The organism is Sphingomonas sp. DMC8, assembly GCF_056314185.1.
Map to the genome: position 1 here is coordinate 223,699 of NZ_JBQUYV010000004.1, position 55,793 is coordinate 279,491.

55 protein-coding genes (1 of these 55 running past the window's edge) are annotated in these 55,793 nt (G+C 66.1%); 29 read left to right on the top strand and 26 right to left on the bottom strand.

Going from position 1 to position 55,793, the window contains the following annotated elements:
- Window positions 1-8: 8 nt before the first annotated feature.
- From ACT53K_RS10530 to ACT53K_RS10540, 3 genes are all read right to left on the bottom strand, one after another.
- Window positions 9-1,010 (bottom strand): threonine aldolase family protein, encoded by a 1,002-nt coding sequence (locus tag ACT53K_RS10530; RefSeq protein WP_476228580.1) that lies wholly within the window; start codon window positions 1,008-1,010, stop codon window positions 9-11.
- 32 nt (window positions 1,011-1,042) lie between these two features.
- Window positions 1,043-3,292 carry a transglycosylase domain-containing protein gene (locus ACT53K_RS10535; protein WP_476228581.1) on the bottom strand — a complete coding sequence of 750 codons (2,250 nt, stop codon included), beginning with the start codon at window positions 3,290-3,292 and terminating at the stop codon, window positions 1,043-1,045.
- A gap of 210 nt (window positions 3,293-3,502) precedes the next feature.
- The gene (locus tag ACT53K_RS10540; RefSeq protein WP_476228582.1) at window positions 3,503-4,069 is read right to left on the bottom strand and encodes an HNH endonuclease; all 567 of its coding nucleotides are present in this window, start codon (window positions 4,067-4,069) and stop codon (window positions 3,503-3,505) included.
- A gap of 101 nt (window positions 4,070-4,170) precedes the next feature.
- Between ACT53K_RS10540 and gluQRS the strand changes: the two genes are divergently transcribed.
- The 5 genes from gluQRS (at window position 4,171) to egtD (ending at window position 8,239) form a co-directional block, all read left to right on the top strand.
- Window positions 4,171-5,019 (top strand): tRNA glutamyl-Q(34) synthetase GluQRS, encoded by an 849-nt coding sequence (gluQRS, locus tag ACT53K_RS10545; protein WP_476228583.1) that lies wholly within the window; start codon window positions 4,171-4,173, stop codon window positions 5,017-5,019.
- A 17-nt stretch (window positions 5,020-5,036) separates the two neighbouring features.
- Window positions 5,037-5,264 carry an HIG1 domain-containing protein gene (locus ACT53K_RS10550; RefSeq protein ID WP_476228584.1) on the top strand — a complete coding sequence of 76 codons (228 nt, stop codon included), beginning with the start codon at window positions 5,037-5,039 and terminating at the stop codon, window positions 5,262-5,264.
- Window positions 5,265-5,351: 87 nt separating this feature from the next.
- Entirely contained in the window at window positions 5,352-5,948 is a 597-nt protein-coding gene (locus tag ACT53K_RS10555) for a cob(I)yrinic acid a,c-diamide adenosyltransferase (RefSeq protein ID WP_476228585.1), read from the top strand.
- Window positions 5,949-5,979: 31 nt separating this feature from the next.
- Window positions 5,980-7,257, top strand: coding sequence for an ergothioneine biosynthesis protein EgtB (egtB, locus tag ACT53K_RS10560; protein WP_476228586.1), 1,278 nt, complete (start codon window positions 5,980-5,982; stop codon window positions 7,255-7,257).
- A gap of 4 nt (window positions 7,258-7,261) precedes the next feature.
- On the top strand, window positions 7,262-8,239 hold the full coding sequence (gene egtD / locus ACT53K_RS10565; RefSeq protein WP_476228587.1) for an L-histidine N(alpha)-methyltransferase: 978 nt from the start codon (window positions 7,262-7,264) through the stop codon (window positions 8,237-8,239).
- A gap of 5 nt (window positions 8,240-8,244) precedes the next feature.
- Here egtD and ACT53K_RS10570 read toward each other — a convergent pair whose 3' ends face one another.
- Window positions 8,245-8,778, bottom strand: a complete 534-nt coding sequence (locus ACT53K_RS10570; RefSeq protein ID WP_476228588.1) for a DUF2939 domain-containing protein — start codon at window positions 8,776-8,778, stop codon at window positions 8,245-8,247.
- Between the two features lie 169 nt (window positions 8,779-8,947).
- On the opposite strand from ACT53K_RS10570, the gene ACT53K_RS10575 reads away from it, so the two are divergent.
- Complete coding sequence (locus ACT53K_RS10575; RefSeq protein ID WP_476228589.1) at window positions 8,948-9,817, top strand: 3-hydroxyacyl-CoA dehydrogenase NAD-binding domain-containing protein; 870 nt, start codon at window positions 8,948-8,950, stop codon at window positions 9,815-9,817.
- A gap of 182 nt (window positions 9,818-9,999) precedes the next feature.
- On the opposite strand, the gene ACT53K_RS10580 is transcribed toward ACT53K_RS10575, so the two are convergent.
- Entirely contained in the window at window positions 10,000-11,253 is a 1,254-nt protein-coding gene (locus ACT53K_RS10580; RefSeq protein WP_476228590.1) for a NupC/NupG family nucleoside CNT transporter, read from the bottom strand.
- Between the two features lie 132 nt (window positions 11,254-11,385).
- Between ACT53K_RS10580 and ACT53K_RS10585 the strand changes: the two genes are divergently transcribed.
- From ACT53K_RS10585 to ACT53K_RS10610, 6 genes are read left to right on the top strand one after another with little or no spacing between them, the layout of a single operon-like run.
- Window positions 11,386-12,033, top strand: a complete 648-nt coding sequence (locus tag ACT53K_RS10585) for a queuosine precursor transporter (protein WP_476228591.1) — start codon at window positions 11,386-11,388, stop codon at window positions 12,031-12,033.
- 19 nt (window positions 12,034-12,052) lie between these two features.
- Window positions 12,053-12,952: an acetylglutamate kinase gene (gene argB, locus ACT53K_RS10590; RefSeq protein WP_476228592.1), complete on the top strand. Its 900-nt coding sequence runs from the start codon at window positions 12,053-12,055 to the stop codon at window positions 12,950-12,952.
- Window positions 12,953-13,010: 58 nt separating this feature from the next.
- Entirely contained in the window at window positions 13,011-13,325 is a 315-nt protein-coding gene (locus ACT53K_RS10595; protein WP_476228593.1) for a YggT family protein, read from the top strand.
- On the top strand, window positions 13,325-13,633 hold the full coding sequence (locus ACT53K_RS10600; protein ID WP_476228594.1) for a DUF167 domain-containing protein: 309 nt from the start codon (window positions 13,325-13,327) through the stop codon (window positions 13,631-13,633). Before ACT53K_RS10595 ends, ACT53K_RS10600 begins: the two co-directional genes overlap by 1 nt.
- Window positions 13,623-14,498 (top strand): bifunctional methylenetetrahydrofolate dehydrogenase/methenyltetrahydrofolate cyclohydrolase FolD, encoded by an 876-nt coding sequence (folD, locus tag ACT53K_RS10605; protein WP_476228595.1) that lies wholly within the window; start codon window positions 13,623-13,625, stop codon window positions 14,496-14,498. The genes ACT53K_RS10600 and folD overlap by 11 nt, the downstream gene beginning before the upstream one ends.
- Window positions 14,495-15,115, top strand: a complete 621-nt coding sequence (locus ACT53K_RS10610; RefSeq protein WP_476228597.1) for a MarC family protein — start codon at window positions 14,495-14,497, stop codon at window positions 15,113-15,115. The genes folD and ACT53K_RS10610 overlap by 4 nt, the downstream gene beginning before the upstream one ends.
- Before the next feature lie 4 nt (window positions 15,116-15,119).
- Here the strand turns inward: ACT53K_RS10610 and ACT53K_RS10615 are convergent, their stop codons facing one another.
- Complete coding sequence (locus ACT53K_RS10615) at window positions 15,120-16,952, bottom strand: AcrB/AcrD/AcrF family protein (protein WP_476228598.1); 1,833 nt, start codon at window positions 16,950-16,952, stop codon at window positions 15,120-15,122.
- A gap of 61 nt (window positions 16,953-17,013) precedes the next feature.
- Between ACT53K_RS10615 and ACT53K_RS10620 the strand changes: the two genes are divergently transcribed.
- Complete coding sequence (locus tag ACT53K_RS10620) at window positions 17,014-17,433, top strand: GtrA family protein (protein WP_476228599.1); 420 nt, start codon at window positions 17,014-17,016, stop codon at window positions 17,431-17,433.
- Between the two features lies 1 nt (window position 17,434).
- Window positions 17,435-18,166 carry a class I SAM-dependent methyltransferase gene (locus ACT53K_RS10625; RefSeq protein ID WP_476228600.1) on the top strand — a complete coding sequence of 244 codons (732 nt, stop codon included), beginning with the start codon at window positions 17,435-17,437 and terminating at the stop codon, window positions 18,164-18,166.
- Between the two features lie 52 nt (window positions 18,167-18,218).
- Here ACT53K_RS10625 and ACT53K_RS10630 read toward each other — a convergent pair whose 3' ends face one another.
- From ACT53K_RS10630 to ACT53K_RS10640, 3 genes are all read right to left on the bottom strand, one after another.
- Window positions 18,219-19,244: a glycosyltransferase family 2 protein gene (locus ACT53K_RS10630; protein WP_476228601.1), complete on the bottom strand. Its 1,026-nt coding sequence runs from the start codon at window positions 19,242-19,244 to the stop codon at window positions 18,219-18,221.
- A gap of 110 nt (window positions 19,245-19,354) precedes the next feature.
- Window positions 19,355-21,442, bottom strand: a complete 2,088-nt coding sequence (locus ACT53K_RS10635; protein ID WP_476228602.1) for a RelA/SpoT family protein — start codon at window positions 21,440-21,442, stop codon at window positions 19,355-19,357.
- A 69-nt stretch (window positions 21,443-21,511) separates the two neighbouring features.
- Window positions 21,512-21,817, bottom strand: coding sequence for a CC_3452 family protein (locus tag ACT53K_RS10640; protein WP_476228603.1), 306 nt, complete (start codon window positions 21,815-21,817; stop codon window positions 21,512-21,514).
- 156 nt (window positions 21,818-21,973) lie between these two features.
- On the opposite strand from ACT53K_RS10640, the gene ACT53K_RS10645 reads away from it, so the two are divergent.
- Window positions 21,974-22,456, top strand: coding sequence for a winged helix-turn-helix transcriptional regulator (locus tag ACT53K_RS10645; RefSeq protein ID WP_476228604.1), 483 nt, complete (start codon window positions 21,974-21,976; stop codon window positions 22,454-22,456).
- Between the two features lie 8 nt (window positions 22,457-22,464).
- Here ACT53K_RS10645 and ACT53K_RS10650 read toward each other — a convergent pair whose 3' ends face one another.
- Both ACT53K_RS10650 and ACT53K_RS10655 read right to left on the bottom strand, forming a co-directional pair.
- On the bottom strand, window positions 22,465-22,887 hold the full coding sequence (locus tag ACT53K_RS10650; protein ID WP_476228605.1) for an acyl-CoA thioesterase: 423 nt from the start codon (window positions 22,885-22,887) through the stop codon (window positions 22,465-22,467).
- Between the two features lie 134 nt (window positions 22,888-23,021).
- Entirely contained in the window at window positions 23,022-24,230 is a 1,209-nt protein-coding gene (locus ACT53K_RS10655) for an LL-diaminopimelate aminotransferase (RefSeq protein ID WP_476228606.1), read from the bottom strand.
- A 129-nt stretch (window positions 24,231-24,359) separates the two neighbouring features.
- Here ACT53K_RS10655 and ACT53K_RS10660 point away from each other — a divergent pair, with 129 nt between their 5' ends.
- From ACT53K_RS10660 to clpS, 3 genes are all read left to right on the top strand, one after another.
- Entirely contained in the window at window positions 24,360-26,096 is a 1,737-nt protein-coding gene (locus tag ACT53K_RS10660; protein WP_476228607.1) for a PHA/PHB synthase family protein, read from the top strand.
- Window positions 26,097-26,214: 118 nt separating this feature from the next.
- A complete protein-coding gene (locus ACT53K_RS10665) occupies window positions 26,215-26,985 on the top strand; it encodes a phasin family protein (protein WP_476228608.1) in 771 nt (256 codons plus the stop codon).
- Window positions 26,986-27,150: 165 nt separating this feature from the next.
- Complete coding sequence (gene clpS / locus ACT53K_RS10670) at window positions 27,151-27,483, top strand: ATP-dependent Clp protease adapter ClpS (RefSeq protein WP_476228745.1); 333 nt, start codon at window positions 27,151-27,153, stop codon at window positions 27,481-27,483.
- Between the two features lie 63 nt (window positions 27,484-27,546).
- Here the strand turns inward: clpS and ACT53K_RS10675 are convergent, their stop codons facing one another.
- The gene (locus ACT53K_RS10675; protein ID WP_476228609.1) at window positions 27,547-28,299 is read right to left on the bottom strand and encodes a Crp/Fnr family transcriptional regulator; all 753 of its coding nucleotides are present in this window, start codon (window positions 28,297-28,299) and stop codon (window positions 27,547-27,549) included.
- Window positions 28,300-28,406: 107 nt separating this feature from the next.
- Here ACT53K_RS10675 and murA point away from each other — a divergent pair, with 107 nt between their 5' ends.
- On the top strand, window positions 28,407-29,690 hold the full coding sequence (murA, locus tag ACT53K_RS10680) for a UDP-N-acetylglucosamine 1-carboxyvinyltransferase (protein ID WP_476228610.1): 1,284 nt from the start codon (window positions 28,407-28,409) through the stop codon (window positions 29,688-29,690).
- A 9-nt stretch (window positions 29,691-29,699) separates the two neighbouring features.
- On the opposite strand, the gene ACT53K_RS10685 is transcribed toward murA, so the two are convergent.
- Both ACT53K_RS10685 and ACT53K_RS10690 read right to left on the bottom strand, forming a co-directional pair.
- The gene (locus tag ACT53K_RS10685) at window positions 29,700-30,965 is read right to left on the bottom strand and encodes a GGDEF domain-containing protein (protein WP_476228611.1); all 1,266 of its coding nucleotides are present in this window, start codon (window positions 30,963-30,965) and stop codon (window positions 29,700-29,702) included.
- Between the two features lie 101 nt (window positions 30,966-31,066).
- Entirely contained in the window at window positions 31,067-32,575 is a 1,509-nt protein-coding gene (locus tag ACT53K_RS10690; RefSeq protein WP_476228612.1) for an acetyl-CoA hydrolase/transferase family protein, read from the bottom strand.
- A 199-nt stretch (window positions 32,576-32,774) separates the two neighbouring features.
- Between ACT53K_RS10690 and ACT53K_RS10695 the strand changes: the two genes are divergently transcribed.
- Entirely contained in the window at window positions 32,775-33,671 is an 897-nt protein-coding gene (locus ACT53K_RS10695; RefSeq protein ID WP_476228613.1) for an iron-containing redox enzyme family protein, read from the top strand.
- Window positions 33,672-33,725: 54 nt separating this feature from the next.
- Here the strand turns inward: ACT53K_RS10695 and ACT53K_RS10700 are convergent, their stop codons facing one another.
- The 5 genes from ACT53K_RS10700 to lgt all read right to left on the bottom strand — a co-directional run bounded on the left by ACT53K_RS10700 (window position 33,726) and on the right by lgt (window position 38,457).
- The gene (locus tag ACT53K_RS10700; protein WP_476228614.1) at window positions 33,726-35,042 is read right to left on the bottom strand and encodes a cystathionine gamma-synthase family protein; all 1,317 of its coding nucleotides are present in this window, start codon (window positions 35,040-35,042) and stop codon (window positions 33,726-33,728) included.
- A gap of 166 nt (window positions 35,043-35,208) precedes the next feature.
- On the bottom strand, window positions 35,209-35,976 hold the full coding sequence (gene pgeF, locus ACT53K_RS10705; protein WP_476228615.1) for a peptidoglycan editing factor PgeF: 768 nt from the start codon (window positions 35,974-35,976) through the stop codon (window positions 35,209-35,211).
- Window positions 35,973-36,476 carry an N-acetyltransferase family protein gene (locus tag ACT53K_RS10710; protein ID WP_476228616.1) on the bottom strand — a complete coding sequence of 168 codons (504 nt, stop codon included), beginning with the start codon at window positions 36,474-36,476 and terminating at the stop codon, window positions 35,973-35,975. Before ACT53K_RS10710 ends, pgeF begins: the two co-directional genes overlap by 4 nt.
- Window positions 36,473-37,573, bottom strand: coding sequence for a class I SAM-dependent methyltransferase (locus tag ACT53K_RS10715; RefSeq protein WP_476228617.1), 1,101 nt, complete (start codon window positions 37,571-37,573; stop codon window positions 36,473-36,475). The genes ACT53K_RS10710 and ACT53K_RS10715 overlap by 4 nt, the downstream gene beginning before the upstream one ends.
- A gap of 5 nt (window positions 37,574-37,578) precedes the next feature.
- The gene (gene lgt, locus ACT53K_RS10720) at window positions 37,579-38,457 is read right to left on the bottom strand and encodes a prolipoprotein diacylglyceryl transferase (RefSeq protein ID WP_476228618.1); all 879 of its coding nucleotides are present in this window, start codon (window positions 38,455-38,457) and stop codon (window positions 37,579-37,581) included.
- A gap of 143 nt (window positions 38,458-38,600) precedes the next feature.
- On the opposite strand from lgt, the gene ACT53K_RS10725 reads away from it, so the two are divergent.
- The 4 genes from ACT53K_RS10725 to ACT53K_RS10740 all read left to right on the top strand — a co-directional run bounded on the left by ACT53K_RS10725 (window position 38,601) and on the right by ACT53K_RS10740 (window position 43,799).
- Entirely contained in the window at window positions 38,601-40,844 is a 2,244-nt protein-coding gene (locus ACT53K_RS10725; RefSeq protein WP_476228619.1) for a xanthine dehydrogenase family protein molybdopterin-binding subunit, read from the top strand.
- Window positions 40,841-41,848, top strand: a complete 1,008-nt coding sequence (gene hemH / locus ACT53K_RS10730) for a ferrochelatase (protein ID WP_476228620.1) — start codon at window positions 40,841-40,843, stop codon at window positions 41,846-41,848. The genes ACT53K_RS10725 and hemH overlap by 4 nt, the downstream gene beginning before the upstream one ends.
- 30 nt (window positions 41,849-41,878) lie before the next feature.
- On the top strand, window positions 41,879-42,601 hold the full coding sequence (gene phbB / locus ACT53K_RS10735; RefSeq protein ID WP_476228621.1) for an acetoacetyl-CoA reductase: 723 nt from the start codon (window positions 41,879-41,881) through the stop codon (window positions 42,599-42,601).
- A 199-nt stretch (window positions 42,602-42,800) separates the two neighbouring features.
- Window positions 42,801-43,799, top strand: coding sequence for an esterase-like activity of phytase family protein (locus tag ACT53K_RS10740; RefSeq protein WP_476228622.1), 999 nt, complete (start codon window positions 42,801-42,803; stop codon window positions 43,797-43,799).
- Between the two features lie 104 nt (window positions 43,800-43,903).
- Here ACT53K_RS10740 and rpmB read toward each other — a convergent pair whose 3' ends face one another.
- The gene (gene rpmB, locus ACT53K_RS10745) at window positions 43,904-44,203 is read right to left on the bottom strand and encodes a 50S ribosomal protein L28 (RefSeq protein ID WP_476228623.1); all 300 of its coding nucleotides are present in this window, start codon (window positions 44,201-44,203) and stop codon (window positions 43,904-43,906) included.
- Between the two features lie 161 nt (window positions 44,204-44,364).
- On the opposite strand from rpmB, the gene ACT53K_RS10750 reads away from it, so the two are divergent.
- The 3 genes from ACT53K_RS10750 (at window position 44,365) to ACT53K_RS10760 (ending at window position 46,473) form a co-directional block, all read left to right on the top strand.
- Window positions 44,365-44,610: a hypothetical protein gene (locus ACT53K_RS10750; protein WP_476228624.1), complete on the top strand. Its 246-nt coding sequence runs from the start codon at window positions 44,365-44,367 to the stop codon at window positions 44,608-44,610.
- A 69-nt stretch (window positions 44,611-44,679) separates the two neighbouring features.
- Entirely contained in the window at window positions 44,680-45,108 is a 429-nt protein-coding gene (locus ACT53K_RS10755) for a nucleoside deaminase (RefSeq protein WP_476228746.1), read from the top strand.
- 63 nt (window positions 45,109-45,171) lie between these two features.
- Window positions 45,172-46,473 (top strand): hemolysin family protein, encoded by a 1,302-nt coding sequence (locus ACT53K_RS10760; protein ID WP_476228625.1) that lies wholly within the window; start codon window positions 45,172-45,174, stop codon window positions 46,471-46,473.
- 12 nt (window positions 46,474-46,485) lie between these two features.
- Here the strand turns inward: ACT53K_RS10760 and zapE are convergent, their stop codons facing one another.
- The 6 genes from zapE to acs all read right to left on the bottom strand — a co-directional run bounded on the left by zapE (window position 46,486) and on the right by acs (window position 53,863).
- Window positions 46,486-47,598 (bottom strand): cell division protein ZapE, encoded by a 1,113-nt coding sequence (gene zapE, locus ACT53K_RS10765; RefSeq protein WP_476228626.1) that lies wholly within the window; start codon window positions 47,596-47,598, stop codon window positions 46,486-46,488.
- A gap of 83 nt (window positions 47,599-47,681) precedes the next feature.
- On the bottom strand, window positions 47,682-48,464 hold the full coding sequence (locus ACT53K_RS10770; protein ID WP_476228627.1) for a succinate dehydrogenase iron-sulfur subunit: 783 nt from the start codon (window positions 48,462-48,464) through the stop codon (window positions 47,682-47,684).
- Between the two features lie 109 nt (window positions 48,465-48,573).
- Entirely contained in the window at window positions 48,574-49,173 is a 600-nt protein-coding gene (locus ACT53K_RS10775) for an ATP-dependent Clp protease proteolytic subunit (protein ID WP_476228628.1), read from the bottom strand.
- A gap of 48 nt (window positions 49,174-49,221) precedes the next feature.
- Entirely contained in the window at window positions 49,222-50,202 is a 981-nt protein-coding gene (locus ACT53K_RS10780) for a C13 family peptidase (RefSeq protein ID WP_476228629.1), read from the bottom strand.
- A 55-nt stretch (window positions 50,203-50,257) separates the two neighbouring features.
- Window positions 50,258-51,877, bottom strand: a complete 1,620-nt coding sequence (locus tag ACT53K_RS10785; protein ID WP_476228630.1) for a DUF6311 domain-containing protein — start codon at window positions 51,875-51,877, stop codon at window positions 50,258-50,260.
- 48 nt (window positions 51,878-51,925) lie between these two features.
- A complete protein-coding gene (gene acs, locus ACT53K_RS10790) occupies window positions 51,926-53,863 on the bottom strand; it encodes an acetate--CoA ligase (RefSeq protein WP_476228631.1) in 1,938 nt (645 codons plus the stop codon).
- 132 nt (window positions 53,864-53,995) lie between these two features.
- Between acs and ACT53K_RS10795 the strand changes: the two genes are divergently transcribed.
- Window positions 53,996-55,480 (top strand): efflux transporter outer membrane subunit, encoded by a 1,485-nt coding sequence (locus ACT53K_RS10795; RefSeq protein ID WP_476228633.1) that lies wholly within the window; start codon window positions 53,996-53,998, stop codon window positions 55,478-55,480.
- A protein-coding gene (locus tag ACT53K_RS10800; protein ID WP_476228634.1) for an efflux RND transporter periplasmic adaptor subunit crosses the window boundary here: on the top strand, window positions 55,470-55,793 show its beginning. 1,008 nt of this gene lie beyond the right edge of the window; the window shows 324 of its 1,332 coding nt (coding positions 1-324); it begins with the start codon at window positions 55,470-55,472; its stop codon lies off the right edge, out of view. Before ACT53K_RS10795 ends, ACT53K_RS10800 begins: the two co-directional genes overlap by 11 nt.

Sequence of the window (55,793 nt, forward strand, 5' to 3'; positions counted from 1 at the left end):
TGAGTCCCTCACAACCCCGCAATCGCCTGCGCGAGCGGCCGGATCGCTGCTTCGCTCTGGTCCCAGCTCGTCACCAGCCGCACTTCGCCTGCGGCCCAGTCGTAGAAATCGAACCCCAGCGCGCGCAGCCGGGCTGCTTCCTCGGGCGTCGCCTTCAGGAACACTTCGTTGGCCTGCACCGGATGGACCAGCCGGTCGCCCGCCGCTTCGGCCAGCAGCCGCGCACCGGCATTGGCCGCCCGCGCATTGGCGAGCCACAGATCGCCCTCCAGCATCGCCAGTAACTGCGCCGCCAGATAGCGGCCCTTGGAAAACAGCAGCCCCGCCCGCTTGCGCCGGTACAGCGCGACCTCGGCCAGATCGGTGCGGAAATAGACCAGCGCCTCGGCGCTCATTCCGCCATTCTTGACGAAGCCGAAGCTCAGCGCATCCACGCCGGCGCGCCAGGTAATCTCGCCGGGATGGCAGCCGAGATGCGCCACCGCATTGGCAAAGCGTGCGCCGTCCATGTGCAGGCCCAGCCCGCGCGCCCGCGCCATATCGCCGATCGCCGCCACTTCGTCCGGCGTATAGACCAGCCCATATTCGGTCGCGTTGGTGATCGAGATGGCGTGCGGCTGCACCTGATGCACATCCTTGCGGATCGGGTCGATCACTCGGCCGATGGCGTCGGGCGTCAGCTTCGCGCCCGGCCCCTCGGCGGCCATCAGCTTGGCGCCATGGGTGTAGAATTCCGGCGCGCCGCCCTCGTCGCAGTTGATGTGCGCGTCGCGGTGGCACACCACCCCGCCATGCGGCGGGCAAAGAGTCGCCAGCGCGAGGCAATTGGCGGCCGTGCCGGTCGGCACCCACAGTACTCGCACCGCCGTGCCGAACAGCTCGGAAAAGGCATCGTCGAGCCGCTTCGACCAGCCATCGCCGTCATAGGCGGTGTCGAGCACATTGGCCTGCGCTATGGCTTCCAGCACGGGGGTGCAGACCGCGGCGGCGTTGTCGGAGAAAAAGCGCATGGCCTTGTCCTTGCGGCGTTATCGGCCGCCGGTCAACGCTGCGGATCGGTCGAATTCTGGCTGTCGCGCCGTGGTGCATCGCCGCCGCGCGGCGTGGCGGCCGGCAGCGGCACGCGGATCGAGCGCGGGATCGGATTCTGCGGATTGTCCGAACCGCCCGGCATCATTTCGCGCACCCGGCTCAGGTCGATCTGCACGCCGTCCTGATCGACCTGCACCATATTGCCCAGCGTATCGTCGATCGTCGCATTGTCGTCGGGCACGTCGGTCGGCTCGGGCACCTCGGCCGCGCCGACGCCCAGCGCCTGCGTCATGAAGCTGCGCCAGATCCGCGCCGGCAGCGCGCCGCCGGCTGCACCCGGCACCGGGCTGTTGTCGTCCTTGCCGATCCACACGCCGACGACGAGATCGCCCGCCCAGCCCACGAACAGCGCATCGCGGCTGTCCTGGGTCGTGCCGGTCTTGCCATAGGTCGGCACCGACAGCGCCGCCGCCCGGCCGGTGCCCGACTGCACCACGGTCTGCAGCATCGAGCGGAGATCGTCGAGCTGGCGGTCGCCGAAGCGCGTCGCGCCGCCCAACTGGCGCGAGAGCCAGTCGTCGGCGGCTTCCTCCGCATCCAGTCCGCGCGGCCGCACCGGATAGCTGCCGTTCGCCACCGCGGCATAGGCTGCGGTCAGCTCGAGCAGCGTGCCGGTCGAGGTGCCCAGCGCGATCGAGGCATCGTTGCCGATCGGCGTCGAAATTCCCAGGTCGCGCGCCGCCTGCGTCACCCGGCCGACGCCGACCTGCTGGATCAGCCGCGCCGCGACGACATTGCTCGACTTGGCCAGCGCCTGACGCAGCGTGATCCGCCCGGCATAGCGGCCATCGGCGTTGGAGGGCTTCCAGTCGCCGATCGTCACCGGCTTGTCGTCGACCATCGTGTCGGGCGTCATGCCCGATCGCAGCGCCGCCAGATAGACGAACAGCTTGAATGCCGAACCCGGCTGGCGCTGCGCCTGGGTCGCGCGGTTGAACGGGCTTTCGCCATAGCTGCGCCCGCCAACCATCGCCACGACGCGGCCATCGGGGTGCATCGCCACCAATGCTACCTGCGTCTTGCCCAGCCCCGCGCCCTTCACCACCCGTTCGGCCATGCGCTGCAACCGCATGTCGAGCGTGGTCTTCACCGTCTGTTCGGTCGCCACGCCGCCGGCGCGATCGCGCGCCTGGGGCAGCACCCAGTCGGCGAAATAGGTGCCGTTCGGCAATTCCTCGGTCTCGCTGACGTGCAGCACCGCCGGGCGCACCCGCCGCGCCTCGTCCTCGGTGATGAAGCCCGCTTCCTGCATCGCGCCGATCACCAGCTTCTGCCGCGCGCGTGCGCCATCGAGATTGCCGGTCGGCGCTAGCCGGCTCGGCGCCTTGACGAGGCCCGCCAGCAAGGTCGCCTGGCTAAGCGTCAGCCGCTCGGGCGTGGTCGAGAAATAATGCTGCGCGGCGGCGCGCAGGCCATAGACGTTATCGCCGAAATAGACGTTCGACAGATAGCGCGACAGGATCTCGTCCTTGGTCAGCCAGCCTTCCAGCCAGAAGGCGATCAGCACTTCCTGCGCCTTGCGCCCGAAGGTGCGGCGGGAGTCGAGAAAGGCGTTCTTGGCGAGCTGCTGCGTGATCGTGCTGCCGCCCTGCGATCCGCCGCCCGAGCTCACATTATGGAACATCGCCCGGGCGATGCCGCGCGGATCGACGCCCCAATGGCTGTAGAACCGCCGGTCCTCGATCGCGATGAACGCCTGGGCGACATGCGGCGGCAGCTTCTTCACATCGACCGGCGCGCCGATGACGGCGCCCCGCCGCGCGATCGGCGTGCCGTCATCGGCGAGCAGCGTGATCGACGGCGGCGCCGGCGGCCGCAGCGATTTGGAGAGCGGCGCCGTCACCGCCAGCCAGGCAAAGGCAATCACGAACAGCAGGATCAGCACAGCAATGCCGCGCACGATCCACCGCCCCCAGCGGATGCGGCGGATTGCGGGAAGCTGGATCGGCGCTTCGTCGTCGGGCGGCAAGCCGTCGCCGCCACCCCCGCTGCCGCCGCCGGGCGGTGGGGGCGGATAGCTGCCGCGCGGAATGGGGCCATGGGGGATCGGCTCGGCCGGCGCCTCGCGCTTCATGCCCGGCCGCCAGACCGGCTCGCGCTTGCCCGGGCGGGTGTCGTCGCCCGGCGTCCATGCGGTTTCGGGCGCGGCGGCACGCCGCAGCGGGAATCGACTGTCAGAAGAACCGGGCTCGCGCGCCATGCTGCCGCTTTAGCCGAGTATCTGTGTTATCGCAATAACACACTCTTGGAGAATTGGCCGGGATTTGGGGGAGAAGCCGATAATCCTCTTCGCGGCTACCTCCCTCTCCCCTTGGGAGAGGGAAGGGGCCCGCCGCCGCAGGCGGTGGGAAGGGTGAGGGTGGCGCCTCTCAAACAGGAGGCGCGCCGTTCCCGAAGTACCCGGAAACCCTCAAGCCTCCAGCTCGACATCCCAGTAGAGCCAGTCGTGCCAGGTCTCATGCAGATGGTTGGGCGGAAAGCGCCGGCCATGTTCCTGCAACTGCCAGCTGGTCGGGCGGATCGGCTGGATGTGGAGGGGCATCGCGGCCTGTTTCGGGGTGCGTCCGCCCTTTTTCAGGTTGCACGGCGCGCAGGCGGTGGCGACATTTTCCCAGGTGGTGCGGCCGCCCTGGGCGCGCGGAATGACGTGGTCGAAGGTGAGATCCCGGTGCGATCCGCAATATTGGCAGGCGAACTTGTCGCGAAGGAACAGATTGAACCGGGTGAAGGCGGGGAATTGGGAAGGCTTCACATATTGTTTGAGCGCGATGACCGAAGGCAGCTTCAGCCTCGCGCTGGGACTTCGGACTTCCCGTTCATAATAGGAAACCACATCGACCCGGTCGAGGAAGATGGCCTTGATCGCCGTCTGCCAGGGCCACACGCTGAGCGGATAATAGCTGAGCGGGGTATAATCGGCATTGAGCACCAGGGCCGGGCATCCATCCGGGTGGCGTATCAGATCGGGATGGTACATGCGTTACCTCACCCTCGACTTTTCCGTGTCCCGCCTCTTGCCCAAAAGCGTGACGTCCCGATGACAGCATATGCCGCGACTCGCGGTCAAGGGCCGTATTGATGCTTATCCACACCCGTTTTGCACCCAGCCCGACCGGGCGCCTTCACCTGGGTCATGCCTGGTCGGCAATTCAGGCATATGATTTCGCGCGTGCTGCCGGCGGGCGCTTCAGCCTGCGGATCGAGGATATCGACGGCACCCGCGCGCGGCCCGAGCATGTCGCCGCGATCCTCGCCGATCTCGAATGGCTGGGGCTCGGCTGGGACGGCGAGGTGACGTTCCAGTCGCAGCGCCTGCCGCGCTACCAGGCCGCGCTAGACCGGTTGCGGGAGATGGAGCTGCTCTATCCCTGTTTCTGCACCCGCGCCGATATCGCCGCGAGCCTGTCGGCGCCGCACGGGCCGGACGGCGCGCTTTATCCCGGTACCTGTCGCGGGGTTGCCGACCCCGACTGGTCGCGCCCGCACAGCTGGCGGATCGACATGGCGAAGGCGGTTGCGCGCACCGGCCCGCTCGTCTGGCACGACGCGCATGCCGGCACCGTCACCGCCGATCCGCTGGCGGCGGGCGATGTGATCCTCGCGCGCAAGGACGCGCCTGCCAGCTATCACCTTGCCGTCACCGTCGACGATGCCGCGCAGGGCATCACCCATGTCGTCCGCGGCGTCGATCTGTTCGCGGCAACGCATGTCCACCGGCTGCTCCAGGCGCTGCTCGACCTGCCGACGCCCGCCTATCGCCACCACGCGCTGCTCGCCGGGCCGGACGGCACCCGCCTCGCCAAGCGGCATGGATCGCCCAGCCTGGAGACGATGCGCCTTGCCGGCGAAGATGGCCGCGCGCTGGCGGACCAGTTGCGACACGGCATCTTGCCCTTTGGAACAGGGCAGTTGGATTCGCTCCAATAGAGGCGTAGTATCGGCGGATGGTGTTCCTCGCGATCCTCTTCCTGGCCGCGCTGCTTGCAACGCTGTTCTTCCTCATCAAGGGGCTGGTCAACATGGCCGGCACTACCAGCGCCGATCTGGAAGGGCCTGGGCCCAGCGAGCGGGCGATCCGGTCGAACCAGATGATGCAGAAGCGAATCCTGTTCCAGGCGATCGCCATCGGCGTCGCCGCGCTGATCCTGTGGATCGCCTCGGCAAAGGGATAAGCCCTTATCCTCCCCGTGCCGGGGAGGAGCACACCCGTCCAAAAAGCCATGGCCACAGGCTGGACTTTGCGCTCTAACCGCCGGCCGATGGTCAAGCTCAACAAAATCTACACCCGCACCGGCGATGCCGGCACCACCGGTCTGGTCGACGGCTCGCGCGTCGCCAAGCATTGCCCGCGCCTCGCCGCGATGGGCGATGTCGATGAAACCAACAGCGCGATCGGCGTTGCCCGTGCCACGCCCGGCATCGACCCCGCGCTCGACGCGATGCTCGCGCGCATCCAGAACGACCTGTTCGATCTCGGCGCCGATCTCGCCACGCCCGGCGAGCCCGACTATGCGCTGCGCATCGTGCCCGCGCAGGTAATGTGGATCGAACAGGCGATCGACACGCTCAACGCGCCGATCCCGCCGCTCAACAGCTTCATCCTGCCCGGCGGCAGCCCTGCGGCGGCGGCGCTGCATCTCGCCCGCGCCATCGCCCGGCGCGCCGAACGCGCCGCCGTCGCCGCGAACGAGGCGGGTAACCTCAACACCCATGCGCTCGTATATCTGAACCGCCTGTCCGATTTCCTGTTCGTGGCCGCGCGCGCCGTGAACCAAAATGGGCAGGCGGACGTTCTTTGGGTGCCCGGGGGGTCTCGCGGTGGCCAGGATGATAGCGGTGCTTCGTCAACGGGTTGACGGCCGGACGCCTGCCGGCTAGGAGAACAAAATGCGAACAACCTCGGAATTGGCGCCGGCCCCCGCTTCGCTTGCGCAGCGATACGCCGCGGTTCGTGCGCTCAGCACCGATCTGGTCGCGCCGCTTTCCGATGCCGATGCCACCATTCAGTCGATGGACGATGCATCGCCCGCCAAATGGCATCTCGCGCATACGACCTGGTTCTTCGAAACCTTCGTGCTGCGCGATCATGTGCCCGGCTATCGGCTCTATGACGAACGCTGGCCGTTCCTGTTCAACAGCTATTATGAGGCAGAGGGCGCCCGCCACGCCCGGCCGCGCCGGGGCATGCTCTCGCGCCCGACCCTCGACGAAATCCGCGCCTGGCGCTCGGCCGTGGATGCTGCAATTGTCGAAGCAATTCCCCTGCTTTCGCCCGATGCGCTGGCGCTCGTCGAACTCGGCTGCCAGCATGAGCAGCAGCATCAGGAACTGCTGCTCACCGACATTCTCCACCATTTCTCGGTCAACCCGCTCGAACCTTCGGTATGGCCCGGCGCGGCCAAGGTGCCGGTGGCGATGCCCGGCCCGATCGGCTGGATCGAGGGGCGGACGGGCAAAGTTGAAATTGGTGCACAAGCCACAACTTCCTCAACTTCGCCCTGCTTCACCTTCGATTGCGAAGGCCCGCGTCACCGCTTCTTGCTCCACCCGCATGCGCTCGCCGACCGCACCGTCACCAATGGCGAATGGGCGGCCTTCATTGCCGAGGGCGGCTATACCGATCCGCGCCACTGGCTGTCGGACGGCTGGGCCTGGGTGCAGGCGAACCGGATCGGGGCGCCGCTCTACTGGCGGCTACAGGACGGGGCGTGGACGCGCTTCGGGCTCGACGGCCGCCGCCCGGTCGATCCCGCTGCGCCGGTCACGCATGTCAGTCTGTACGAAGCGGATGCCTATGCCAGCTGGGCGGGCGCCCGCCTGCCCACCGAATTTGAATGGGAAGCGGCCGCTTCAGCCGCCGATCCGCTTGCCGGCAACCAGCTCGACGGCGCCGGCCCGGTCGAACCGCGCCCCTCGACCGGCGGCCCCGCCTGGTTCGGCGATGTCTGGGAATGGACCGGCAGCGCCTATCGCCCCTATCCCGGTTTCCGCACCGCGCCCGGCGCGGTCGGCGAGTATAACGGCAAGTTCATGAGCGGGCAGTTCGTGCTGCGGGGCGGCAGCTGCGCCACGCCGCGCGGGCATGTCCGCCCCAGCTACCGCAACTTCTTCTACCCGCATCAGCGCTGGCAGTTCACCGGCGTGCGCCTGGCAAAGGATCTCTGACCCCATGCTCAAGCAGGAAGCCGAAGACGGCCAGGCCAGCCTTGCCGACCCCCATTTCCGCGCCGATGTGCTGACCGGCCTTGCTGCCAGCCCCCGCGCCATTCCCGCCCGCTGGTTCTATGACCGGCGCGGATCGGAACTGTTCGAGGCGATCACCGAACTCCCCGAATATTACCCGACCCGGACCGAAACCGCGCTCCTCTCCGGCATCGCCGGCGAACTCGGCGCGCTGGCCGCGCCCGATGCGGCCGTGGTCGAATTCGGCTCGGGCTCCTCGACCAAGACGCCGCTGTTGCTGCGGGCGATCGACCCGGCCGCCTATGTGCCGATCGACATTTCGGGCGCATTCCTGCGCCATTCGGCGGCGCAATTGTCACAGGCATTTCCGGGTCTGCCGGTCTATCCGGTCGAGGCCGATTTCCTCCGCCCCGTGCCGCTGCCGGCGCAAGTGGCCGGCATGCCGAAGCTCGGCTTCTTTCCCGGCTCGACGATCGGCAACATGAATGCGTGGCACGCGACTGATCTGCTGCGCGCGATGCGCGAATGGCTGGGCGAGGGCGCCCGGCTGCTGATCGGCATGGACCGGGTGAAGTCGCCCGACATCCTCGTCCCCGCCTATGACGATGCGGCCGGGGTGACGGCGGCGTTCAACCTCAACCTGCTCGAGCGGATCAACCGCGAGCTGGCCGGCACCATCCCCATTGACGCCTTCCGCCACCGGGCGATCTGGAACGCCGATGCCGCACGGATCGAAATGCATCTGGAGGCACAGCGCGACGCCGCCTTCACCGTCGACGGCCGCGATTTCGCCATGGCGGCGGGCGAGACGATCCACACCGAGAACAGCCATAAATATGGGCCGAACGGTGCCCGGTTGCTGCTGCGCGGGGGCGGCTGGACGCCGATCCGTGAATGGACCGACCCGCAGGGCTGGTTCGCGCTGATCCTGTGCGAGGCCCAGCCGCTCCGCCGCGCGCCGTGAGGGGGTTAGCGCATCACGCTGTCGGGCAGCTCCAGCTTTACCAGCTTCCAGCCGGCAAAGCCCTGTCGCGCGAACAGCAGGGCCGGGCCCTGTTCGTTGGTGCGGGTGTTGGTCATTCGCACGCGAAAGCGATCCATGGTCACCCATTCGTCGTCGAAGCGGATGTCGGGGTTCGGCTGGCGCGGCGTCTGGACGCTCGTGCCAAGCTTCCGTCCCTGCACCATCGCGCTGATGCCCTCGGGCGTGACAAAGCCGTCGACCATGCGATCGACGAGTGTGGGGGCGAGCATCATGCCCAGGCCCGCAAACGGATTGTTGCGCGCCGCCGGATCGGTTTGCATCTGGCGCATCATCGCTGCGGCGATCTGCGCCTTCAGGCTGGTTCGCACCGCCGGAAAATCGATCGCGGCTTCCAGCCTGTCGGTGTCGCCGCTAAGCGCTGCCTGCCGCAGGTGTCGCGCCGCCCAATAGGCGGAACCGAAATAGATGCCGCCCACCAGCGCCACCAGCACGGCAATGGCTGCAATCCGTTTGCGCATGTGCGTACCCCCTTTCGGGGAGCCTATGGTCTTGTCCTCGATAGGGCAACCGCGCCCCGGCACGGATGGGATGGTGGCGAGCGGCATGAGAATTGGCATGTTCCCGCTCTAGCCGCAGCGCGCATCGACGAGTACGGCTCGCGCGACGAACAGCCATAAGGAGAGCGGCATGAAGACGGTTGGCGTGATCGGCGCGGGGCAGATGGGGGCGGGGATCGCCCAGGTCTCGGCACAGGCGGGCTATGCGGTGCTGCTGTCCGATGTCGATCAGGCGCGGGCGGAAGCCGGCAAGGCGGGCATCGCCAGGCAGCTCCACCGCGCGGTCGAGAAGGAAAAGATCACCGCTGCCGATGCCGAGGCGGCGCTGGGCCGGATCACCCCGGTCGGCGATCTGGCGGCGATGGCGCCTTGCGATCTGGTGATCGAGGCTGCGACCGAGCGCGAGGCAATCAAGCGCCAGATCTTCGACACCGTCGGCAAGGTGCTGGGGGCAGAGGCGATCCTGGCGAGCAATACCTCGTCGATCCCGATCACCCGGCTGGCGCAGGCGGCGCCCGATGCCGCGCGCTTCATGGGCGTGCACTTCTTCAACCCCGTGCCGGTGATGGGCCTGATCGAACTGATCCGCGGCCTTGCCACCAGCGATGCGACGGTCGCGGCGGTCGAGGCGTTCGGTCAGTCGCTCGGCAAGCGGATCGTCCATGCCAATGATGCGCCCGGTTTCATCGTCAACCGCGTGCTGATGCCGATGCTCAACGAAGCGTGCTTCGCGCTGGGCGAGGGCGTGGCGACGATCCCGGACATCGACGCTGCCTGCCAGCTGGGCCTCAACCACCCGATGGGGCCGTTCACGCTCGCCGATTTCATCGGGCTCGACACCTGCCTCGAAATCACCCGCGTGCTGTTCGAAGGCACCGGCGACCCCAAGTTCCGCCCGGCGCCGCTGCTGGTCAAATATGTCGAAGCCGGCTGGTATGGCCGGAAGACCAAGCGCGGCTTCTATGACTATACCGGCCCGGAGCCCGTGCCGACGCGGTGAGGGGATCGGGTTTCACCCTCACCCTTCCCTCTCCCAAAGGGAGAGGGCGCTTCAACACCTCTCCCTTTGGGAGAGGGAGGGGCCCATCGCGATAGCGATGGGAGGGTGAGGGTGAGGGTGCTCAACCCCTTAAAATTAAGATTCTACCCGCTCCACTACCGGCGCGAATCCGCGCTTTGAACTTACGGCAGCAACAGCCCCGCCAGCGCCGCCGACATCAGGTTGGCAAGGCTGCCGGCGACCAGCGCCTTGATTCCCAGCCGGGCGATCACCGGCCGCTGGTTCGGCGCCAGGCTGCCGGTCGCGGCCATCTGGATCGCGATCGAGCTGAAATTGGCGAAACCGCACAGCGCGAAGGTGACGATGGCGCGGGTGCGCGGCGCCAGGTCGGTCATATGGCCCAGGTCGATGAACGCGACGAACTCGTTCAGCACCACCTTGGTGCCGAACAGCCCGCCCGCCTCCAGCGCCTCGTGCCAGGGAATGCCGAGCAGATACATCACCGGGGCGAACACCGTGCCGATGATCGACTGGAAGCTGAGCTCCGGATGGCCGAACCAGCCGCCCACCGCCGCCAGCAGGCCGTTCGCGAGCGCGACCAGCGCGACGAAAGCGAGCACCATCGCGCCGACCGCGACCGCGATCTTCACGCCGGTCGAGGCGCCCGTCGCCGCTGCCATGATGATGTTGGCGGCGCGCTCTTCCTCGATGTCGTGTTCGGCGACCCGGATCGCCTCGTCCTCGTCGGAGACCGTGATCTCCGGGCCGGCAGGCTCGTCGGGATACATGATCTTGGCCATCAGCAGCCCGCCCGGCGCCGCCATGAACGAGGCGGCGAGCAGATAGGGGAGCGATGCCGGGCCGAGCAGGCTGGCATAGGCGGCGAGAATCGTGCCGGCGATGCCGGCCATGCCGACGCTCATCACCGCGAACAGCTGCGACGGCGTGAGGCGGGCGAGATAGGGGCGAATCACCAGCGGCGCCTCGCTCTGGCCGACGAAGATGTTCGCCGCGGAACAGAGCGATTCGACCTTGCTGATGCCGGTCACCTTCTCGATCGCGCCGCCGATCCAGCGCACGACCAGCTGCATGATGCCGAGGTGGTAGAGAATCGAGACGAGCGCGGCGAAGAAGATGATCACCGGCAGCGCGGCGATGGCGAAGCTCTGGCCGCCCATTTCGGGCTTGGCGAGATTGCCGAACAGGAAGCTGGTGCCGGCGCTGGCATAGCCGAGCAGCGCGGACACGCCGTTCGCCATGGTGTGCAGCACGGTCTGGCCCCAGCCGGTGCGCAGCACGAGGATGGCGGTGCCAGCCTGAAGCGCGAACGCGGCGCCGACGACGCGTAAACGGATCGCGCGGCGGTTGCTGGACAGCAGGAAAGCGATCGCGAGGATGGCGAGCACCCCGAATATGCCGATCGGGAAATGAGTCATTCTAGGTCGTTGGCCCCCATCGCCGGCGGAATCTGTGCCAGCAAACCGGCCGACCATACACGCGATGGCGCATCTTGCCAGAGGGATGCGCACCATCTTCCACCGCGCCGGCTTTGGCGCTAGCAACTGCCGATGGACAAACCCGGCCCCGCGATCCCGCGCTCGCTCTTCGTCTTTTCGATCCTCTATGGCGGCATGGTCTGCATGGCGGGCGTGCTGGGGGTGAAGCAGGTGGCGCTGGGGCCACTCGCGGTGGAGGCGGGGATCTTCGCCTTCCTGCTGCTCGTCGTGCTGTCGAGTGCGGTCGCCGAGCTGCACGGCCAGGCGACCGCCACCGCGCTGGTGCGGATGGGATTCGTGCCGCTGCTCGCGTCGGCGGCGCTGATCCAGTTGGTGCTGGTGCTGCCGACCGATCCCGGCATGTACCCGCCCGCCGTTTCCGCCTTTCCGATCGTGGTGGGGCAGGGGATGCGGATGATGCTCGCCGGGTTCATTTCGTACGGCACGTCGCAGACGCTCAACGTGTTCATCTTCAACAAGCTGCGCGGCACCGAAGGGCGCGGCGGGCTGGTGTGGTTCCGCGGCATGGTGGCAAGCGTCGTCTCGCAGATTGTCGACACGGTGTTGTTCATCAGCATCTCGTTCCTGGGCGAGCGGCCGATCCTGGAACTGATGGCCGGGCAGATGCTGACCAAGGTAGTGCTGTCGATCGTGCTCGTGCCGTTCCTGATCACCGGCGCAGTGGCGCTGGGACGCGCACTCGATGGACGAAGGGCGTAAGCGGTCCTAAAGGGCGCGCATGACCGACCACGCACCCCATCCGGCGCTGCTCGCCAAGGCCGAAACCCTTACCGAGGCGCTGCCCTATCTGCAGCGCTATGCCGGCGCCACCTTCGTCGTGAAATATGGCGGCCACGCGATGGGCGATCCCGAACTGGCGCGCGATTTCGCCGAGGACGTGGTGCTGTTGAAAGCGGTCGGGATCAACCCGATCGTCGTGCATGGCGGCGGCCCGCAGATCGGTCGGATGCTCAAGCGGCTAGGCGTAGAATCGACCTTTGTGGGAGGTCTGCGCGTAACCGACAAACCAACCGCCGAGATTGCCGAGATGGTGCTTGCGGGGTCAATCAACAAGGAAATCGTCGCGTGGATCGCCGCGGCGGGTGGCAAGGCCGTGGGCATTTCAGGCAAGGATGCTGGCCTGGTCCGCGCCGAGAAGGTGCAGCGCACCGAAGCCGATCCGCTGCAGGGCATCGAGCGCCATGTCGATCTCGGGTTCGTCGGAGAGCCGGTGGCCGTCGATATCTCCATTCTCCAGTCGCTGGCGGCCTCAGGCTTCATTCCCGTGGTTTCGCCGATCGCGCTGGGGGCCGACGGCCACACTTATAACATCAATGCCGATACGATGGCGGGGGCGATCGCCGGCGCGTGCGGCGCCAAGCGCTTCTTCCTGTTGACCGACGTGCCGGGCGTGCTGAGCAAGGAAGGCGAACTGCTGACCGATCTCGATGCGGCGCGCGTTGCTGCGTTGAAAGAAGACGGCACTATCAAGGGGGGGATGATCCCGAAGGTGGAGACCTGCGTCAACGCCGTTGCGGCAGGCGTGGACGCAGCGGTGATCCTCGACGGGCGCATTCCGCACGGCATGTTGCTCGAAATCTTTACGCGCCAGGGCGTAGGCACGCTGGTGCATGGCTGACATTTGCCTGGCAGCACCTATGTTAGGTACCCGAAACTAACGCCTCGCGGAGAGTAGATTGACCGAGACCCTTCTGGTTGTGCTGCGCATCGTTGCGGTGCTGCTCAACGTCGTCTGGTGGACCATCGTCATCCAGGCGATCCTGTCGTGGCTGATCGCGTTCAACGTCATCAACACGCACAATGATTTCGTCCGTTCGGTCTGGTACGCGCTGCAGCGGATGACCGAGCCGCTCTACCGGCCGATCCGCCGCATCCTGCCCGATTTCGGCGCGCTCGATCTTTCGCCGCTGGTCGTGCTGCTGGTGCTCTACATTCTGCAGACAATCGTGATTCCCAGCCTGATGATGCAGATCGCCACCGCCGGTTATTGATGCCGGCGTGGCGGCGCCGCGACGGCGGCATCGAAATTGCCGTCCGCGTGACGCCGCGTTCGTCGAAGGAAGTGCTGGCGGCGGGGACGGAGGAGCATTTCGTCGCGCGATTGACCGCGCCGCCGGTGGAAGGCGCTGCCAATGCCGCGCTGGTGCCGTTGGTTGCCAAGACATTCGGCGTGCCGAAGCGCGACGTGACGCTGATCGCGGGCGAAACTGCGCGCTTGAAGCGGCTTTCGATCGCCGGGGACTTTACGGTGCTGGAACAGATCGCCCGCAGCCTCTATGGCGAGGCGCATGACGGCTGAAATCATCGACGGCAAGGCATTCGCCGCGGGCTTGCGTGCCCGCATCGCGGAACGGGTTCCCGCTTTCCAGGCTGCAGCGGGCCGCGTGCCCGGGCTGGCCGTAGTGCTGGTGGGCGACGACCCCGCCTCCGCCGTCTATGTTCGCTCCAAGGGCAAGCAGACCCGCGAGGCGGGGATGGAAAGCTTCGAGCACCGCCTGCCCGCCGACACGACGCAGGATGCCCTGCTGGGGCTGGTCGACCAGCTGAATGCCCATCCCGCGGTCGACGGCATCCTCGTCCAGCTGCCGCTGCCGCGCCATATCGACGAACAGGCGGTGCTGCTGCGGATCAGCCCCGACAAGGATGTCGACGGTTTCCACCCGGTCAATGCCGGTCGGCTGGCGACCGGGCTGGAGGGGTTCGTCCCCTGCACGCCGCTCGGCTGCCTGATGCTGCTCAAGGACCAGCTTGGCGACCTGTCGGGCATGGACGCCGTGGTGATCGGCCGATCGAACATCGTGGGCAAGCCGATGGCGGCGCTGCTCACCAAGGCGAGCGCCACGGTGACGGTGGCGCATTCGCGTACCCGCAACCTGCCGCATCACCTGAAACATGCCGATATCGTCGTCGCCGCGGTCGGCATCCCGCATTTCGTCAAGGGCGAGTGGCTGAAGCCGGGCGCGACCGTGATCGATGTGGGCATCAACCGCACCGAGGACGGGCTGGTCGGCGATGTCGACTTTGACAGCGCGGCGAGCATCGCCGGTGCGATCACGCCGGTGCCGGGCGGGGTGGGGCCGATGACGATCGCCTGCCTGCTCCGCAACACCCTGGTCGCGGCGCACCGCAACGCCGGCGTGCCGATCGAGGCGGACGCGATTTGATCGAGCTGTTCGTCTCGTCGTTCATCACCTTCTTCGTGGTGATCGATCCCCCGGGCTGCGCGCCAATCTTCGCGGGGCTGACGGCGGGAACCAATGCCGTGCATCGCCGCGCGATGGCGGTACGCGCGGTGTTTGTCGCATCCTTGATCCTGCTCGGCTTCGCACTGTTCGGCGAGGCTCTGCTGCATGCGCTGGGCATCAGCCTGCATGCCTTCCGCATTGCCGGCGGCATCATGCTGTTCCTGATCGCGCTGGAAATGGTGTTCGAAAAGCGCACCGAACGGCGTGAGGATCGGGCGGAGAAGGTCAAGGCCGAGGATCCGGTCGACATCTCGATCTTCCCGATGGCGATGCCGATGATCGCCGGGCCGGGCTCAATCGCGTCGGTGATGCTGCTGATGTCGCAAAGCGACGGGATCGAGCGGTCGGCGACGGTGCTGGCGGCGATGCTGGCGATCCTGTTGCTGACCCTGCTGGCGCTGCTCGCCGCCGGGCCGATCATGCGGATCGTCGGCGCGAAGATCGAAGCGGTCGTCTCCCGCGTGCTCGGCGTGCTGCTCGGCGCGCTGGCGGTCCAGTTCGTGATCGACGGAATCCGCGCAGCGCTGCACGTCTGAGCGGTTACTTCGCCGGCCGCGGCTTCTCCGGCGCATCGGGCAGGTCGTAGCGGATTTTCCACAGCCGATAGGGTGATCGTGCGGGCAACTGCACCGGTTCCAGCCATTTCGGCACTTCGCCATGCGCCAGCTGGGCATAGAAGCCGCCGGGGCTGTGCGCGCGGTACACGGTGGTTTCCGCCAGGTTCGGGCAGATCAGCAGGTACGCCGCCTTGTGCCGCGCGGCGATGGGGCGGAACCCCTCGGGCTGTCCGGTGAAGGCGTGGTGCACGTCCAGGATAGCCGCGCCGTTGCGATGATAGGGCCCGGCCACCGCATCATGATGCGTCACCACGATCAGCCGTGGCCCCAGATCGACATGGGTGAAGACGACCGACGGGGGAATGAGATCGAGCGTACGCAGCTGCGAGGTGCGGTTGCACGCGGCATTGGCCTCGCGCACCAGATCGCGCCCGCCCTTGCCCTTCGTCTTCGGAAGCCAGGGCAGCGCCATCCCCGTGGCAATGCCTGATACGATCAGGAACGACGCCACCGCGCCGCCCACCCGCAGCCAGATCGATCCACGCTGCAGGAACCACGGCACCAGCAGCCAGATTAGCGCGGTCGCGCCCGGCACGGCGAGCAGCTGCGCGCCCGGCGCTGCGCGGAACTGCCACAGCAGCATCGCGCCGGCGAACGCGGTGAACAGCGCGACCGCCGCCCAGCCGACGGCATTGGGCGCGCGCCGTGCACGCCACGCGGCAACCGCCGCACCGATCAGCCCGACGACCGCCAGCACTGCCACCGGCATCGCAATGTCGAGCGGATGGCGATAGATCGGCCGCGCCTCGCGGACATTGGCGAGCCAGGTATTGTAGAGCTCGTCCGAAACCTGCTCCGGCCGACCGAGACATTGCGGGAAGCTGTGGGCGAAACCCGCGACGATCACGGCGCCTGCCAATGCCGCCAGCAAGAGCCGAAGCCAGCGCCGCTGCGGGTTGAGCAGTGCCAGCCCGACGAGCAATGCGCCGGCCGCCACCATCACGCTCAGCCATACCGGCGTCAACGCATCGCAGCGCATCGCCTGGTTGGCATAGGAAGCGAACAGGGCGAAGCCGATCGACGATCCGCCGCCCAGCGTGAGGCCATAGACCAGCATGCGCCGCACATCGCCGGCATCCCATACCCAGCGCAGCGCGATAATTGCGCCGGCCATGGCGCAGAAGGGCAGCATCTCCAGCCCGATCGACAGCGAAAACGCGCTCGACAAGCCCACCACCGCGCCGCCGCGCGCCTTGGCCGGGTCCGCCAGCCCGGCGACGGTGATCGCCAGCGCGGCAAGCTGCCAGCCATGGTGATCGATCCGCATTGGCGCGAACATCGGCATCGTCGCGGTACAGCTCAGCACAAGGATGAAGAGCGCCAGCGGCCAGGCATGGGGAGCGACCAGCCGCCGCACTGCCAACGAAAGGCCGGTCATCGCAACCGACAGCGGCAGCAGCGGCGCGATCCCGCAGGCCCATTTTTCGGCCACGGCGGTGCCGACGAACGGCTTCAGGAGCAGGATCAGCCCGGCTAGCGGCAGGTCGACGATGCGCGACCAGTGGATGTCGAACCCGCCCATCGCCGGGTCCATCCGGTACTGGCGCAGATCATACCAACCCTGTCCGGCCAGCCAGGCGCGCACCTGCATCAGCCGCATATTGTCGTCGGTATCGCCCAGCGACAGCCAGTAGATATTGCCTTGCCGCTGCTGCAGGAACCAGATCACGACACCCAGCCAGAACAACAGGGTCCAGCTTAGCCAGGAACGGTCGAGCTCGTCTTTCAGGCGAAGGCCAAGGGGGTGGTCCGTCAAAATCGCTTTCCTCGGGTGCGAGCGCGCATTAGGGCGTCCCACGGCATTAGGGCAAGCGAGAGTGACGGCAGTACAACAAAGGGTCCAGGCGCTGCTGGCGCACCAGACGGTGCAGCAGCTGATCCGGTTCGTGATCGTGGGCGGGCTTTCGACGGTAGTGTACAGCATCGTGTACTGGCCGCTGGCGACCTATGTGATTCCGCCGGTGCTTGCGTCGCTTGTGGGATTTTTGGTCGCTGTCGCCTTCGGCTATCCCTTTCACAGCCGCTGGAGCTTTAAGGGCCATGGCGCCCGCGAAGATGCGATGCACAAGCTAAAATTCTTTATCGTGCAGTCGGTGGGCATGGTCATGAACGCCGGTTTCACCTGGGTGCTGACCGGCCCGCTGGTGCATGGGCCGACCTGGTGGCCGCTGGTGCCGGTGGTGTTCGTCACCCCCTTTATCACCTTTGCTCTCAACCGCTTGTGGGTGTTCGGCTGAAATGGAACGTATCGTTTACGACCGCATGGCGGCGCATGACTCGACGCATTGGTGGTACCGTGCGCGCCGTGAGATCCTGTCGGACTATCTGGTCCGCTATGGGGCGCTGCCGAAGGATGCCCGCATTCTGGAAATCGGCTGCGGCACCGGCCACAATCTGCCGATGCTGGCGCAGTTCGGCGATGTCGACGCGATCGAGATCGACCCCGCTGCCCGCGCTATTGCCAGCGAGCGACTGGGCAAGCCGGTCGGCGCCTCGCCGCTGCCCGACCTGACGGGTGTGGAGCCGGACAGCTATGATCTGGTCGCGGTGCTCGACGTGGTCGAGCATATCGAGGACGACGTGGCGGCGCTGCAGGCAATGGCGCGCGTGCTGAAGCCCGGCGGCAAGATCCTGATCACCGTGCCCGCGCACCAGTGGATGTGGAGCGCGCATGACGTGGTGAACCATCACAAGCGCCGCTATTCCAAGGCAACGCTGCTCGCCGCGCTGGAAAAGGCCGGTCTGCGCCACAACGGCCTGCGCTGGTTCAACTCGCTGCTGTTTCCGGTGGCGGTCGCGGCGCGCTTTGCCGGCAAGCTGATGGGCAAGGATGACAGCGACGATTCGCCGCCGCCCGCCGCGCTCAACAAGGCATTCGAGGCGGTATTCGGGATCGAGCGTCACTTGCTCGGCCGGTTGCCGATGCCGCCGGGGCTTTCGATCATCGTGCTGGCCCAGCCCAAGGGCTGAAAACCATGCATTGCAGTTCCCCTCCCGCAAAGGGGGGAGGGGAATTGCCGGGTTACTCGGCTGCGTCGTTGTGCCGCGCCTGCGGCGAGACCGAGATCGCGCCCGAATCCTGATAGCGATAGCCGAGCGAGGCGTGGCCCTGCACCGGGCCGGCGACATCGGCGATCAGATAGAGCGGCCGGCGCTTCGATTCGACATAGAGCCGGCCGAGATATTCGCCGATCATTCCCAGCACGAACATCTGCACCGCACCCAGCACCACCACGACCAGCATGGTTGAGGTCCAGCCCTGGTTGGCCCGGCCGGTCAGCCAGCCGAAAATAATGTAAGCCACCAGCAGCACCGACGCGCCGGTGAGCACCAGCCCGATATGGCTGGCGAAGCGCAGCGGCGTTGTCGAAAAGCCGGTGACGGCGTCCAGTGCGAAGCGCACCATCTTGCCCAGCGGATATTTGGTGGTGCCGGCGTGGCGCTCGTGCCGGTCATAGACGAACGGAACCTGGCGGAAGCCGATCCAGGCGACCATGCCGCGAATGAACCGCGCCTGCTCGGGCAGCGACAGCAGCGCATCGAGCGCGCGACGCGTCATCAGCCGGAAATCGCCCGTGTCGAGCGGGATCGGCGTGTCGGTGATGCGGTCGAGCATGCGGTAGAAGATTGCTGCCGTCGCTTTCTTGAACAGGCTTTCGCCCTCGCGCTTGCGGCGCACGGCATAAACCACATCGGCGCCCTGGGCGCGCATCGTCTCGCGCATGTCGCTCAGTAGTTCCGGCGGATCCTGCAGATCGGCGTCGATAATCAGGATTTCCTCGCCCGCGCACAGATCAAGCCCCGCGGTCAGCGCCAGTTGGTGGCCATGGTTGCGGGACAGGTTGATCGCAACCAGCCGCGGGTCGGCAGCGGACAGGCGCTGCATCACGTCCCAGCTACGGTCACGCGAACCATCGTTGACGAAGACGATTTCATAGCTGTCGCCCACCGCCGCCTGCGCTGCGGCGGAAACGCGCGCATGCAGCATGTCGAGGCACGCCTCTTCATTGTAGCAGGGAACGACGACGGAAAGTTTCGGACGAGTCATGGCCGGCGTCTGTAGCGCCCCGGGGCGACTGCGTCGAGCGGCAGCGCAGGATCAGCGAACCGGTTCAGCGCCAGCCACAGATTTGTTTCGGCGGGCCGGCGGAGGCAAGGTCATGCCCGCTCGGCCGAACTCACTGCATCTGCTGCGCGCAGGGCCGCGAGCAGCTTCATCAGATGCGCGGCGTTACGCACTTCCAGGTCGATCATATTGGTGTGGAACGTGGTGTCGCGGTTGTCGAGCCGCAGGCCCAGAATGTTCGCCTTGTGCTGGCCGATCAGCGTCGCCACCGTACCCAGCGCACCGGGTTCGTTCTTCAGCGTGACCGCGATTTCGGCCACGCCGCCTTCGGCGCGGTCGCCCCAGGTCAGGTCGACCCAGTCGGCTTCCTCGACATCGGCAAGGCTGGGGCAGTCGATACGGTGCACCTCGATCGGCGCGTCGGGACGGCGGACGCCGACGATGCGGTCGCCGGGGACCGGGCGGCAATCTTCGGAGAAGAGGAAGGCCACGCCGGGGGTGAGCCCCTTGATGTCGATGGCGTGGCTCTGCGGCGGCAGTTCGTGATCGTCGCCGCTCGCGGAACCCGGCATCACCGCTTCCATCACCTGGCCGTCGGTCAGCTTGCGATGAGCGATCGCTTCCATCAGCGCTGCTTCGTCGGTGAGCTTCAGCCGCTTGAGCGCATTGGCGAGCGCCCCGTCGCCCGCCGGGGCGGGCAGGCGGCTGACGATTTCGTCATAGAGCTTGCGCCCCAGCCGGATCGTCTCGTCGCGCTCCTTCAGGCGGATATGGCGGCGGATCGCTGCGCGCGCCTTGCCGGTGATGGCGAAGTTGAGCCAGTTGGCTTGCGGCTCCTGTGCCTTGGATCGCAGGATTTGCACCTGGTCGCCCTGCTGGATTTCCGTGCGCAGCGGCACGACCTTGCCGTTCACCTTGGCCCCGACCGACTGGTCCCCCAGGTCGGTGTGCACCGCATAGGCGAAGTCGATCGGCGTGGCGCCCTTGGGCAGCTGGATCAGCTCGCCCTTGGGTGTGAAGGCGAAGATGCGATCCTGGTACATCGCCATGCGGGTGTGCTCGAGCAGCTCTTCGGGGCTCTCGGCATGTTCCAGGATTTCGATGAGGTCGCGGATCCAGCTGACCTGCGTGTCGGGCCGGACTGCGCTCTGCTTGTACGCCCAGTGCGCGGCGAGGCCGAATTCGGCCTGGGCGTGCATGTCGCGCGTGCGGATCTGGATTTCGATGCGGGTGTCGCCCGCATGCATGATGGTGGTGTGCAGCGAGCGATAGCCGTTGCGCTTCGGCGTCGAGATATAATCCTTGAACCGCCCGGGCACCATCGGCCAGCGACGGTGGATCACGCCGAGGGCGCGATAGCATTCCTCCTCGGTATCGACGATCGCGCGGAAGGCCATGATGTCGGACAGCTGCTCAAGGCTGACATGCCGCTCCGACATTTTCTTCCAGATCGAATAGGGGTGCTTCTCGCGGCCTGTCACCTCGGCATCGATGCCGCCGCGGCCGAGCAGCAACTTCAGCCCCGAAGCGATCTTGAGCACCCGGTCTTCGCCTTCGACGCGGAAGCTTTCGAGGCGGCGGGTGATCGATTCATAGCCTTCGGGTTCGAGTTCACGAAAGGCGAGCGTCTGCATCTCCTTCATGAACTCGTACATGCCGATCCGCTCGGCGAGCGGGGCATAGATGTCCATCGTCTCGCGGGCGATGCGGCGGCGCTTCTCTTCCTTCTTGATGAAGTGGAGCGTGCGCATGTTGTGGAGCCGGTCGGCCAGCTTGACCAGCAGCACGCGGATGTCATCGGACATGGCGAGCAGGAACTTGCGGAGATTTTCCGCCGCGCGTTCGCTTTCGGTCTGCGCCTCGATCTTCGAGAGCTTGGTGACGCCATCGACCATCCGCGCCACGTTCGGCCCGAACAGCCGCTGAATTTCCTCCGGCGTAGCGACCGTGTCTTCGATCGTGTCGTGCAAAATCGCGGTGGCGATCGTCTCGTCGTCGAGATGCAGGTCGGTCAGGATGCCGGCCACTTCGATCGGGTGACTGAAATACGGGTCGCCGGAGGCGCGCTTCTGCGAGCCATGGGCGTTGACCGAAAACACATAGGCGCGGTTGAGGAGCGCCTCATCGGCTTCAGGGTCGTAGGAGAGGACCCGGTCTACAAGTTCATACTGACGCAGCACGGGGCCTAGATGGCGCCCCGTGCCGCTGCTTTGCAATAGCGATGCGCATTGCGGCGCATCAAAGACGCATCAGCGTGCTTTTGTGTTACACTTTGCGAGCGCGTCCGCGTCGAAATCGACGCCGTTGGCGCGGAAAGCCGAAAGCTTGCCGACCTCGCGCGCGAGCAATTCGCACATGATCCCGTCGCGGCTCGGCGCCTTGGCGGCGACGCAGGTGGTGCCCGTGCACTTCCAGATCGTCGACCGGGTCACGAGGCTGGCCTTGCTCGGCGCGTTTACCGGCGTAGCGCTGTAATATTCTGCGGTCTGCGCCGTGGCGACCAGCGGAGAAAGGACAAGCGCGGCGGTGGCCGCAATAGCAGCAAAACGGTTCATTTCATCCTCCCTGCAGAACCGGATAGGTGCACAGACCTGCGACTCACTCTCTAATTGACAGCTATATAAGTTGCAAGCAGAAACGGGTGCTGCGGTGCAAAAGTTGCGCGCGCGAGGCGGTTTCGTGCGGCTGATTTTTACGATAGGGTTACGGCCATGGGTGGTGCGATCCGAGAATCCCTGCGCGAACTGGTTCGCGACTGCAGCCTGGCTGCAGCGCTCGAGGCGATGGGGGAACGCTGGTCTTTTCTGATCTTGCGCGGCTCTTTCAACGGGCTGCGCCATTTCGAAGAGTTTCAGTCCGAACTCGGCATTGCCCGCAACATCCTTGCCAATCGGCTGGGCCGACTGGTCGAGCATGGCATTCTTGCGCGCCAGCCTTGCCAGGACGATCGCCGCAAGATCGAATATTGCCTTACCGACAAAGGCCATGCGCTGCTGCCGACCATGGTTGCGCTGCGGCAATGGGGTGAGCGCTGGGAAACCTGCGTACGGGCGAGCCCGATCCTGGTGGATGCGCGCGACCGCCGGCCGATCGCGCCGGTAACCGTGCAGGCGCATGACGGGCGCGTGCTCGGGAAGGGCGACCTGCTCTGGGCGCTGCCGGGAGATATTGCGGCCCCCGAGGCAGCCGAATAGCCGCCCCCTTACTGCCCCAGTGCCAGCAGCCGCGCGCGCACGCCTTCCGGAATCGGCTTTGCCCGCCGCTCGGCCAGATCGACATGGACGCTGACCAGCTCTACTTCAGCGTGTACCGCGCCGGTTTCGCCATGGCACAGGTCGATCCGCATCGTCATGCTGGACGTACCAACCCGTTCGACGCGGACCAACGCCTCGACCAGATCGTCGAAGCGGAAGGCGCGTTTATAATCGACGCCGGCACGAACGACGTTGAACTCGGCTTCGGTCCAGTCCGGCCCTAGCTCCGACAGGTTCGCCCAGCGCCAGAATTCGGTCAGCCCGACATCGGCATATTCCAGATAGCGCGAGTTGAAGACGATCTTCTGGCCGTCGATCTCGGAATAGCGGACGCGGAACTGGGTGGAAAAAGGGAAACCGGGACGGTGCATCGCGCGGCTTTGCCCCGGGCGAGGCAGGATTGGCAAGCGTTTGCCCGACGGGAAAGGAAACCCCCGCCGTTGCAGCGGCGGGGGCGGACGCCTTGCCATTTGCAGCGGGACGATAGCAGTTCAGACCGCTTCGATCACACCGCATTCGCCGCGGGCGTGTTCACGCCCATCGATTGCAGGTACTTGCGCACGTTGCGCGCTGCCTGGCGCAGGCGCTGTTCGTTTTCCACCATCGCGATGCGGACATAGCCTTCGCCATTCTCGCCGTACCCGACGCCCGGCGCCACCGCGACCTTGGCATGGGTGAGCAACTGCTTGGAAAATTCCAGGCTGCCAAGATGCGCCAGCGCCGGCGGCAGCGGCGCCCAGGCGAACATTGAGGCGCGGGGGCTGGGGATGTCCCAGCCGGCGCGGGCAAAGCTTTCCACCATCACGTCCCGGCGCTTGTGATAGAGCTGGCGGTTCTTTTCGACGATGTCCTGCGGGCCGTTGAGCGCCGCGCAGGCGGCCGCCTGGATCGGCGTGAAGGCACCGTAGTCGAGATAGGATTTCACGCGCGTCATCGCCGCGATCAACCGCTTGTTCCCGACCGCGAAGCCCATCCGCCACCCGGCCATCGAATAGGTCTTGGAAAGCGACGTGAACTCGATCGCGACGTCCTTCGCGCCCTTCACCTGCAGGATCGACGGCGTCGGCTTGCCGTCGAAATAGAGTTCCGAATAGGCAAGGTCGGACAGGATCCAGACCTTGTTCTCGCGCGCCCAGGCAACCAGCCGTTCGTAAAAGGCGAGGTCCACCGTCTCCGCCGTCGGATTGGACGGATAGTTGACGACCAGGATCGAGGGGCGCGGCACGGTGAAGTTCATCGCGCGCTCAAGGCTTTCGAAATAAGCATCGTCGGGCGTGGTCGGCACCGCGCGGATCGTGGCACCTGCGATAATGAAGCCGAAGGTGTGGATGGGGTAGCTGGGGTTCGGCGCCAGCACCACGTCGCCCGGCGCCGTGATCGCGGTGGCGAGGCTGGCCAGCCCTTCCTTCGATCCCATCGTCACCACCACTTCGGTCTCGGGGTCGAGCTCAACGCCGAACCGGCGGCCATAATAATTGGCCTGGGCGCGGCGCAGGCCGGGAATGCCCTTGGACTGCGAATAGCCATGCGCATCGGGCTTGCGTGCGACTTCGCACAGCTTTTCGATCACATGGTCGGGCGGCGGCAGATCGGGATTGCCCATGCCAAGGTCGATAATGTCCTCGCCCGCCGCTCGCGCCGCTGCCCGCATCGCGTTGACTTCGGCGATGACATAGGGCGGCAAACGCTTCATGCGGTAGAATTCTTCGGACATTTCCTCAGCTTTCAGGGGTTTTTGACGCGACACAAAATTGTGCCGTGCATGCTTTCTACGTCATAATGGGCGTGTCTGGAATGACGAGTTGCACCGGATGCGCTAGGGCGAGCGAAAGGAGAGGATCGAATGGCCGATACGCTGACCCCGACCCTGCCGAGCCTGGAAGAGTTGCAGCACTGGACCTGGGTGCTGGGCCGCGCACAGCAGATGATGCTGGAACATGGGCTGGATGTGATGGAAAGCACCCCGGCCGCTCCCCCATTCGGCGCGCTGCTCGATCCCACTGCCGCCGTTCGCGCCACTGCGGGTTTCTGGGCGGATACCATGACGGTGTGGCAACGCTTCCTCGATCCGGAACGCGCCGAGCCCTTTGTGGAGACGCCCGAACAGGCGCGCGACAAGCGCTTCAAGGCGCCGCAATGGCGTGAACAGCCCGTCTTCGATTTCCTGCGGCAAAGTTATTTCGTCATTGCCGACCATCTGCTGAAAAATGTCGAGGCGCTTGATCACCTCGATCCAAAGCACAAGGACCAGATTCGCTTCGCCACCCAAGGCTTTATCGATGCGATCAGCCCGACCAATTTCCCCGCTACGAACCCGCAGGTGATCGAGAAGGTCATCGAGACCAAGGGCGAGAACCTGCTCAAGGGCTTGCAGCATATGCTGGCGGACATGGCGAAGGGGCAGTTGACCCAGACCGCCGACGGCGCGTTCGAACTGGGCCGCAATCTGGCGACCACGCCGGGCAAGGTGGTGAAGCGCACGCCGCTCTACGAGCTGATCCAATATGCGCCGACCACCGATGCGGTGCTGGAAACACCGCTGGTAATCTTCCCTCCCTGGATCAACCGCTTCTACATCCTCGACCTGACGCCGGAAAAAAGCTTCATCCGCTGGGCAGTGGATCAGGGCATCACGGTGCTCGTCGTCTCCTGGCGCTCCGCCGACGCCAGCATGAAAGATGTCGTGTGGGACGATTATGTCGAGCGCGGCCAGATCGACGCGATCGACACGGTACGCGAGTTGCTGGACGTCGATAGCGTCCACACGATCGGCTACTGCGTCGCGGGTACCACGCTGGCGGCGACGCTGGCGGTGCTGGCGGCGCGCGGTCAGGCGGACAAGGTGAAAAGCGCGACTTTCTTTACCGCACAGGTCGATTTTGCCGATGCAGGCGACCTGCGTGTGTTCGTCGACGACGATCAGCTGGCGATGATCCGCAGTCTCAGCGCCGATGGCTTCCTCGATGGCCGCTATCTCGCGGCGACGTTCAACCTGCTGCGCGGGCGCGACCTGATCTGGAACTATGTCACCAACAATTATCTGCTGGGGCAGGACTATGTGCCGTTCGACCTGCTACACTGGAACTCGGACGTCACCAATCTGCCGGCCACCTGGCACCTGAGCTATCTGACCGACCTGTACCGCGACAACAAGCTGATCGCACCGGGCGCGCTGTCGATCGGGGGTACGCCGATCGACCTGGGGAAGATCACTACGCCAGCCTATATCCAGGCCGGTCGCGAAGATCATATCGCGCCGGTAACGAGCGTCTGGAAGTTGACGCGGCACTTCAAGGGGCCGTGCAAGTTCGTGCTGGCGGGGTCCGGCCATATTGCCGGAGTCGTCAATCCGCCTGCTGCAAATAAATACCAATACTGGACCAATTCGCGGCGAGTCGAATCACTTGCAGCATTCTTGGAAGATGCCACCGAAACCAAGGGAAGTTGGTGGCCTGACTGGCTGAAATGGCTTTCTGCGTTGAGTGGTGCTAAAACATCGGCGAGTGGCGCGCGCATTCCAGGCAAGGGTGCGCTGCAGGCGCTCTGTGATGCGCCTGGGGAGTATGTTAGAACACGTTGAAAAATAAGGGTAAAAATCCCAATATGCGGTTATTGTGCACTGCACAATAACCGCTTGCCTTTCCGCGGGAACCGGCCTATATGCTGCAACGCAGCAATAGTCAGGGAACCGAAGTCACATGGCCACCAAGGGACCAAAGACGCCGGCAAAGCCCGCCGCTACCAAGCCTGCGGCGCCGGTCGCCAAGCCGGCCGCGCCCAAGGCTAAAGCTGCCGCTCCCGCAGTTGAGAAGACCGCGCCGGTAAAGCCCGTCGAGACGATCGTTTCGACGCCCGCTCCCGAGCCGGTCCCGGCCGTGGAAGCTGCAACGCAGGAAGTCGCGCACCGCGTCGAGAAGACCGTCGAAGCCGCAGCCGCGCCCGTGAAGGCCGCCACTGCGGAAATCGCCCCCAAAGTCGAAGAGACCGTCGCGCCGGCGGTCACCACCAGCACCGCGAAGGAAAAGACTACCATGGCTACCACGATCGAGAACAGCACCGTCCAGGCCCAGGCATTTTTTGGCGACATCAACGAGCGCGCCAAGGCCGCGATGGAAAAGTCGACCAAGCTGGTCGAAGAAGCCAATGAGTTCGCCAAGGGCAACATCGAAGCGGTTGTCGAATCCGGCCGCATCGCCGCCAAGGGTTTCGAAGCCCTGGGCCAGGAAGCTGCCGAATACAGCCGCAAGTCGTTCGAGAGCGCCACTGCCGCGCTGAAGAACCTCGCCGCCGTGAAGTCGCCGACCGACTTCTTCAAGCTGCAGAGCGACTATCTGCGCGGCGCGTTCGACTCGTATGTCGCCGAAACCTCGAAGCACACCGAAGCGATGATCAAGCTGGCCGGCGACGCCGCGCAGCCGATCTCGAACCGCTTCGCCGTTGCGGTTGAGAAGGTGAAGACCGTCGCCTGAGCGACTGGTTTCATCCGGTTCTGATCAGGGCGGTCCTCTCTTTGGAGGGCCGCCCTTTTCGTTGGTGCGGGGAATTAGCGCCGTAGCGGCGCGCACGGCTTGCCCTTGGAGGCGCCGCATCATATTTTCCGCGTAATGGCTGAGCTCAACAACATCGCGATCCACATGGCCGAGGACGGCGATTCCGACGACCGGGGCAACGACCCGTCGGTCGGTCTCGCGACCCGCACGCGAACGCGCACCAAGAAGCCGACGCCCTATCGCGTGCTGATGCTCAATGACGATTATACTCCGATGGAATTTGTGGTGCTGGTGCTCCAGCGCTTCTTCCGGATGAACATCGAGGAAGCGACGCGTGTGATGCTGCATGTCCACCAGCGCGGCGTCGGCGTGTGCGGGGTGTTCAGCTACGAAGTCGCGGAGACCAAGGTCGCGCAGGTGATCGACTTCGCGCGCCAGAACCAGCATCCGCTGCAGTGCACGCTGGAAAAGGCCTGATAAACCATCTGGAAATCCGCAGTCTGACCCGGCAACTGCCGAACGCGCTCGAAGTCTTGCGCGCTATTTGGGCTTGGGTAGCCAGCTGAGGTTCAGCCCTTCATAGCGGTTCACATAATTGGCCTCGCGTGCCAGCCCGCGTTCGTCGCGCAGCGTCACCTTCCCGCCTTCGCGCGCGATCAGCCCGTCATCCTCGAGCTGCCGGAGCATGCGGTTGACATGGACGGCGGTAAGGCCCGTCGCGTCGCCGATTTCCTCCTGCGTCAGTCCCAGCGCAAAGACATTGGTGACCTGCTCGTCCGTGGCGCGCAGCCGGTTGCGCAGATCGAGCAGCAGGGCTGCCACGCGCGTTTTGGCACTGGTCCGGCCGAGGGCTGCCAGACGGTCTGTCAGGGATACGCGCTCGATCTGGCTATAGACGAGGATCATGCTTGCCAGCCGGGGATGCGCCGACATGATTTCCGACAGGGCGGCGCGGTCGAACGGGCAGACGACGGAGTCGGCCAGTGCGCACAAGGTCTCCGGCGCCTCGCGATAGATGGCGGACGAAATGCCCAGCATGTCGCCGGGAAACAGGAAGCGCAGGATCTGCCGGCTGCCGTCGTCGAGCAGCACATAGCTCATCACCAGGCCCTTGCGCAGAATGAACAATTCGCCGCACGCTTCGTTCTCGCGCTGAAGAATTGCGCCGCGCCGGACATGGCGTTGACGAATCTCCAGATGTTCGAGAGCGTCGCGCTCGGCGGGCGTTAACTCGACGAGTTCGCCCAATTTATCTGCGAAACAACTACCTGACACGCTTTCGCCTACCCCCATCTCCCGCCTGCAAAGCAGCGCCGTGAAAAGGCTGCATTAAAGTCGATCAATCGTTCCGCGCACGACCGGCGCTTGCGCGCGCGGAGAGAGGGACTAGAAGCTCGGTCATGGACCGTATTCTCATCCGCGGCGGCAAGCGCCTTGCCGGCAAAATCGCCATTTCGGGCGCAAAGAACTCAGCGCTGACTCTAATGCCCTGCGCGTTGCTGACCGATGAACCCCTCACACTCAGAAATTTGCCACGCCTCGCAGATGTCGACAGCTTCGGACATCTACTGAACGAGCTCGGCGCCTCCACCGCCGTGGAAGGCACGCGGCCCAATGATTTCGGGCGGGTGCTGACCGTCCGCGCCGGCCGCCTTACTTCGACGGTTGCGCCCTATGATATCGTTCGCAAGATGCGCGCGTCGATCCTGGTGCTCGGGCCGCTGCTGGCGCGCGAGGGCGAGGCGACGGTGTCGTTGCCTGGCGGATGCGCTATCGGGAACCGGCCGATCGATCTGCACCTGAAGGCGCTGGAAGCGCTGGGCGCCGAGATCGAGCTGAGCGCCGGTTATGTGAAGGCGACCGCGCCGGGGGGCCGCATCGCGGGCGGGCGCTATCGCTTCCCGGTCGTGTCGGTCGGGGCTACCGAAAACGCGCTGATGGCGGCGGTAACGGCGCGCGGCACCAGCATCCTGGAAAACGCCGCGCGGGAGCCGGAGATCGTCGACCTCTGCAAGCTGCTGGTCGCGATGGGGGCCGTGATCCGCGGTATCGGTACCGAGACGCTGGAAATCGAAGGCCGCGACCGGCTGCACGGCGCCACCTACGCCGTGATGCCCGACCGCATCGAAGCGGGCAGCTATGCCTGCGCCGCCGCGATCACCGGCGGCGATGTCGAACTGGTGGGCGCGGCGCCGGACGATATGCGCGCGACTCTCGACGCACTCGTCGAAGCAGGCATCACCGTAGAGGAGACCGGGAGCGGCGTGCGCATCGCTGCCGACAACGGCATCCGCCCGCTCACGCTATCGACGGCGCCGTTCCCCGGCTTCGCGACGGACATGCAGGCGCAGTTCATGGCGATGCTGTGCAAGGCTGATGGCGCCAGCACGCTGACCGAGACGATCTTCGAGAATCGCTATATGCATGTGCCCGAACTGGCGCGGATGGGCGCGAATATCGAAGTGCGAGGCCGCACCGCCGTCGTGCGCGGCGTCGACAAGCTCACCGGCGCGCCGGTGATGGCGACCGACCTTCGCGCTTCGATGAGCCTGATACTTGCCGGCCTGGCCGCCGAGGGGGAGACGCAGGTCAACCGCGTCTATCACCTCGATCGCGGCTATGAGCGGCTGGAAGAGAAGCTGCAGGCCGTTGGCGCCGACATCGAGCGCGTTGGCGACGGCTGAGCGGTTTGCCTATTCTGCCGCGATGGCCGACGGGCTGTCCCGGCAGGGCGCGGCGACGACGCGATTGCGGCCGGCTTCCTTGGCCTGATAGAGCGCGGCGTCCGCCACGCCGAGGAGGTCGGTGACCGAACGGGTGCATTCCGGCAGCGCCGCAACACCGAACGACGCCGAAATCTTCGCATCATGGTTGGCGGACAGGGTCTCGATGCGTTCGCGCATCATTTCTGCCTTGGCCAGCGCTTCGGTCATGCCGCATTCGGGCAGGATGATCAGCAATTCCTCGCCGCCATAGCGACAGGCGACGTCAGAGGGGCGCAAGACGCCCAGGATCGTTGCCGCCGTCTCGCGAAGCACGGCGTCGCCCACTGCATGGCCGAACTCATCGTTCAGCTTCTTGAAGTGGTCGAGGTCGATCATGATCGTCGACAGGTGCTTGCCGCTCCGCTCCGCCAGGCTCGCGTACCGGCTCAGCGCATCTTCCATGTAGCGCCGATTGTAGAGTCCCGTCAGCGGATCGCGCAGTGCCTGGGTGCGCAGCTTTTCGCGCAGGGTGATGTTCGAAACCGCCAGCGACATGGCATCGGCAATGGCAGCGGCCAGCGGCTGGATACGCTCGAGTGCTGCCGATGCATCCTTATGTTCGGCGGCAACCTGCAGCAGGCCCTGTATTTCGCCATGCGCGGTCAGCGGCAATTCCAATACGGAAATGCCGGACGGGTGATGGTCGCAGCGTAGCGCGCCGCGGCTGTCGGCATTGAGGTGCCATTTGCCGCGCTTCAGCGCCCAACATTGCGCGGGGGTCATTGCCGAGCGTGGCGTGTCGCCCGCCGGCCAGTGCCAGCTGTCGGAAAGTTCGAGGCGGTCGCGGGAATTGTTGAAGACATAGAGCGCCGCACCGAATCCTTCGAGCAGCGAGGCGATCGTTGCGCCCAGCACGGCATTGGCATCGGGATAGCCGCTCGCGCTCTGCAGCATTTCGGTCATGCGGAACAGATGGTTGATTTGTCTGCGTTCGGCATGGGCGCGTTCCGCTTCCATGCGCCGTTCGCGAAGCGCTTCGAGCGTACGCGGGGCCCCGATCAAAAGCAGAACCAGCGCGAATATCGCACTGGCGAGTTCCATGCCGAACACAAGGTGCCGCGCCTCTCGCCCCGGCATCAGCGGGTTCAGCAGGTGCATGGCCACCATCATGACGATCGCGCCGGCGGAACCTGCCATGCGCTTCATAAGAGTCCGTTCGAGCGGGTCGGCCGATCCCGCCGGAAATTTGCGCATCACGCCAGTCTGTCCACCATTGCCGCGCGCCCGGTGCCGCAGTCCACTTCAATTATAGCGGCGGGGTGGGATGGCAGCTTTGTTTCGGGGCCGGTTTTCCTTTAACCGCGCATCGAACCCGTCTCGATGAAGCGCTGGTGCCAGGCCAGCGCTTCGCCGCACAGCATCGGCGTCTGCTTGCCGTAGCTGCCGGCAAGGGCGCGCTCGTAATATTCGCGGAGCATTGGCTGGAAATCGGGGTGGGCGCAGCGCGCGATCACCTGCTCGGCGCGCTTGCGCGGGGCGAGACCGCGCAGGTCGGCAAGGCCTTGCTCGGTAACGATCACCTGCACGTCCTGCGCGATATGATCGACATGGCTGACATGCGGCACGATCGCCGAAATCGCGCCGCCCTTGGCGGTCGAAGGCGACATGAAGATCGAGATATAGGCATTGCGCGCGAAGTCACCCGATCCGCCGATGCCGTTCTGGATGCGCGAGCCCATGATATGGGTGGAATTGACGTTGCCGTAGATATCTGACTCGATCATCCCGTTCATCGCCAGGCAGCCCAGCCGCCGCACCACTTCGGGATGGTTGCTGATCTCCTGCGAGCGCAGCAGGATTCGATCGCGGAACTGGTCGAGTTCGGCGTTCAGCCGCTCGGCGGCGACGGGGCTCAGCGAAAAGGCAGTGCACGACGCCATGCGCAGCTTGCCCGCAGCCAGCAGGTCGAGCATCCCGTCCTGCAGCACCTCGGTATAGGCGGTCATATTGTCAAATGGCGCGTCGAGCAGCCCGGCCAGCACCGCATTGGCGATGTTGCCGACTCCCGATTGCAGCGGCAGCAGCGACGGCGGCAACCGCCCCTTGCCGACTTCATGGCGCAGAAACTCGATCAGGTGGCCGGCGATCGCTAGCGCATGAGCATCAGGCGCGGCGAAGGGCAGGTTGCGGTCCGGCGCATCGGTTTCGACGACCGCAATCACCTTGTCGGGATCGCAACGCAGCGTCGATTGACCGATCCGCTGGTCGGGCCGGGTCAGCGGGATCGGCACGCGATTGGGCGGCAGCGCGGTGCCGTAGTAAATATCGTGCATCCCCTCCAGCGCGGGATTCTGCCAGCGATTGACCTCAAGGATCACGCGCTTGGCGCAATCGAGCCAGGTCTTGTTGTTGCCGACGGAGGAAGAAGGGATAAGCGTCCCGTCCGCGCGGATGCCGGTGACTTCGACCACGGCAATATCGAGCGGCCCGAGAAATCCCTCCCATGCCAGCGGCGCGACCTGGCTCAGGTGCAGATCAACATAGTCCATTTGCCCCGCATTGATCTTTTCGCGCGCGATCGGGTCGGAATTATAGGGCAGGCGCGATGCGATACCGTCGACCCGGGCGAGCGCCCCGTCGAGTTCGGGGCCGGTGGACGCGCCGGTCCAGACTTTCAGCCGCATCTGCCGGCCGGCGGCGTGCGCCGCCTCGATCTGCGCGGCAAGGGTGGTCGGCACCGCCTTCGGATAGCCCGAGCCGGTAAAGCCGCTCATCCCAACCGCCATGCCATCGGCGATGAAGGACGCGGCATGTTCGGCGCTGGTGACTTTGGTGGCGAGGCCGGGATGCGCGATGCGGGACATGAAACCTCTCTGGGCTGCGACGCTCCCGGCGATGTCGTTCTGCGCGTGCGCGCGCAATTGTTGCAACTACCTACCTGATATGGATTTCCGGCCAGGAACGACCCGAGCGATCGCCGCCAAGTGATTGATCCGGAAAGAGCATCCGGAACCGTGCAGTCCGCCTGCGGGTTGAGCGTCCAACCATCAAGGAAGTATCGACATGGCAACCCGCCCGCGCGATATCGCGCCACCCTTTCGTTCGCAGTTTTTGACCGACAGTTTCCAGCGCGGTCTTGCCTATTGGAACCGGGAACGGCTGGCGCCCGGCTTCCCGGACGCCGACTGGCCGCGTGCGCTCGACCGCGACACACGGATGCAGCGGCTGGAGGGTTCTTTTCTCGAAGAGCTGCGCGCCGAGGTCGCCGACGAGGCCGCCGCTGCTCCGACTGATGCGGAAGGCTTCATCACCTGGTTCGAAGCGCTCAAGGCAAACGGCCCCGGGCAGGGCGATCCGCTATTCCCGTGGCTGGCAGCAGTGGCGAACCGTGACCAGCTCCGCTGGTTCTTCGAGCAGGAAGCTGCTGGAGAGGCAGGCTTCGACGATCTGGTGGCAATGACTCAAGTGAAGTTGCCGGTACGGCCGAAGCTGGAACTCGCACGCAACTACTGGGACGAAATGGGCCACGGCACCGAAAAGGGCATGCACGGCCCGATGCTCGACGCACTCGTCGAGACGCTGGCAGTCGAGCCGGTGATCGAGAATACGGTCTGGGAAAGCCTGTGCCTGGCCAATGCGATGACGGCGATGGCGGCCAATCGCCGCTACGCCTGGCACGCCGTGGGTGCGCTGGGAGTGATCGAACTTACTGCCCCCGGCCGGTCCGCGCTGGTTGCAGAAGGGCTGAAGCGGGTCGGCCTAAACGCAAAGGAAGCACGCTACTTCACGCTGCACGCGGTACTGGACGTGAAGCATAGTGAAGACTGGAACCGCGAGGCGATCCGCCCGGCTGTGGCGGAAGACTCCCGCCGCGCGACGGCGATGGCCGAAGGCGCGCTGATCCGGCTGCGCTGCGGCGCGCGCTGCTTTGCGGCGTATCGGGCGCGGCTATGGGGGTGAAGCCACGCTAATCCATCTGGATTCCCCTCCCGCTTGCGGGAGGGGCGCAAAGACTTACACCGCCTTCAGTGCTTCCTCGAAATCCGCGATCAGGTCGTCGGCATCCTCCACGCCGATCGAGATGCGCACCAGATTGTCGGTGATCGCCAGCGCCTGTTTGCGCGCTTCCGGCACAGACAGGTGCGTCATCCCCGCCGGGTGGCTGGCCAGCGTTTCGGTGCCGCCCAGGCTGACCGCCAGCTTGGCGATCTTGAGCGAATCGAGGAACGCGAATGCCTCCTTCTCGCCGCCCTTCAGATAGAGCGAGAAGGTCGATCCTGCGCCCGTGCAGTGGCGGCGATAAATGTCGGCCTGGCGCTTGTCCTCCCCGCGTTCGAGGAAGCCGAGATAGCCGACCTTTTCTACCTTGGGGTGGCTGGCCAGAAATTCGCACACCTTGGCGGCATTCTCGCCCGCGCGGCTCATCCGCAGCTCCAGCGTCTCCAGCGAGCGGAGCAGCATCCAGGCGGTGTTCGGGTCGCAGATCGTGCCGATCGTGTTGCGCATCAGCCGGATGGTGTTGATGTGTTCCTTCGATCCCAGCACGCCGCCGGCCACCAGATCCGAATGGCCGCCGGCATATTTGGTCAGCGAATAGACGACGATATCGGCGCCGTGCTGCAGCGGCTTGGACCAGAGCGGGCCGAGGAAGGTGTTGTCGATCGCGATGGGCGGCTTGTTGTCGCCTTTGAAGATCGCGTCGCGGCTCGCGGCGACTGCCTCCACGTCCACCAATGCGTTGGTGGGGTTCGCCGGGCTTTCCAGATAGATCAGCGCGACGTTGCCGGTCGCGGCCTTGCCCAGCACCGCGTCGATTTCCTCACGGGTGGCACCCGCCGGAAAGTCGAGCCAGTGGATGCCGAAGCGGCCGAGGATGCGCGCGATCAGCGTCTCCGTTGCGGCATAAAGCGGTCCCGAATGGACGATGGTGTCGCCAGGCTTCACCATCGACAGGAACAGGGTGGCGATCGCCGACATGCCCGAGGAAAAGGCGAGTGCGTCCTCCGCCTCTTCCCACACCGCCAGCCGGTCCTCGAGAATCTCCTGATTGGGGCCGTTGAAGCGCGAATAGACCAGCCCCTCCGCCCCGCCCGGGCGCTTGCCGGTCACCCCTTCGAAATGGCGCTTGCCGGCTGCGGCATTGGGGAAGACGAAGGTGGAGGTGAGAAAGATCGGCGGCTTCAGCGATCCTTCGGACAGCATCGGATCATAGCCATGGCCCATCATCAGCGTGGCGGGCTTGAGCTTGCGGCCACCGACGCTGTCGATGTCGGGCTTCGGGCGGCGACGCGGAGTGGCGCCGGTCAGCTCGGCTTCGGTTTCGTCGGTCATTTGTCTCTCCTTTGGCGCAGCACGCTGCAACTGGTATCATTTGCAACCAGCTTAGCGCCTTGCGCGCCGTTGCAAAGCCCGGGCAGCGCCGGAAGCCATCTTCCGGTGCAAACGTCGCATGGCATGCGGATGTTGCAGGCTGCGGTCAGCAGCCGGCGTGGAGGTTTCAGCCGGGCAGGCCGATCAGGCTGATCTGGCGGCCATAATCGGGCTCGCTGCGATGGGTGGCGCGGCGGAAGCTGAAGAAGCGCCCTTCGTGCGCATAGGTGTCGAGCCCCCGTGCCTCGATCGTGCGCAGCCCGGCGGCGGCGAGCCGGTGGACGACATAGGCCTCCAGGTCGAACTGGAAATGCTCCGGCCGGCCATCGGCGAAGAAGCGCTCGTTCGCCGGATCGCTTTCGGCAAAGCGGCGGAAAAAGCCTGCATCCACTTCATAGCTGGCGCGTGCGATGCATGGGCCGACTGCCGCGGCAATGCGTTCGCGCCTGGCGCCGAGCGTTTCCATCGCCGCGATCGTCGTATCGGTGACGCCGCCGATCGCGCCCTTCCAGCCGGCATGGGCCGCCGCAATCACGCCGGCCTCGCGATCGGCCAGCAGCACCGGCGCGCAATCGGCGGTCAGAATGCCGAGCAGCAGGCCCGGCTGGTTGGTGACGAGCGCATCGGCGCGGGGGCGCAGATCCTCTTCAAAGGGTGCAAGCACCGTCACGGCATCGGCCGAATGCACCTGATAGACTGTCACCAGCCGCGCGCCGGGCAGCACGGCTGCCACCGCCCGGCGGCGATTCTCGGCGATTGCGGCGGGATCGTCCTGCGATCCGGTGCCGACGTTCAGCCCGGCAACCACGCCCTGCGACACGCCGCCGCTACGGCCCAGAAAGCCGTGCGCTACGCCGTCCAGCGCGGCGGCACGGATCACTTCGACATCGCTCATAGTGCCAGCCGCATCAGACGGTCCTCATCGGCATGATTGCCCACCATGAACGCATAAGGCCCGCGATCCTCAAAGCCATAGCGTTCGTAAAAGCGCTTCGCCCGGTGATTGTCGATATAGACCGACAGCCACAGCTCGTGCGCGCCGCGTGCGCGGGCGGTGGCGAGTGCCCAGTCCATCAGCGCCTGCGCTGCGCCGGTGCCCTTTGCGCGATCGTCGAGATAGAGCTGGCGCAGTTCGAGCGCGGGGCCTTCGGGGCTCGCGGGCAGGCTGATCGGGCCGAGCTTGCAATAGCCGGCCAGTCCCTCACCATCCTCGGCGACGCGGAAGGCAAAGCCCGGATCGGCGAGTTCTGTTTTCCAGCCGGCGACCGTAAAGCGTGCAAAGAAGGTCGCCAGATCCTCCGGCGCATAGAGATGCGCGAAGGTCGCCGCGAAGCTCGTGCGGAACAATGCGTCGATCGCAGCGGCGTCCGCCGGCCCGGCGTCGCGGAAGATCATGCGAAGCCCGCCGGCACCGGCCATCCCGGTGCTGTGATCGCCAGCACCTTGAACAGCGAGCCCATCTGGTCCTCGGCCACCAGCCGGTTGCGGTCGGCGGCAATCGCGTCGCCGCGCTCCGGTGCGGTCCTGGCGAGTGCGCGGGCGCGGTCATCGATACCCAGCGCCTTCAGGAAATCGCCCTGCGTTACCGGGCCGTGTACGGTAAGCCCCTCGGCTTCGGCGGCTTCCTTCAGCGTGCCGAAATCGACATGGGCGGTCAGGTCGGCCTCGCCCGGATCGGCAAACGGGTTGGCAAAGGCATGGCCGCGCACTGCCTGCAGCGTGTCGCCGATCGCAGGGCCTTCATAGCCATAGTCGATGATCAACGCCGCGCCGCCCTGCACCATCAGCCGCTGGCCCAGCGCGCGCAGCAACGCGACGCCGGCGGGCGATGTTTCGAGGATCGACCCCGGTGCCGCATCGCGCAGTGCGGGCGGGATGATCGGATCGAAGCCGCGATCGCCGGCGACCGGCAGGAACAGCGTGTCCTGGCAGGCGACCAGTCGTTCGCGCCAGCCCTGGCCGGTCGCCACCAGTTGCCGGATCGGCAGGGCATCGAAAAATTCATTGGCGACGACCAGCAGCGGCGCGTCGTCGGGCAGCCCGACCAGATCGAGATACCATTCGGCTTGCGGCACGCGGTCCTTCTGCGCGGCGCGGAGGGTCGGGCTCGTTTCGACGAGATCGACCGGCGGGGCCAGCCCGGCCTTGGCCATTGCCCGCAGCGCATCGGCGGCGAGCGTGCCCCGGCCGGGGCCGAATTCGACATAGCGGGCATCGGCGGGGCGCCCGGCGCGGTCCCACAGATCGGCCAGCCACAGTCCGATCAGCTCGCCGAACATCTGGCTGATTTCAGGCGCGGTGGTGAAGTCGCCGCGCGCGCCCAGCGGGTCGCGGGTGGCATAATAATGGGCGTTGGCCGCGCCCATGAACTGCGACAGCGGAATCGGCCCCGCCAGCGTGATCGCGCGCGCCAGCCGTTCGGCGAGCAGCGGCTCGGCTGCATTGTCGCGCCGCTCCTCCGCCGGCGCGTCCAGGGGATTGTCGCCCGGCATTGGGGTCAGGCGACGCTCTCGCCGGTGATCGGCTCGACGCGCTTGCGGCGGCCCTTGGCGGTGGCGACCAGGAAGATGCCGCCGGCGATCATCGGCAGGCACAGCCACTGGCCCATGTGCAGCCCGGTTGCCTGCACCAGCCAGACGAGCTGGCGGTCGGGTTCACGGAAGAATTCGACGAAGAAGCGGCAAAGGCCATAGCCGAGCAGGAAGATGCCCACGAGCTTGCCGGGCTGATAGCGCGAATCGGTGCGCCAGAAGAAGAACCACAGCACTGCGAACAGCGCGATGCCCTCCAGCCCGGCTTCATAGAGCTGGCTGGGGTGGCGCGCCGGTTCGACCTGGCCGGCGCCGACGGTGCCGCTGAAGACGATCGCCCAGGGCACGTCCGCCGGGCGGCCCCACAGCTCACCGTTCACGAAATTGGCGATGCGGCCGAAGAACAGGCCGAAGGGCGCACAGCAGGCGACATAGTCGTGGATGCGCAGCCAATCGAGCTTGTGGATGCGCGCGAGCACGATGATGCCGATCATCGTGCCGATCACGCCGCCATGGAACGACATGCCGCCTTCCCACAGCATCAGCATCTGGAGTGGATTGCCGAGCATTTCCGGCGCATAGAACAGCACATAGCCCAGCCGCCCGCCGACGATGATGCCCAGCGTCGCATAAAAGACCAGATCGTCGGCATGGCGCCGCGCCATCGGCGCGCCCGGCTGGGCGAGCAGGCGCAGCAGATACCACCAGCCGAGCAGGATGCCGCTGATATAGGCCAGCGAATACCATTTGATCTGGAAGAAGCCGAGATTGATCGCCACCGGATTGAGGTGCAGGTCGTGGAAATGCAGGTGGCTGCCGGCATCGGCAAGCAGGGTGGTCAGCACGGTTGGTCGATCCCCGGGAAGGTTGCCGGGACTGCGATAGAGACAAACGCAGCGGAACCCAAGACCCGGCTTCATCCCGCGCCCATTTCGCCCGGTGCAGCACGTGGCTGGCATCCTGCGCCGACGCGCGATAGAGCGGGGCGATGGCGCTCGAACCCCGCAAGCGGATAAAGATTGACCGGCGTTCGCTGCTGATCGGCGGCGGGGCCGGCGTCGGGCTGGTCGTTGCCTATGCGCTGTGGCCGCGCAGTTTCCCCGGCAATCTCACCGCCGACCCGGGAGAGACGGTGTTCGGCGCCTGGCTGAAGATCGGCACCGACGGCCATGTCACCATTGCCGTGCCGCAGGCGGAGCTCGGCCAGGGCGTCTACACCGCATTGCCGCAGATCCTGGCCGATGAGCTGGGCGCGGACTGGAATCGCGTGGGGGTGGAAGCGGCGCCGATCAATCCCGCCTATGCCAATCCCCTCGCTGCGGACACGCTGTTCGAATCGGCGCTGGGCCGGTTGCCGCAGCAGTTGCGCGAAACCCATGCCGCGCGCACGTCGCTGATGCTGACGGCCTGCTCCACTTCGGTACGGACGTTCGAAGCGCCGCTGCGTCAGGCAGGCGCGGCCGCGCGTGTGCTGTTGTGCAAGGCGGCGGCGCGGCGCTGGGGTATCGACTGGCAGGCGTGCGGCACGGTTGGCAGCACCGTCGTCCACGGTGCGCAGAAGCTCGGCTTCGGCGAACTCGCGGCGGAGGCCGTCCGCGAGCGCGTGCCGGTCCGGGTGGCGCTGCGCGGCGATCAGAGCGGGCGGCTCTATGGCCGCGCCATGCCCCGGCTGGATGCGCCGCCCAAGCTGGACGGCAGCGCCAATTTCGCCGCCGATGTGCGCCTGCCCGGCATGGTGTTCGCGTCGATCCGCCAGGGGCCGGTGGGCGATACCGAGCTGGTGCGCGCCGATCAGGCAGCGGCAAAGCGGCTGCCGGGCGTACTCTCGGTCGTGACGACGAAGCAATGGGCGGCCGTGATCGCCACCGACTGGTGGGCCGCCGACCGCGCTGTGGAAGCGATGCGGCCGCGTTTCCGCCGGCCGGCCGATGTCATCAACGATGATTCGATCGAGGCGGCCCTGGCCGGCGCCTTTGATGCGAACGGCACGCGGATGGCGCAAAAGGGCGATCTGGCCACCGATTTCCGCGACGCCCGCGTGGTGTCGGCCGAATATCGCGTCGGGCTGGCGCTGCACGCGCCGCTCGAGCCGATGAGCTGCACCGCCTCCTGGGCTGACGGCCGGTTGTCGCTCTGGCTCGCGACGCAGGCGCCGGCGCTCACCCGCGACGCCGCCGCGCGGGCGCTGGGAATCGATGCCGCGCGGGTCATCGTCCATCCGACACTGGGCGGCGGCGGCTTCGGCGCGCGGCTGGAGCATGACGTGGCGGTGCAGGCGGCGCTGCTGTCGCGCGCAGTGCAGCGGCCGGTGCAGCTCACCTGGCCGCGCGGCGAGGATTTCCGTCGCGACCGATTCCGTCCGGCGGCGGGTGGCCGGCTGACGGCGAAGCTCGACGGGCGCGGCGCGATTTCCGGCTGGCTTGCCAAGATCGCTGCGCCCGATACGGGCCGCGAGCTGGCCGCGCGCCTGATGACGGGGGATGCGGTTGTCGCCACCGCGCTCGCCCTGCCCGGCGGCGGCGATCCCGCTGCAGTGGCGGGTGCCGTGCCTTCCTACGCCATCCCCAATTACGCAGTCGATCATCACCCTGCGTCGATCGGCGTGCCGTCCGGCTATTGGCGCTCGGGCGCGCATAGTTACACCTGCTTCTTCACGGAAAGCTTTGTCGACGAGCTGGCGCATGTCGCCAATCTCGATCCGCTGTCGTTCCGCATGGCGATGCTGGGCGGCGAACCGCGGCTCGCCCGCTGCCTGCAGACTGCGGCGCAGCTCGGTGGCTGGCAGGGCGGGGCGCCCGGCAGCGGCCAGGGGATTGCCTGCCACGCCTTTCGCGATTCCTACATTGCCGTGATGGCCGAAGCGCGGCTTGGCTCTGAGCGCCAGATCGTTGTCGAGCGGCTGGTGGCGGCGGTCGATTGCGGGAGAGTGGTCAATCCCGACCTTGTCACCCAGCAGATCGAAAGCGGGCTGATCTTCGGCATGGCGGCGGCGATCGGCGGATCGACCGGCTTCAGCGAAAATGTTGCCGATGTGCGCGAGATTGCCGATCTCGACCTGCCCACGCTCGCCAATGCGCCCGACATCACCGTCGAGATCATCGCCAGCGGGTCGGACCCGGGCGGGGTGAGCGAGCTGGCGGTGCCGCCGGTCGCCCCCGCCATCGCCAACGCCTTGCAGACCGCAACCGGCGCGCGCTTTCGCCGCCTTCCCCTGCTATCGGACGCCGAATGACGCTGCCTGCCGACCATCCCGCGATTCCGCCGCGCCGCATCGGTGTGTTGCTCGTCAATCTCGGCACGCCCGATGCGCCCGATCCGGGAGCGGTGAAGCGCTATCTTGGCGAGTTCCTGTCGGACCGCCGCGTCGTCGAGATTCCGCCGCTCCTGTGGCAGCCGATCCTGCGCGGCATCATCCTGCGCACCCGGCCGAAGAGATCGGCGCACGCCTATGCGCAGGTCTGGCGTGAGGACGGCTCTCCCCTGGCCGCAATCACACGCGCGCAGGCGCAGAAGCTGCAGGGCGCATTCGGGCCGGACGTGATCGTCGAGCATGCGATGCGCTATGGCCGGCCGGCGATCGGCGAACGGTTGCAGGCCCTCAAGGCGCAGGGCTGCGAGCGGATTCTGGTGGCGCCGCTCTATCCGCAATATTGCGCGGCGACGACGGCTACCGCCAACGATGCCGCCTTTGCCGCGCTGGCGAAGATGCGCTGGCAGCCGGCACTGCGCACACTGCCGCCCTATCATGACGATCCTGCCTATATCGACGCGCTGAAGACGCAGGTGGAGGCGGGGCTGGCCGCACTTGATTTCACGCCCGACGCGGTGCTGGCCAGCTTTCACGGCATGCCGCAGCGTACGCTGGAGCTGGGCGACCCCTATCACTGCCATTGCCGCAAGACCGCGCGCCTGCTGGGCGAGGCACTGGGGCGCGAACTGATCGTCACCTTCCAGTCGCGGTTCGGGCGTGCCAAATGGCTGGAGCCCGCCACGGATACGGTGCTTGCCGGCCTTCCTGCGAAGGGCATCCGCCGCGTCGCCATCGTCGCGCCGGGCTTTTCCGCCGACTGCCTCGAAACGCTGGAGGAACTGGCGATCCGCGGCCGCGAAACCTTCCTGGCGGCAACAGGCACCGATTTGGCATATTTGCCTTGTCTCAATGACAGCGAACCCGGCATGGAGCTATTGCGCCATCTGATCGGGCGTGAACTTGCCGGCTGGATACATCCGGCCTGACCTTTTTGGGATCAAAAGGAGAGGACGTACATGGCACGCGTAGCGATCGTGACCGGGGGTACCCGCGGGATCGGTGAGGCGATCAGCCTTGCGCTCAAGGATGCGGGTGTTGCCGTCGCCGCCAACTATGCCGGCAATGACGAGAAGGCCGCGGCGTTCACCGAACGCACCGGCATCAAGGCATTCAAATGGGATGTCGGCGATTTCGATGCGTGCGCTGAGGGCGTGATGGCCGTAGAGGCGGCGCTGGGCCCGGTCGACATTGTCGTCAACAATGCCGGCATCACCCGTGACGGCACCATCCTGAAGATGACGCGCCACATGTGGGAAGAAGTGATCCGCATCAATCTGGGCGGCTGCTTCAACATGGCGCACGCGGTGTTTCCGGGCATGCGCGAGCGCAAATGGGGCCGCATCGTCAATATCGGTTCGATCAACGGCCAGGCCGGCCAGTATGGCCAGGTCAACTATGCTGCCGCGAAATCGGGCATCCATGGCTTCACCAAGGCGCTGGCGCAGGAAGGTGCGCGGTTCGGCGTGACCGTGAATGCGATCGCGCCCGGCTATATCGACACCGACATGGTGGCGGCGGTGCCGGCCGACGTGCTGGAAAAGATTGTCGCCAAGATTCCGGTCGGCCGGCTGGGCCAGGCGAGCGAGATCGCGCGCGGCGTGGCGTTCCTGTGCTCGGAAGAGGCGGGTTTCGTCACCGGTTCGACCCTGTCGATCAACGGCGGCCAGCACATGTACTGAAAACAAAGGGGGCCAGCCTTTTGCAGGCCGGCCCCCGATGCCTCTCGATACGCAACGCGAGAGAATTTCTACGCCAACAACACCTGCAATCTAACGCAGTTCCCTTGATTCTATCCTGAACGGGATGGTTATCGTACGTTCATAATTCGGCGCCGCGGATTGGGCGTGGCCGTGCGGTGCGAAGCCGCTATGAGAGGCCATGCGCCTCCGGCTTCGTACCCTGTTCCTCCCGCCGGTTGTACTGGCGCTGCTCTGTCTCACCGCCTCCGACAAGGATCGCCGCCCGGTGCTGGGCGATGTCGCCGAATTCGAGGCGATCCGGCTGCCGCTCGACCGGCATGATCCGCAGCGGGTCCGGCTCGGCGCGCTGACCTATCTGGGCGGCGCGCAACTGGTGAGCCGCGATCTGGCCTTTTCCGGCTTTTCGGCGCTGGTAGTGGACGGGGACCGCTTCGCGATGCTCAGCGACCGCGGCAATCTGGTGCGCTTTCGCATGGGGGCTGACTGGCGGCCGTTCGACATCCAGTTTCTCGATCTGCCGGCAGGTCCGGGCATCGGCGCAAGGCAGGGGGACCGCGATTCGGAGTCGCTGGCGCGCGATCCGGTGAGCGGCCGATTCTGGGTCGGGTTTGAAGGCCATAATGCGATCTGGCGCTATGACCCCGCGTTTACGCGCGGCGAGGCTGTCACCCATCCGCCCGAAATGCGCGACTGGTCGGAAAATGGCGGTGCCGAATCGATGGCGCGCCTGCCTGACGGGCGTTTTCTGGTGATCAGCGAGACGACGCGGCCTGATGGCCCCGGCCATCAGGCGGAGCGGCGCGCGCTGCTGTTTCCCGGCGATCCCACCGCGCGCGGCACCAGGCCGCTGTCGCTCACCTATGTCCCGCCGCCCGGCTATGATCCCAGCGACGCCGCGGCGCTGCCCGGCGGGCGGCTGCTGGTGCTGACGCGCAAGATCTCGCTGTCGCAGCTGTTCACGGCCAAGCTGGAACTGGTCGACATTCGCGGCTTGCACGCTGGCCAGGTGCTGCGCGGCCGTACCATCGCGACCTTCGCGCCGCCGGTGCAGCACGACAATTTCGAAGGGCTGGCAGTCACCCGCGAAGGCGGTGCGACGATCCTGTGGATCGTTTCCGACGACAATGCGCAGTGGTGGCAGCAGACCTTGCTGCTGAAGTTCCGGCTGGATTTATAGAGCAGCCGTTCGGTGGGGCGACTCCCGCCCAGCTTCACCCGACACGACTCGGCCCGCCCCCGCGCATCAGCGGGAGCGGGCCGGGGTCAGCCGTTCAGCGCGAATCAGGCTGCGGCGGCAGTGCCGGCGGTCGCCTTGCGCACTTCGCGCTTCAGGCGACGGGCGCGCAGCGACAGATCTTCGTCGCGGCTCTTCAGCAGCCAGTTGTCCAGGCCGCCGACATGCTCGACCGAACGCAGGCCGTGCGTCGAAACGCGCAGACGGATGCTCTTGCCGAGCGCGTCCGAGATCAGCGTCACATTCTGCAGGTTCGGCAGAAAGGTGCGCTTGGTCTTGTTGTTGGCGTGGGAAACATTGTGTCCCACCTGCCGGCCCTTGCCGGTCAGCTCGCAAATGCGCGACATCGCTTCAAATCCTGAGTTTTGGCCGATAAGCCGGAAAGGCCGCGCCGATAGCGCCTATGCGCAGCGGCGTCAACCGATTCACGCCGTCGATGCTCGAACTTCCGCGCAACCAGCGCCCGGATTGCGGCGTTGTGCAGGAGTAACGATATGGGGAAACGAGGATGCGAGCAATATTGGCGCTGGCGGGAATCATCCTGCTCGTGGTGGTGATTCTGATCGCCACCGGCATGTTGAACCTCAACATCAGCGGCGGCCGGCTGCCCAGCGTCTCGGCCGAAACGGGATCGGTGCATGTCGGCGAATCGAACGACACGGTGCGTGTGCCGACCGTCGAGATGAAGGACAAGAAGGTTGCGCTGCCGAAGGTGGAGGTACGCCCGGCGGCCAGCCCGACGCCGGCACAATAACCCGGGCGCAGGGCGTGACCTGCGGGCGCACCGGCGTTAAGCGGGGCCATGTTCCCGCTTCCGGACCCGATGCGCGCCGCGCTCGATGCGGCCGCTGCCGCCGCCAGCGCCGGCGAAGTGCCGGTCGGTGCGGCGATCGTCCATGCGGGGCGGGTGCTGGTGGCCACCGCCAATGCGCCGCGTGCGCTGCATGACCCGACCGCTCACGCCGAAATGCTGGCGATTCGCGAGGCCGCCCGGCTGCTCGGGCGCGAGCGGCTGGAGGATTGCGACCTGTGGGTGACGCTGGAGCCCTGCGCCATGTGCGCCGGCGCGATTGCCCATGCCCGCATCGCCAGGCTCTATTATGCGGCTCCCGATCCCAAGGGCGGTGCCGTCGAGCATGGACCGCGCCTTTTCGGCCAGCCGACCGTCCATCACCGCCCCGAATGCTATGCCGGAATTGGCGAAGGCGAGGCGGCGGCGCTGCTGCGCGACTTCTTTGCGGCACGCCGCTGAAAATATTCGTGGTAACGGAAGGTTGTTAACTGCCCGCTGCTGCGGATATGGAAGCACTGCACCATGAGCGCTTCTTTCCCCTGGATCGACGTCGCGATCATCCTTGTGCTGATCGCCGTGAACGGCCTTTTTTCGATGTCGGAGCTGGCGATCGTATCGGCGCGCCCGGCGCGGCTGGAGGCGATGGCCCGCATCGGCAATCGCGGCGCGCAGACCGCGATCACGCTTGCCGCCGATCCCGGCAAGTTCCTGTCGACCGTGCAGATCGGCATCACGCTGATCGGTATCGTTGCCGGTGCCTATTCGGGCGCCAGCCTGGGCGAACCGGTGTCGCAGCGGCTGGAAGGCCTGGGCCTCAGCGCAGAGGCGGCCCATACGCTGGGCATCACCCTGGTGATCGGCGTCACCACCTTTGCCTCGCTGGTGGTCGGCGAACTGGTGCCCAAGCAATTCGCGCTTCGCTCGCCCGAGCCGATTGCCGCCGTGGCGGCGGTGCCGATGCTGTGGCTGTCGCGGATCACGGCGCCGCTCGTGTGGCTGCTCGATTCGACCAGCGGGCTGGTGTTCCGCCTGCTCAGGATGAAGCGCGAATCGGAAAATCGCGTTACCGCCGAGGAACTCCATCTGATCGTCGCCGAGGCAAGCAAATCGGGGGTGATCGAGGAGCATGAGCGCTCGATCATTTCCGGCGTGGTGCGGCTCGCCGACCGCCCGGTCCGCGAAGTGATGACGCCGCGCACCCAGGTCGACTGGCTGGACGTGAATCTGGACGGCGCAGGCATTCGTGAGGAACTGCTGGCGACGCCGCACACCCGCCTGCCGGTGGCGGAGGGATCGATCGATGCGGTGATCGGCGTGGTACAGGCGCGCGACATTGCCGCCGCGCTGTTCCGGGGCGAGCCGCTCGACCTGCGCAAGCTGATGCGTCGCGCACCGATTCTGCCCGATCAGGTCGATGCGATGGATGCGCTGACGGCGCTCCGCCAGGCCGATGTGCCGATGGGGCTGGTCCATGACGAGTACGGCCATTTTGAAGGCATTGTGACGCCCGCCAACCTGCTGGCGGCGATTGCCGGCGAATTTGCGTCCGACGCCGAACCGGGGGACAATCCCAACATCGTCGAGCGCGAGGACGGATCGCTGCTGGTAGCCGGCGCGACCGCCGCCGACGCGCTGGCAGACCGGCTGGGCATCGAACTGCCCGAGGACCGTGACTATGCCACGGTCGCCGGGCTGGCGCTGGCGGTGCTCAAGCACCTGCCCGGCGAGGGCGAGACGTTCACCGAACAGGGATGGCGGTTCGAAATCGTCGATCTCGACGGGCGCAAGATCGACAAGCTGCTGGTCTCGCAGGACGCGAACTAGCCGCGCAAAGGGTCAGCCCTCGCCATGCCCCTTGGCGAGATAATCGTCCGACTGCATTTCCAATAGCCGGCTGACGGTACGTTCGAACTCGAACCGGCCATCCCCGGTTTCGTACAGATGCTCGGGTTCGGCATCAGCGGCGGCGAGCAGCTTGACCTTGTGCTCGTACAGTGCGTCGATCAGCGTGACGAAGCGCGCGGCCTCGTTGCGGTTTTCCGGCCCCAGCTTGGGAATGCCGACCAGAATGACGGTGTGGAAGCGCCGCGCAACCGCCAGATAGTCGGGCGCGCCGCGTGCCTCGCCGCACAGCCGCTTGAACGAAAAGACAGCGACGCCCTTCACGCATTTGGGCACATGCACCTGCCGCCCGCCCTGCACTGGCACGTCGCAGGCGGGCACGCGGGCGCGGTCTTCGACCGGATAGTCGGTCAGGCGGAAGAACGCCGCCGACAGTTCGGCCGTCGCCTCCGGCCCGTTCGGCACCAGCCAGGTATGGACGCTGCCCAGCCGGTCGCGCCGATAATCGACCGGGCCGTTGAGCGCGAGCACGTCCATCTTCGCTTCGATCAGGTCGATGAACGGCAGGAACAGCTGGCGGTTGAGCCCGTCCTTGTAGAGGTCGCGGGGCGGGCGGTTGGAGGTAGCCACCACCGTCAGGCCATGCGCCATCATCGCCGTGAACAGCCGCGACAGGATCATCGCGTCGGGCGGGTTGTTGACCACCAGCTCGTCGAACGCGAGCAGCCGCGTATCGCTCGCCAGCGCATCGGCGACGGCGGTGACGGGATCGGCAGTGTCCTTCTGCCGCTCGACATTCAGCCGCTCATGCACTTCGAGCATGAATTCGTGGAAATGGACGCGACGCTTACGCTGGATGGCGAGGCTGTCGAAGAACAGGTCCATCAGCATCGACTTGCCGCGCCCGACATCGCCCCACAGATAGAGCCCGCGCGGCACCGCCGGCTTGCGGCCGGCAAGCTTCCACAGCACGCTGCCCTTGCGCGGTGCCGCTTCCAGCTCTCCCGCCAGCGCGTCCAGCCGGGCGGCGGCAGCTTCCTGCTCGCGATCGGGGCGAAGCTCGCCTGCGGAGACGAGGGCGCGGTAGCGATCGAGAACGCGGGTCATCGGGAAGGCATCACCAAAAAGAACGAGCCGCCGGGCCGGGTGGCCTGGCAGCTCGGAACCATTTCATCGAAGAGGAGCACGCCTCAAAGAACGCGCTCGGCTTCCATCTTCTTGATCTCGGCGATCGCCTTGGCCGGGCTCAGGCCCTTGGGGCAGGCATTCGCGCAATTCATGATCGTGTGGCAGCGATAGAGGCGGAACGGATCCTCGAGCTGGTCGAGCCGCTCGCCGGTCATCTCGTCGCGCGAGTCGGCCAGCCAGCGATAGGCCTGAAGCAGGATCGCCGGGCCAAGGAACTTGTCGCTGTTCCACCAATAGCTCGGGCACGAAGTCGAGCAGCAGGCGCACAGGATGCACTCATAGAGGCCGTCGAGCTTCTCGCGGTCCTTCGGGCTTTGCAGCCGCTCCTTGCCCGAAGGCGTGGTGGTGACGGTCTGCAGCCACGGCTTGATCGAGGCGTATTGCGCATAGAAGTGCGTGAAATCGGGGACCAGATCCTTGATCACGTCCATGTGCGGCAGCGGGGTGATCTGCACCTCGCCCTTGATGTCCTCGATCGCCGTGGTGCAGGCGAGGCCGTTCTTGCCGCCGATGTTCATCGAGCAGGAACCACAAATGCCCTCGCGGCACGAACGGCGGAAGGTCAGCGACGAATCCTGCTCGCCCTTGATCTTGATCAGCGCGTCGAGAACCATCGGGCCGCATTCGTCGAGATCGACCTCGAACGTGTCGTAGCGGGGGTTCTCGCCCGAATCCGGATCGTAGCGATAGATTTTGAACTTCTTGACCCGCTTGGCCTCGGGGCTCGCCTTGTGCTCCTGGCCCTTGGTGATGCGGCTGTTCTTGGGCAGGCGGAATTCGGCCATTCCTGAAACTTCCTCTTTCGCTTCGGCGCGAGGCCTCTCTTTGCGGCGCGGGCTATGCCTTTCGCGCTCGCAGCGCAAGTGTCCTTTGGATCGCGGCCGCGCGCGGGCGCTAAATCACGTCGAGGATCAGGCCCAGATCGCGGGCCTCTTCGGCCTCGATATACCAGTTGGCGGGCGCGCGTTGGCACACCTCGTCGAAATCGATCCGGGAGCCGGCGACCAGGTCGCGAAACCCCTCTTCCTCGATCAGGATCGAATGCTCGATCTCGTGCAGCTTGGCCTTCAGGATCGCGGTGAGCGAGCGGAGCGGTCCCGAAAGCTGCAGCGTGCTCGTCATCTGCCGCTCATGCACCATGATCCGCGTGCCGCGCGTGGCAAAGCGCTGGTGCACCGGAAAGCTGGCCATAAACGTGGCACCGGCCGAATAGACCGCCACCTTGCCCAGAAACAGCGTCTCGCGCCCGCTATGGTCGCGCAAAAGCCGCAGCTCGTCGGCCATCAGCCGGGCTATTTCGGGGTCGCCGCCCAGCGTGGAGAGCGAGACGACCAGCGCCCCATCCTGTGGCGCGGCGAGAAGCTGGTCGCGAAAGCTGGCATACATCGTCGCATCCACCGGTCCCTGCAGCCGCAGATGCGGCGCGGCGAGCAGCGGATAGCGCTGGAGCGGCGGGGAAGCTTGCGTGCGCTGCGCGTCTTGGGACTGAAACATGGCCGCTGCAACCGGCGAGCCGGTGCGGCGGTTCCGCACTTCAGGGTTTCACGGTTTCAGGGCATCGGTGGCGGGGGCGCCGACCGGCTGGGTCGGCACCTTCGGCATGCGCGCTTCGAGCGGGGCGAGCCAGGCAGCGACATGATCCCCGACATAGATTTGCGGGTTGGACGGCTCGAGCGCATTGGTGCGTTCCCACCCGCCGATCATCTGGCGCGCCTCTCGCGCTGCATCGGCGAGCGGCTGCGGCTTGCGCAGCGCGTGGTTGATCAGCGCGTCGCCGAAAAAGGTCCAGTCATTCTCGGCCCGGCAACCGAAGGAGGAACGGGTCGAGGAGGCAGCGGTGAAGATCGCGCTGCTGTCGCTCATCAGCCCGCGCACGAACGCGCCCGAATAACAGGCAGACAGGATCAATATGCGGTTGCGGATGCCCAGCCCGTCGAGCAGCTCGGCCAGCCGTTTCGGCGACAACATGCCGAAGCCCTGGTCACCGTCATGATAGGCGATGCCGGCATCATGGGCGCCGTGGCTGGTGCTGTAGAGCACCAGCACGTCCTGCTTGCGGTCCATCAGTTCGGCGATGCGCGCCAGCGCCAGCGCCAGCGTCGTCAGGCTGCCCTGCGGCAGCACCGCGCCGCCACGCCCGTCCGGCCCGGCAAGCACCAGCGTCCGCCCGGCGGCATCGAAGCGCCGCGACAGCACCTTGCCCGCCTCGCGCGCTTCGCGGCTGAACACCGGATCGCTGTCGAGCGCGATGCTGAGCACATAGGCATCGACAACGCCCTTGCGTTCGGGCTGGAGCGTCGCGAGCGCGGCGTCGAACCGGCGATGCTCGGCCAGCATCGCAGCGGCGGGCCGCCCGCGCTGCAATTCCGGCCCCCCATCGAAGCCGTCGATCCCGTCATCGCCCGACACCAGGCTGGGCCAGTCGCTCTTGTGCTCGGGGGGCTGTTCCTGCGCGGCAGCCGGATGTGCGGCAAACCACGCCGCGGCCAGACAGGGCAGGAACAGGCGAGACAGGCGACCCATATGGCAAGGCTCCGCTATTTCCGCCGATCCCAAGCCAGTCAGGCGCGTATGTCAATCATATCCGGGCGGGATGGGATCCTGCCGGGCACGCGCGGGGCAGCAAGACTCGCGTCCCGTCGAGCGTAACCAGGCGAAGCGGGGCAGGCACCTGCACGTCCGGCAGCAGGATGTAGAGCCTGCCGCACGCGATCTGCCCGGCCTGGAAGGCGGCGAGGTCCGCTACCGACTGCGCGAGCATCGTGCGTGAGGTCCGGGCGGCATAGACCGCGCGCACGGGCTTGCCGAGCGACGTCGCGCGCCATGCGACTTCCTGGAACAGCTCAAGGTCGCGCGTCGGATCGGCGGGAAGAAAGGCGACATCCTTCGCCTGCGCGATGGCGCCTGCCCAGCGGGGATCGGCGGTGCGGACATACGGGGTCGCGGGTGACGCGCTCAGCGTGCGCAGCGCTGCCACCATGCCGGACATGTCGGCAAGCTGGAGCATGACGAGCGCCGCGAGCACTGCCCCGGCACGCCGTGCTCTCAGTCGAAAAATCGCGACCAGTCCGACGAGCACCAGTACATAAGCGACCGGCCAGAACAGCCGACCGGATGCGCGAACCATGTCGAGTGCGGGCGCCAGAATCGCAGGCGGCGCCATGCGCGGCAGCTTGTGCCCGGCGATGTCGGGATAGGTGCTGATCGCAAGCAGCGTCAATGCAATCAGGGCCGGGGCAAGCCAGGCGATGCGGCCATGCATCGCGCGTTCGGCGGTTGTGCGCGGAAAGCGCCAGGCGATGCCGGCCGCGAACACCAGCATCAGCAGCAGGCCTGCGCCGAGATACTGGAAGCCCTCGAAATCGCGACCGGGGCGTTGGGGCGTGGCGGGCAAAAGCGTCGAGAAGGACGGGTTTGCGGGATTTACCAGCGCGTCGAGCGGCATGGCGAAGGCGCCGTAATTGCCGGCGCGGACATAGTTGCCGCCGGCCCCCAGCCACCATGCGAGCGCTGCAACCATCAGCAACGTCGCGCATGCGCCCGCGATTGTTCGGGCGCGCGCCCTGGCTTCGCTTTCGATGGTTCGGGCAAAGGTGGAGCAGGCCCAGAGTGCTCCCACCATCACCAGCAAATAGCTGTGTACCAGTGTCGTGACCGCCAGCAGCGGCAGCCAGCGCCTGCCATGTGCCGGGCGCGGCTCAAGGTGCAGCCACAATCCCCACAGGATCAGCCAATGGGCGAACAGATTGGCGTGAAGGATCCGGTTGAACAGCGTCGGCAAGAGGCACAGCAGCGCGGTCCCTACCCAGAGCGCCAGCGGATCGGGGGCGTGGCGGCGGAGCAGTGCGTGCGCAAAGCCCGTTTGCAGCACCAGGCACAGCAGGAACCACCAACCGACAAATTGCGTATCGGCGGGCAGAAGCGGGACAAAGGGGCGTGAGAGCAGTCCGATCAGCGGATTGCTGTCGGTGAACAGCAGCGGCACGCCTTCCGGCGCGCCGAGCAGCGCGGTGCGCAGCGAAAGCCCTGCCGCGCTGTCATGCAGATAGGCGTGAAGGCCCAGCGCATTTTCGCCATTGTCGGTGCCGCGCAGCAGCCACGAAATCGCCCGGGGGTCGAGAATCGCATGGTGAAAAAACAGCAGGAACAGCGCAACCGGTAGCAGCGCAAAGGGCAGCAGGGCGATCAGGCGGCGCACGAGAGCATCCTACCGCCTGACGCTGCAAAATGGGTTAACGCTGAGCCGTTACCCCACCCGGTTCGCCAGCAGGTCTTCGACCACCGCCGGATCGGCGAGGGTCGAGATGTCACCCAGATTGCTCGTGTCGCCTTCGGCGATCTTGCGCAGGATGCGGCGCATGATCTTGCCCGAGCGGGTCTTGGGCAGGCCGGGCGCGAACTGGATTGCGTCGGGGGTGGCGATCGGGCCGATTTCGCTGCGCACCCAGTCGCGCAGCTCCTTGCGCAGCGCCTCGTCCGCGCTCACGCCGGCATTGAGCGTGACATAGGCATAGATGCCCTGCCCCTTGATGTCGTGCGGCATGCCGACCACGGCTGCCTCGGCGACCTTGTCGTGCAGCACCAGCGCGCTTTCGACCTCGGCGGTGCCCATGCGGTGGCCCGACACGTTGATGACGTCGTCCACGCGGCCGGTGATCCAGTAATAGCCATCGGCATCGCGGCGGCAGCCGTCACCGGTGAAATATTTGCCGCGATAGGTGGTGAAATAGGTCTGGAAGAAGCGTTCATGATCGCCCCAGACGGTGCGCATCTGCCCCGGCCAGCTCCGCGCGATCACCAGATTGCCCTCGGCAGGTCCATGCAGGACATTGCCGTCTGCATCGACGATCTGCGGATCGACACCGGGGAAGGGGAAGGTGGCCGAACCCGGCTTCAGCGGCACCGCGCCCGGCATCGGCGTGATCATGTGGCCACCGGTTTCGGTCTGCCACCAGGTGTCGACGATCGGGCAGCGCCCTTCGCCCACCACTTCGTGATACCAGCGCCAGGCCTCCGGATTGATCGGCTCGCCGACCGAGCCGAGCAGCTTGAGCGACTTGCGGCTGGTGCGGGTGACGAAATCATCGCCTTCCTTCATCAGCGCGCGCAGCGCCGTGGGGGCGGTGTAGAGAATCTCGACCTTGTGGCGATCGACCACCTGCCAGATGCGGCTGGCATCAGGCCAGTTGGGCACGCCTTCGTACATCAGCGTGATGCCGCCATTGGCGAGCGGGCCATAGACGATATAGCTGTGGCCGGTGACCCAGCCGATATCGGCCGCGCACCAATAGACCTGGCCGGGGCGGTAATCGAACACCAGCTCGTGCGTATAGGCCGCCCAGAGCAGATAGCCGCCGCTGGAATGGAGCACGCCCTTCGGCTTGCCGGTCGAGCCCGAGGTGTAGAGGATGAACAGCGGGTCTTCGGCGCCCATCGGCTCGACGGGGCACTCGGCCGGCACCTGCGCCGCCGCTTCGTGATACCAGATATCGCGGCCGGGCTGCATCGCCACCGCGCCGCCGGTCGCGCGCACGACGATCACCGTTTTCACGCCCGGCGCATGGGCCTGGGCTGCATCGACATTGGCCTTGAGCGGCACGCGCTTGCCGCCGCGACGGCCCTCGTCGGCGGTGATGACGACGCTGCTGTCGCAATCGACGATGCGGCCGGCCAGCGCCTCGGGCGAAAAGCCGCCGAACACCACCGAGTGGATCGCCCCGATCCGCGCGCAGGCGAGCAGCGCGAACGCCGCCTCGGGGATCATCGGCATGTAGATGGTGACGCGGTCGCCCTTCTGCACGCCGTGTGCCTTCAGCACGTTGGCGAAGCGGCAGACCTGTTCGTACAGCTCCAGATAGGTGATCCGGCGCGGTTCCTCGGCGGGATCGTCGGGTTCCCACAGGATCGCGGTCTGGCTGCCGCGGCTGGCGAGGTGGCGGTCGATGCAATTCGCGGCGACGTTCAGGCGGCCATCGGCGAACCAGCGGATGTGGAAATCACGCTCGTCGAACGACCAGTCGCCGGCGATTTCGGGGCGCTTGATCCAGTCGAGCCGGCGTGCCTGTTCGAGCCAGAAGCTGCCGGGATCGGCGAGCGACCGGCCATGGAGTTTTTCATAACCCGCCGCATCGACACGGGCCTGTTTTGCCCAGTTTTGCGGCACCGGATACACGCTATCGCTCATCAGACCCCTCCTGGTCGCGGCGCATCTAGGAGCGGGGGCAGGCAATAGGCAAGCCGGCGTGTGCCGCAGGATCGTTACGGAAATGAATGTTTCCGCTGGAAACGGGCGTGCGTATCAGTCATGTATAACGCCATGACACGTCGCGCGATCGCTCTGTTGCTGTGCACGGTGCTGCCGCTGGGGGGCTGTACGATGGGCCCCACCTATCATCCCCAGACCGCGCAGGCGCTCGGGGTACCCGACAGTTTCTCCGTCGCTGCCGGCCAGAAAGCGCGGGAGGATCTCGGCCGCTGGTGGGGGCGGTTCGATGATCCGATGCTGGGGCAACTGGTCGAAAAGGCGCAGACCGCCAATCTCGACATCGGCCAGGCCGTGGTGCGGCTGCGTCAGGCGCGCGAATCGCTGGTACAGGCGCGTGCGGGGCTGATGCCGACGCTGAGTGGCTCGGCAGGCTATTCGCGCAGCGAGCCGCTTCGCGGGGGGACAACCACCACGCGCCTTTCCGACGGAACGGTCGCCTCCTTCTCGCAGGGCGGCAGCAGCAGTTTCTCGCTGGGGCTGGATGCCAGCTATCAGGTTGATCTGTTCGGCGGCGTGCGCAGCGGCGTCGATGCGGCGCGCGCTGCCTATGAAGCTGCCGGCTTCGACCAGGCGACCGTATTGCTGTCGGTCGAATCGGAGACGGCCCGCAATTATGTGTTGGCGCGGCTGACGCAGGCCCAGCTTGCCAATGCCCGCGAAAGCCTGACGATTCAGGACGAAAATCTGCGGATCGCCGAATGGCGCGTGCAGGCCGGGCTGGTCTCGTCGCTCGATGCCGAGCAGGCGCGGGCGCAGCGGGCGCAGACCGCCGCGACCATTCCGCAGCTGGAAACCAGCTATGCCGGCTATGTCGCGCGGCTGGGTGTGCTGACCGGGCAGGCACCGGGGGCGCTGCGGCCCATGCTGGAGGCAAGCAGGCCCATTCCGCGCGGCCCGGCGAGCGTGGCGGCGGGCATCCCGGCCGATGCACTGCGCCAGCGCCCCGATGTGCGCTCCGCCGAGCGCAGCCTGGCCGCTGCCACCGCGCGGATCGGCGTTTCGGCGGCCAAACTCTATCCCAGCCTGTCGATCGGCGGCAGCCTCAGCAGCGGCAGCGCCTCGCTCGCATCGGTAGTCGATGTGATTTCGGGCCGATTGTTCGCCAATATCGCCCACACCATCTTCAATGCGGGCAGCACGCGCAGCCAGGTGCGCGCAGCGCGCGCCGCAGCCGATGGGGCCTTCCTCACCTACAAGGCCAATGTGCTGAAGGCATTGGAGGACATCGAAAACGCGATCGTCGCGTTGCAGGCCGCCCAGCGCCGCGAGACCGAGTTCCGTACCGCGCTGGAAGCAGCCAACAACCAGGCGCTGCTGGCGCGGATGCGCTATCGCTCCGGCCTTACCGATTTTACCACCCTCAACCAGTCCGAAAGCTCCCTGCTTTCGGCAAAGAACGGCTTGTCCCAGGCCGAATCTGAACAGGCGACTGCGCTGATCCAGCTCTATGTCGCCCTTGGCGGCGGCTGGGACAGCAGCAGCGCCCCCACCCAACCCCTCCCCACGACGACAGGCAGCTCCGCCGATGGCCAGTGAAACACCGGAACTGAACGCCTTTCTGGGCACCAAGCGGCGACCCTGGTGGCGGCGCAACCTGCGCTGGATCATCATCGCCGTCGTGGTGGTGGTGCTCGGGCTGCTTGTCTCGCGCTGCTTCGCGCCGAAGCCGCCGCCCAGCTACATCACAGTGCCCGCCGAAAAAGGCGCGCTGGCGGTCACCGTGTCGGCAACGGGCCGGTTGGCGCCGACCCGGCAGGTGACGGTGGGCTCGGAAATCTCCGGCCTCGTCCTCAAGGTGCTGGCCGACGTCAATGACCGGGTGACGGAGGGGCAACCCATCGCGATCATC

Coding starts and splice junctions, on each gene's coding strand:
- ACT53K_RS10625 (WP_476228600.1), top strand. CDS start 17,435: ATGGAACGTATCGTTTACGACCGCATGGCGGCGCATGACTCGACGCAT.
- gluQRS (WP_476228583.1), top strand. CDS start 4,171: ATGCTTATCCACACCCGTTTTGCACCCAGCCCGACCGGGCGCCTTCAC.
- ACT53K_RS10675 (WP_476228609.1), bottom strand. CDS start 28,299: ATGGGGGTAGGCGAAAGCGTGTCAGGTAGTTGTTTCGCAGATAAATTG.
- folD (WP_476228595.1), top strand. CDS start 13,623: ATGACGGCTGAAATCATCGACGGCAAGGCATTCGCCGCGGGCTTGCGT.
- ACT53K_RS10640 (WP_476228603.1), bottom strand. CDS start 21,817: ATGAACCGTTTTGCTGCTATTGCGGCCACCGCCGCGCTTGTCCTTTCT.
- ACT53K_RS10770 (WP_476228627.1), bottom strand. CDS start 48,464: ATGGCCGAATTCCGCCTGCCCAAGAACAGCCGCATCACCAAGGGCCAG.
- ACT53K_RS10725 (WP_476228619.1), top strand. CDS start 38,601: ATGGCGCTCGAACCCCGCAAGCGGATAAAGATTGACCGGCGTTCGCTG.
- ACT53K_RS10570 (WP_476228588.1), bottom strand. CDS start 8,778: ATGCGCAAACGGATTGCAGCCATTGCCGTGCTGGTGGCGCTGGTGGGC.
- ACT53K_RS10540 (WP_476228582.1), bottom strand. CDS start 4,069: ATGTACCATCCCGATCTGATACGCCACCCGGATGGATGCCCGGCCCTG.
- ACT53K_RS10690 (WP_476228612.1), bottom strand. CDS start 32,575: ATGTCCCGCATCGCGCATCCCGGCCTCGCCACCAAAGTCACCAGCGCC.
- acs (WP_476228631.1), bottom strand. CDS start 53,863: ATGAGCGATAGCGTGTATCCGGTGCCGCAAAACTGGGCAAAACAGGCC.
- ACT53K_RS10710 (WP_476228616.1), bottom strand. CDS start 36,476: ATGATCTTCCGCGACGCCGGGCCGGCGGACGCCGCTGCGATCGACGCA.
- ACT53K_RS10630 (WP_476228601.1), bottom strand. CDS start 19,244: ATGACTCGTCCGAAACTTTCCGTCGTCGTTCCCTGCTACAATGAAGAG.
- ACT53K_RS10580 (WP_476228590.1), bottom strand. CDS start 11,253: ATGACTCATTTCCCGATCGGCATATTCGGGGTGCTCGCCATCCTCGCG.
- ACT53K_RS10750 (WP_476228624.1), top strand. CDS start 44,365: ATGCGAGCAATATTGGCGCTGGCGGGAATCATCCTGCTCGTGGTGGTG.
- ACT53K_RS10645 (WP_476228604.1), top strand. CDS start 21,974: ATGGGTGGTGCGATCCGAGAATCCCTGCGCGAACTGGTTCGCGACTGC.
- ACT53K_RS10695 (WP_476228613.1), top strand. CDS start 32,775: ATGGCAACCCGCCCGCGCGATATCGCGCCACCCTTTCGTTCGCAGTTT.
- clpS (WP_476228745.1), top strand. CDS start 27,151: ATGGCCGAGGACGGCGATTCCGACGACCGGGGCAACGACCCGTCGGTC.
- murA (WP_476228610.1), top strand. CDS start 28,407: ATGGACCGTATTCTCATCCGCGGCGGCAAGCGCCTTGCCGGCAAAATC.
- egtD (WP_476228587.1), top strand. CDS start 7,262: ATGCTCAAGCAGGAAGCCGAAGACGGCCAGGCCAGCCTTGCCGACCCC.
- ACT53K_RS10585 (WP_476228591.1), top strand. CDS start 11,386: ATGGACAAACCCGGCCCCGCGATCCCGCGCTCGCTCTTCGTCTTTTCG.
- ACT53K_RS10530 (WP_476228580.1), bottom strand. CDS start 1,010: ATGCGCTTTTTCTCCGACAACGCCGCCGCGGTCTGCACCCCCGTGCTG.
- ACT53K_RS10660 (WP_476228607.1), top strand. CDS start 24,360: ATGGCCGATACGCTGACCCCGACCCTGCCGAGCCTGGAAGAGTTGCAG.
- ACT53K_RS10550 (WP_476228584.1), top strand. CDS start 5,037: ATGGTGTTCCTCGCGATCCTCTTCCTGGCCGCGCTGCTTGCAACGCTG.
- ACT53K_RS10795 (WP_476228633.1), top strand. CDS start 53,996: ATGACACGTCGCGCGATCGCTCTGTTGCTGTGCACGGTGCTGCCGCTG.
- argB (WP_476228592.1), top strand. CDS start 12,053: ATGACCGACCACGCACCCCATCCGGCGCTGCTCGCCAAGGCCGAAACC.
- pgeF (WP_476228615.1), bottom strand. CDS start 35,976: ATGAGCGATGTCGAAGTGATCCGTGCCGCCGCGCTGGACGGCGTAGCG.
- rpmB (WP_476228623.1), bottom strand. CDS start 44,203: ATGTCGCGCATTTGCGAGCTGACCGGCAAGGGCCGGCAGGTGGGACAC.
- ACT53K_RS10665 (WP_476228608.1), top strand. CDS start 26,215: ATGGCCACCAAGGGACCAAAGACGCCGGCAAAGCCCGCCGCTACCAAG.
- egtB (WP_476228586.1), top strand. CDS start 5,980: ATGCGAACAACCTCGGAATTGGCGCCGGCCCCCGCTTCGCTTGCGCAG.
- ACT53K_RS10685 (WP_476228611.1), bottom strand. CDS start 30,965: ATGCGCAAATTTCCGGCGGGATCGGCCGACCCGCTCGAACGGACTCTT.
- ACT53K_RS10555 (WP_476228585.1), top strand. CDS start 5,352: ATGGTCAAGCTCAACAAAATCTACACCCGCACCGGCGATGCCGGCACC.
- ACT53K_RS10760 (WP_476228625.1), top strand. CDS start 45,172: ATGAGCGCTTCTTTCCCCTGGATCGACGTCGCGATCATCCTTGTGCTG.
- ACT53K_RS10780 (WP_476228629.1), bottom strand. CDS start 50,202: ATGGGTCGCCTGTCTCGCCTGTTCCTGCCCTGTCTGGCCGCGGCGTGG.
- zapE (WP_476228626.1), bottom strand. CDS start 47,598: ATGACCCGCGTTCTCGATCGCTACCGCGCCCTCGTCTCCGCAGGCGAG.
- ACT53K_RS10775 (WP_476228628.1), bottom strand. CDS start 49,173: ATGTTTCAGTCCCAAGACGCGCAGCGCACGCAAGCTTCCCCGCCGCTC.
- ACT53K_RS10700 (WP_476228614.1), bottom strand. CDS start 35,042: ATGACCGACGAAACCGAAGCCGAGCTGACCGGCGCCACTCCGCGTCGC.
- ACT53K_RS10575 (WP_476228589.1), top strand. CDS start 8,948: ATGAAGACGGTTGGCGTGATCGGCGCGGGGCAGATGGGGGCGGGGATC.
- phbB (WP_476228621.1), top strand. CDS start 41,879: ATGGCACGCGTAGCGATCGTGACCGGGGGTACCCGCGGGATCGGTGAG.
- ACT53K_RS10655 (WP_476228606.1), bottom strand. CDS start 24,230: ATGTCCGAAGAATTCTACCGCATGAAGCGTTTGCCGCCCTATGTCATC.
- ACT53K_RS10600 (WP_476228594.1), top strand. CDS start 13,325: ATGCCGGCGTGGCGGCGCCGCGACGGCGGCATCGAAATTGCCGTCCGC.
- ACT53K_RS10535 (WP_476228581.1), bottom strand. CDS start 3,292: ATGGCGCGCGAGCCCGGTTCTTCTGACAGTCGATTCCCGCTGCGGCGT.
- ACT53K_RS10715 (WP_476228617.1), bottom strand. CDS start 37,573: ATGCCGGGCGACAATCCCCTGGACGCGCCGGCGGAGGAGCGGCGCGAC.
- ACT53K_RS10740 (WP_476228622.1), top strand. CDS start 42,801: ATGCGCCTCCGGCTTCGTACCCTGTTCCTCCCGCCGGTTGTACTGGCG.
- ACT53K_RS10755 (WP_476228746.1), top strand. CDS start 44,680: ATGCGCGCCGCGCTCGATGCGGCCGCTGCCGCCGCCAGCGCCGGCGAA.
- hemH (WP_476228620.1), top strand. CDS start 40,841: ATGACGCTGCCTGCCGACCATCCCGCGATTCCGCCGCGCCGCATCGGT.
- ACT53K_RS10650 (WP_476228605.1), bottom strand. CDS start 22,887: ATGCACCGTCCCGGTTTCCCTTTTTCCACCCAGTTCCGCGTCCGCTAT.